Origin of the sequence: Acaryochloris sp. 'Moss Beach' (assembly GCF_021497025.1) — a bacterium.
Classification (GTDB): domain Bacteria; phylum Cyanobacteriota; class Cyanobacteriia; order Thermosynechococcales; family Thermosynechococcaceae; genus Acaryochloris; species Acaryochloris marina_A.
In genome coordinates this window covers 4,031,403-4,089,073 of sequence record NZ_CP071717.1, presented here as the reverse complement: position 1 = coordinate 4,089,073, position 57,671 = coordinate 4,031,403, and the positions used below count along the sequence as shown (strand labels likewise).

Here is a 57,671-nt window from a genome sequence, read left to right as displayed (position 1 = left end):
GAGTAGGCGTTACCTCAATAATTTCCGCCACAATCGGTTCAGCTTCAGCGTCTGAAACCACAATATCTGTCGCGACATCCCTCAAAGTCAGCCAGTATTCTTCTTCAAAACCCTTGATCTCACTTTTCAGATCTTCAATCTGCTGCCGAATTCGCTCTTTCTCAGATGGCTCAATCGTGACTAACGTATCTTCTTTGTTCGCTAACTGCTTGCGTAGACGACCCAAATTTTTCTCAAGACGACTCAGGCGTTCACTCGACATCAACCCTTCCTTCAACAAACCAACAGACTAAACCTCGGAAATCCTCTATTGCTGGAAACTCGATATCCACCTGAACACCAGTATAGTGGACGCAAATCAGCTAATAACTCAGCTAAAGTCCTGGAACCAACGTAATAGATCCTTATCCCCAAAATCTATCCCTTAAGCACATGCAGAGAACCCTAAACCTGGAAACCCTGGCCCTAGATTTGACCAGCTAGGGAAGCCAATACAATATGTCAGTCTCTTCAAGACATCCCAGATCTATCGACAATCTTCAGTCCCAACTTCAGCCTACTAGCTTCCTTAAAATCGCTCCAATCTCAGTCTCCATAGGAAATGTATAGATCTTTGAAAGCCACAACACTGATGCTTCTCAGTTTTCTCAGGGAACTCTTTTGCCTTGCTCAGCAAAGTGGATGATTCCCCACAGATTTCCCTAACTTGGGCCTCAGTTAGCCCTCGTACATTAAAGACATTGAAGTTGGAGCAAAAGATTATGAACATTACTCAAATGACCCGCAACACCATCGCAGCAGTTGCCCTTATTACCCTAGGCATTAGCACAAACGCCGTTGCAGAAACCCAAACCGTCACCCGTGGCCCCAATGGCGCTCCTTCCATCGTCAAGCAAGTTCCCTTGGATGCCCAACAGCAGCCTAAAACTGAGCCCCATGACGCCTTATCTGTCATCAACCGTGGTCCTAACGGTGCGGCCCATATCGCCAATACTGAATCTGCCGTCCGCAGCGCCACCACCCCTTCAGGCCAAATCATCACTCGTGGCCCCAACGGTGCAGCTTTTATCGCTAACTAATTCACTGAATTCAAAAGTTTCTCACTGAGTAGGAACAGGGGTAGATCGAGTCGGGTCTACCCTTTTTTTGCGATATTTTTTATTCAGTCAAGGGAAACACTAAAGACGAAAATAGTGAGCACACACCCTCATTATCCAATACGTTCTTTTACCTTTCCAGACTTACATTTAGCAGTGCGTTTGAGTAGAGTTCCCGCTCCCAGCACCATCATCGAGCCCAAAATAGTCGAAGGTTCTGGAACGGTTGCGAGATAAGCCTGAGAATTACCCTCTGTGGGGTCAATGCCAAAATTGGAATCAACGACACTCGTATTGCCGATGGTTTCCCAGCCTGAGAAATCACCCGTTTCGAAGCCACCATTAGTCCCCACATTGACGTTGTCTACCAATAAACCAGAACTAACAATTCTGTCTTCCACGTCAACAACCCCCAGCCCGATTGTGTAAGTTCCAGTGGTCGGAATTTGATAAGAGAAGGTGTTGTACCCCGTCTCACTATTAAAACGATTATTATTTCCGAGTAGTGGAAAGCGCGAGTTCGTATCCGCTAAAGTTGACGTCCCTCCTAGAGGCCGTACAGAGACAAAAGCAAAGTCATTGAATGGCGTATTGGGAGTAAACTCATTCGTTAAAAAATTCCAATCTAAGGTGACAGATTGCCCTGCTGATGCTGAAAAAGTTTGCTTAATTGCTGAACCTTCAGTTGCATTACCATTACCAAGGCCATCGATAGTGCCAGGGGGTTGACCCAAAAAATTGTCTAATGCAGCATCAGAAACAGGTTGTGCAGCAACTAAAGACTGAAACCCTATTAAGCCAGTGCTTAGAAACAAACCGCAGGTTGGAGCTATCGCCGAATATAGTGCTAATTTTAGGTTCATTAAACCCTCCCCCTATGGCTTTAATACGATAGATTAACTACAAAAAATATAGATTTTAGTTCAATTGACATAAATATCATTCTGTCAGTCTAGTAACTCTATTTATGCCTCTTGAATACTAAAAGATATTTTTAAATTACTCTGAGAGATACTTATAAGTTAACACTGTAAATACACACAATCATTGCAGTTGTTTTTTATTGCCATAGCATTTTAATTTTAAATACATAGAAATAGATTTAATCAATCATAAAAAGTCTCTTTATAGAGATAAATAGATTTCTTTTTTATGGAGTGCTCACGGCCATTTAACGCATTTACTCCACAAGTATTCATCAAAGAAATACATCAGAAAAAAACTGTATCGAGCAGGCTCATCAACCATCCATTGCATTGAAATATAATCAGGCTGCATTATCCTAAGAAAAACACTGTACGCCACAAATCACCTAGGCACATTTCGATAACATAAAATTGAATGAGTCTTCTCTACCTGTTGAAATGCACATCCGAACTGCAACTCCAGCAGACACGCACCTTATTTATCAGTTTATTCAGCACAAGGCCGAGTTTGACCGTAGCGTTGGAGCCTATCAGGGCACCATACAAACGTCAGAAGCCAAAATTCAATCCACAATTTTTGGTCCTACCCCGTTTGCTTATGTGCTGTTTGCAGACCAGCAAGACCAGCCTGTTGGATTTGCCCTTTACGGATTTCGATATTCTTCTTTTGCGGGTCAGCCCAGCATTTGGTTAGATGACCTGTACATTGCAGCAAAAGATCGTAGCCAGGGTGCAGGCACAGCTTTAATGCAGCATTTAGCCCAAATTGCCTCCAGCCATAACTGCACCCATATTGCCTGGACAGCGGATGCCCGCAATCATCGAGGTCTCCAGTTTTATTACCGATTAGGTGCAGAAATTATTAAACAGGACAGAAACCGCTGTTATTGGCAGTGGATGTTTGCTGACTGCGAAAGTCTAACCTCCCTATAGATTCATAGGTTGGAGTCACACTTCATCGTGTTATCGCATTTCCCCCCTCGACAGAAAATACCTATTGGCAAAGAAGTGACTTCCTCTCCTGTCTACAATTTTGCCAAGATTTGCATGAAAAAATTCGAATCTTTTTTAGGTATCAGATCAAATATTTTGAAGAGATACAGAGCAAGTTTAAATATCGCTGAATGTTTAATTTTTCAAGGTTGTATAGAGGCACAATATCCCCGGAGAATAAACAAGAGAATATATAACAATTGATTGAGGGCAGAACCCTACAAACACGAAAGCAGCGTAGACTAACAGTATTGAACTCAACGATATCTTGTGATGATGTCTTAGAAATATGGACGTATCTTCACGTAAGCTGTCTCAGCCTGCGATTTTAATCGTTGATGACCGAATTGAGACCATTCAAACCCTCGCCATACTATTAGAAAATCACGGCTATTCCGTAACTTGTGCAAGCAATGGCCAAAATGCGTTGCAGCGTCTAAATGCTCAACAACCTGATCTCATCCTATTAGATTTATTCATGCCAGAGATGGATGGGTTTGAATTGTGCGAACAAATAAAATCAAATTCAGACTTTCAAGACATTCCTATCTTATTCCTGACAGCAAGCCGTGACCAGGAGCATATCCTTAAAGCCTTTGAGAAAGGCGCTGTAGATTATGTGATGAAACCCTTTAATGATCGGGAAGTCTTAACACGGGTTAATACGCATATTAATCTGAGGCAACAAAAAATAGAAATTCAAAGACTGAACAATAAATTTGAGACGATTATTACCAATGTTCAGGATGGTCTTTTAGTGATTGATCAAGAGGGAATCATTAAATTTGCTAATCCAGCAGTGATCCATATGTTCAATAAACTAGACTCTAACCTGTTGGGGCACCATCTGGGCATTCCTATTGTTGAGGAACATCTCGCGCAAATAGAGATTCTCCGGTTGGATAATACCTATGGTATAGCTGAAATCACTGTTGCAGATGCTCAGTGGGAAGGGCAGGGAGCATCTGTTGTCTGTTTACGTGATGTCAGCGACAGTCAAGCTAGGAAAGATTCTTAACGGGTAGATTTAGGACCAATATTAAGGCTCCACCTCAACTCGCTGTCCTGTTTGGACGCGCCAAAGCTGAGCATAGATGCCGTCATGAGCCAGCAACTGTTCATGCTTTCCTTGTTCTACAATCCGGCCTTGCTCCATCACATAGATACAGTCGGCATGGCGAATCGTAGATAAACGATGGGCGATGGCAATGGTTGTCCGATCCACCGTAATCCGATCTAAAGACCGCTGAATCGCTGCTTCCGTCTCGTTATCCACGGCAGAGGTGGCTTCATCCAGGATCAAAATCGGTGGATCTTTGAGTAGCGTGCGGGCGATCGCAAGTCGTTGCCGTTGCCCCCCAGACAACTTCTGGCCTCGTTCCCCCACAATCGTGTGATACCCCTCTGGCAGCTGGGAAATAAATTCATGAGCTTCGGCATTTTTGGCCGCCTTTTCCACCTGGGCCTGATCGATTTGGGGTTGGCCGTAGGCAATATTTTCGTAAACCGTACCGTGAAACAGAAATACATCCTGGCTGACTAGGCCAATGGCTTGGCGCAAGTCTTTAAGCTGCAGGGTTTCAATACCAATACCGTCTAGGGTGATGTCCCCCGTATGGGCTTCATAAAATCGCAATAAGAGCTTCACCAGAGTACTTTTTCCCGATCCAGTCGAACCGACGATAGCAATGGTTTCACCTGCCGGAATCGTTAGAGAAACATTATGGATAATCGGTAAATCGGGATAGTACTCAAACGAAACATCCTTAAACTGCACCTCTCCTTTAACCTGCGGGACGGGTAAATTTAGATGCCCCGGATGAATTTGAATCGGCGTATCCAGCAAGGCCATCACCCGCTGAATCGAAGCCATCGCTCGCTGGTACTGATCGAGGGTGTCTCCCAATCGAGTCAAGGGCCACAGCAGGCGCTGGGTCAGAAAAACTAACACGCTATAGGTGCCCACCTCTAGACGATCGGCCATCACTTCCATACCGCCAAACAGCATAATCGCCATAAACGCCAGCAAAATCAAAATTCGAATCAGAGGAATAAACGCCGCACTAAAAGCAATGGCCCGACTATTGCTCTGGCGGTAGGCATCGCTATCGGTTCTCACCTGTTGGGCTTCAAATTCCTCCGCCGTAAAGCTCTTGATCGTCACCATGCCGCTGAGGTTATTGGCAAGACGACCATTGAGAAAGCTCACCTTTTCTCGCACAGTCATATAGTAGGGAGCCAGCTTTTTTTGAAATGCGATCGCACCCCAAATAATCAAAGGAATCGGCAGCATCGCCATCCACCCCACCGTAGGAGCCAGGATAAAAAAGGCACTACTAATAATCACCACGGTGGTGATTACCTGCAAAATATCGTTGGCCCCACCATCCAAAAACCGCTCTAGCTGGTTAATGTCGTCGTTCAGAATCGACATCAGCTCCCCCGTACTGCGATCCTCGAAATAGGCCAACTCCAGATTCTGTAAATGCTGATAGGCATCTAAACGCAGGTCATGCTGCATTGTCTGGGCTAAGTTCCGCCACAGACGCGCATAGGCATATTCAAAGACAGACTCCAGTCCCCAAATAATCGCCGAAATAAGCGACAAGGCCAGCAATTGCTGAAAGACATCAGTAATGCCCAGGGCCGCAATCAGAGAATCCTGACGCTTGACCACAATATCCACCGCCGCTCCAATCAGTACCGGAGGGGCCAGATCAAAAATCTTGTTGAGGACAGAGCAGGTTGCTGCAGACCAAATTTGGGAACGATAAACCCGCCCATACTTGAACAGCCGAGTCAGCGGATGTAGGGTTTTGGAGTCAGGATGCTTTGTTGCCATAGGTCAATTGGAACAGCGTTGATTGCTGGGATATCTTTTCAGCGTACTGTGTTGCTGCTCTCCCTTGGGCAAGTCATCATAGATTTCTCGTGAAGGAACAAATGCAGTGAAGCGAATCAGTCTGACCCGAAATGACTCACACCATTGAATATGGTTGGCTAAGGAATGGGTAAGCCCCCTCATGGCTGACCGTTCTACTGCACAACTGCAATACAGACGGTATATTATTGAGCCTGAATTCAAATTGACTGATGCTCCTGGCTCTAGGATGCCGTTACCTAGCTGTTTTAGGCTTGACTGTATTCCTTTGACAGCAGCAGTTCTGTGGGGGAAGTAGTGATTTAGAGGCATTAAAGGTATGACTGGGGAAATGAGCTGGACGCCAACTGAAAACGTCGTTCGCCATGTTGGGAGTCAAATTATTCCAGATATGGAGTTTTTTGCGCCACCACCACCCGAAATAGGTGAGATTATTTCAGCAGATAGCAGCTTATCCCGTTCTAAACAGGCGAACCAAGGTCAAGAGCGACTCAAGAACTGCATGCTTTGGGCCAGCGGTGGAGCAGTGGGAGGCTGTATTTTTGCATTTGTGACGGAACTTCCCGTCCTGATTTGTGCCCTGATAAGTACAGTGATTTTCATTGGTATTGGCATCCTCACCACGCAATATTTCTATCAATGCTCTTATGTTGGCGAGCTGGGTATTGCCCTCCACAGCCTCAAGGGAAAGCGCTCCGGCCAACCTAAAACTGAGATCTTTCTATTTAAGGATGGAAAAAATCTCTTCACTCAGCAAACGCGGAATTATTACAACGGCGTCTACACCGGCACAACCTTCAACTACTGGTGGACTCGACTTTCAGGGCCAGAATTTAGGCTAAAGGGCTCCTACCGCAGTCAAAAAGGAAACCCACCTGCGGATAATTTGTACCACTTTGCCCAGGCTGCAGAGGGGCGGTGGAGCACCCATCTCTTACCAGTCATCAACGAACAACTCAACCAACTGGGGTATATCGAGTTTCCCATCGGCAAGACCTTGCGCGTGGTGAGGATTGGGCCAGGCTTTATGGAGTTTGAAGAGAAGAGCGGCACTCACAAAGTCGAGGTGGCTGATATGAAAGATATTCAGTTGGGGGGTGGAGTATTTCAGTTTAAGCATAAGGATTCCACCTGGTGGTCTGGGAAAGGCAAGTATTCCTTCGGCTATGCCGCAATTCCCAATGCCAGACTCTTTCTAATTTGCCTCGAAAGATTAACAGGCATTCACTGGTAGATCTTTCATGGCAACGGGGTCAATCTCCAACATAGCCAGAGACCACCTATAAATTTTTCCGGGTTTACTCATGAATTTAGCCTCTCTCTCTTCCAGCCGGCAGAGTCAACATCTTTCATGAGCATCCAGCCCAACAGAAATTTGATCTGGGGTTGACAAAACTTTACATAAGATTTACATTAGTTTACATAAGTTAATTCGCATTACGGAGTCAAACACCATGAGCATCAAGAATCAGACTTGGGGTTTTAACAGCTTTGCAGAGACATTCAGTGGTCGCCTAGCAATGTCTGGGTTTTTCATCGCCTTGATCACTGAGGTATTGACAGGAAAAGGAATCCTCGGACAACTTTCTTCATTTTTCTTCTTTGTTAATTAATTTCTATTTGCACCTGACTTAGCGTCGTGAATAGTCCTTAACTACCTCTTCCTTCTTCTTTGACCCCAGCTGTGAGCTGGGGTTATTTTTTTTCCCATTACTTCCATTATTGAAACCTTTCTGGATTATGCTCATCATTCCATTTCTTTGGATATTCAGATTAGCAATCAACAAAATACTGCACTATGGAAATTGCGAGAAGTTCCTCATGCGTCCCCAGAAGACTATGCAACAACATCCTCTTAGCAAAACTCCTACAATCTCTAAATCCTCAACAGCGGGAAGTCATTACCTTACGGTATGACCTGATCGATCAAACCCCATTGACCTTAGTAAAAGTAGGTGAGCATTTGAATGTGAGTCGAGAATAGGTGCGTCGAGTTGAGCGAGCAGCATTTCAACTGTTTCGGTCACAGAAGGGGGGCTTGCAAGAGTATATGGCCTCCTAAACTAGGGCCACTCAAACATTCTCTCTATCTCTCAAGCTGCTCTTTATATAGAAGAGCAGCTTCTTTTGTTTTACATACATTTACAAAAAAATAATAAGCTCAGAGACTTCATCCTGAAGTCATAATTTTATTAAAGACGGATAAATAAGCAAATAAGACTTAAAAAACTTTATTAATTGATTTTTCATAGTATTTATTGCTTTATAAATACTTTTAAATCCTAAAAGCATTGATTTAAGGGTAAAAGACGTAATAATTTTTTCAAATCATTTTTTTGTATCACAAAAACATGAATATGTAAATTTATTTGACACAACGTTACAAACTAGTTAATATAGTTTACATAACGTTACACAAAGGAATTCATCATGTTTGCCCCTCTCGTCGTCCTAGTTCGCAACATCGTTGGTCAGCCCAAATTTGTAAAGCTCAGAGGCAAAGGCATCGCTATGCACTCTAAAGCCATTACGAATGTCTGCAATCAAATGGGTATTGACCGGAGTCGCCGTCAAGGTTGGATTCGACTAGCTCGCGACAATGGCAAACGTCTTGGACTCCTAGCATAAAAAGCCAGCGCAACGATGGGTTCGCGTTATCGAACCCTTAAGACCTGAGTCTTGCCCATCGAGTTATTACACCACTTTTTTAGATAAGGACCTTCTCATGCCTGTTAATGACAAACCACGCCGTCCTAATCCCTTAAGAATAATCTTACTGTTACTGCCTTTGGGGCTATTAGTCATCAATCTAGTGTTGACCTTTGGTAATGGTCCACAAGTTTCTAAAGTTCCCTATAGCTTCTTTATTGAGCAAGTCCAAGATGAAGAAGTGGCTCGGGTCTCCGTTGGCCAAGACATCATTCGTTATCAACTCAAAGGTACAGAGGGAGATGTCAGTCGAGTTCAAGAAACCACTCCTATCTTTGACCTAGAACTCCCCAAACTTCTCGAATCCAAAGGCGTGGAATTCGCCGCTACCCCTCCTGCGGGCAATCGCTGGTTCACCACCCTACTGAGCTGGGTGATTCCCCCCGTTATCTTCGTCGCCATCTTCCAATTCTTTAGTCGTGGTGGCATGGGCGGCGGTGGTCCCCAAGGTGCCCTCTCCGTGACCAAGAACAAAGCCAAAGTCTATGTCGAAGGCGATGACAATAAGGTCACCTTTGATGATGTCGCTGGTGTCGAAGAATCCAAAGCCGAACTCGAAGAAATTGTTGAGTTCCTCCAGTCTCCCAAGCGCTTTACTGATATCGGGGCCAAAATCCCTAAAGGTGTTCTTTTAGTTGGACCTCCTGGAACGGGTAAAACGTTGATGGCTAAGGCCGTCGCCGGTGAAGCAGGAGTTGCTTTCTTCAGTATCTCTGGCTCCGAATTTGTGGAACTGTTTGTCGGTACCGGTGCAGCTCGGGTTCGTGACTTGTTTGAACAAGCTAAAAAGAAAGCCCCTTGCATTATCTTTATTGACGAATTGGATGCTATTGGTAAATCTCGTTCAGGTGGAAATGGTTTCGTCGGTGGTAATGACGAACGGGAACAAACCCTTAACCAGCTATTGACTGAAATGGATGGCTTTGGTGCAGGAGATGCAACAGTTATCGTCCTAGCAGCCACCAACCGTCCTGAGACGTTAGACCCTGCCCTATTACGTCCCGGTCGATTTGACCGCCAAGTTCTTGTAGACCGTCCTGACCTGACCGGTCGTCTCGCCATCTTGGAAATCTACGCCAAGAAAGTGAAGCTCGGTGAGAATGTTGACCTCAAAGCCATGGCCACACGTACTCCTGGATTTGCAGGCGCTGACTTAGCCAACTTGGTTAATGAAGCGGCACTACTCGCTGCCCGACGAGGGAACAAGGTAGTGGAGACCCAAGACTTTGCGGAAGCAATTGAGCGAGTAGTAGCGGGTCTAGAGAAGAAGAGCCGCGTGCTCAACGAGAAAGAGAAGAAGATTGTGGCTTACCACGAGGTCGGTCATGCCCTTGTCGGAGCCAAGATGTCAGGTTCGGATCAAGTGGAGAAGATTTCCATTGTTCCTCGCGGTATGGCTGCCTTGGGTTACACGTTGCAAGTGCCTACTGAAGACCGGTTCTTGTTGAATGAGGCTGAACTTCGAGGTCAGATTGCGACTCTACTGGGTGGACGAGCGGCTGAGGAAGTCATCTTCGGTAGTATCACGACGGGTGCTTCGAATGACTTACAACGAGCGACGGATCTGGCGGAGCAGATGGTGACGTCTTACGGCATGAGTGAGGTGTTAGGTCCTCTGGCTTATGACAAGGGACAGCAGAATAATTTCCTCGGTGGGGGGATGAATGCTCGCCGGGCCGTGAGCGATGAGACTGCTAAGGAAATTGATAAGGAGGTTAAGGGTATTGTGGAGACGGCTCATCAGGAAGCTCTCGGTATCCTCAAGGGAAATAAGGAGCTGCTAGAGATGATTTCTGAGCAGTTGCTGGAGAAGGAAGTGATTGAGGGCGATGGTCTCCGGGAGATGCTCGCTAAGGTCCATCCTGAATTAGAGGCTCAACCTGAACAGCATGTCCAAGAGACTGAAGAGCCTCTAGCTGTCTAAACCTTTTCATTGAGAATTCCTTTGGTTGCCCTCTGCTTTGCAGGGGGCTTTTTTATACGTCTGTCCTTACCTCATTTGCTGTTGGTGTGTTTGACCTTTACTCAAAAAAGTGGACAGTAATTTAACCTGCAAGTGTTTGGTTTCATGTCCTCCAGTAATCCTAGTAATCCTATTCAAACTGCACAGGGGCAAATCTTAAACAACAATCAAGCTGGGAAGAGCCTTGATTACCGCCGTCGTCAGCAAGCAGAGAAGACAATTGGCAGTGAAAAGGGAGTAGATGTTGTCGTTGGACGCTGTCAGAAGAATAAGGGGATGAGTGGGGATGAAAAAGGAAGTCGAGCTTTAGCCATTCTGAAGACCGTGGAGCTTAATGGCCGATGGCAGCCGATCTGGATCCCTCAAATCATTGCAGAGTAAGAAAACCCAGAAAAATTTACAGGTGGGCCAGAGTTCTAATCCGATTGTTTTCAATAGTTTGTGCCCACCTGCCATAAATTCAGGCAGTTTCAGAAACCAGTTAAGGGTCAAGTTCTATGGCAAATCCTTGTCGTTTCCTCATTACACCCACTTTCATAGAAATAGATGCCCCAAGGGGCAAGTGAATCTGAGGTTTAAAGATGAAACGATGTTTGTCTCTATTATTGGCACTTCCCATTAGTTTAATGGTGTCTAGAGCTGCTACAGCTGAAACGATTGAACTGCAGATCTTCCCTATCAATGGCCCGGAGCAAGGCTGTCCGAAGACAGTGATTGCTTACCAAACTAGGCAGCCTTATCAAGAAGGGGGATACGCAACGGATGGCATGGTGAATTTAAGTGCGATCGCAACCAATATCACCCTAGCTCCCAAGGAACCTTACAGCGCTACTTGGATTGGTACCCTTAAGCCCCAATATCGCAACTGCGAAGGGACTGCTGGCATGCTCAAAATCGATGGCAAAGAGCATACCGGCCCTTCTTTTATTCGATTACAACTGTTCCAAGGCAAAGCCAAAGTCATCTTAGATATGACGGGGATGCGAGATGTAAACGGATTTACAACTCAAATCATCAAAAGTGGCCTCCGCCAAGGCAATCCTCGCTGGACTTGGGGCGGCACTGACTAAACCATTCACAGTTCATCGGTAAAGAGTGCAAATGCAATGAGGACTCGAAGTCTAAGATTCAACTTGTTCCACAAGTAGGAAAGCGGTAGCAACATATCACTCACCCCAGCCGTCAAATCAGCAGGCCAATCCATCGGTGTAGGGTTATCGCCAAAAAGGCACTGATGGGTATGGGGTAACAAGACAAAAAAACTCCCTTCAAGATTCTACGAGAAGGGAGTTATAACTCTTGACTGAGATTAAAAGCTAGCTTGTGCTGCCATGACGCTGTACACCGCATAGGCAATCAGAGAAGCAGCCCCAATTACAGCACCAAGAACCAATACTCCATCTTTTGAAACAGGCATAAATTTCTCCTTGTCTTATTGAGAATAGATAAAAATTAAGGGAAGCAAAAAATTCACCTCAGACAAACTGAGGTGACCAAGCCAACGAAAGAGAATGGCTCTCTTGTCATCGATTGGATTCGAGAAATCGGTAATTAAATCTGAATTATCATAGTCACTAATCCCTCACCGAAAACCATTGAAGGCTTCGATACTTTAGGGATGGAGGCATTGTAGATCTAAATGAGACGGGTTGAAATCATGAACACAGCTGTCTAGATCGCCTGTTAACATTTTTCTTGCCCAGCCAAGTTGTCAAATCCTCTATATAGAATGATTTCAGCTAAATTTTGCGTGCCACTAATAGAGGTATTCAAGGGCATAATAAGATTTCTCAACATGGAAGCTAGACCGTCTCGTTTTTACAGATCTATACGCTTCGCAATCTGTATATAAAATCCTATTAAAAAGTCATTATCTGTAGCAGCTAAGACTAGCTTAAGTCAATTATAGCGACGGCTACATCGAAGAATAAGATTGCACAGTCATTGCAGGATCTCTGCTGATTTTATGACGTACAAATAACAATATTTTTAGCCTATTCTTCAAGGAAAATCTCCATGGATTTCAGCTCAAATCATTCTTCAAACTAGCTGGAAAATTAGATCAAAACGAACGTCTTTCACTCACTTTTTCAGCTTTGCTTTTAAGGTTTGATGTTGCTCTGCAATCTCGTCCAGTAGCTGATGGACACTCAGTGGATCTAGGAATTGGGCTGCCTCTTGTCGCTGTGAAGCCGACGTGTAAGCTGATATTCTGGGAGGCTGCTCCACCGTTGTCTGATCGGTCGTTACAACATCGTATTGAACTTCGAGGGGGGCAGACGGAGTGGCAAAGAAGATTGACGATTGGGGTATAGAGAACGATGCACTACTCTAAAGTTGATTGTGATTGCACAGTCTTACTTAGAATTTTCGCAGAAACGTTAGGCTATGATATTCCTCAGCATTTTTTTGGCTTAACCTGAACCCTTAAGACTCGCTTACTCTCAGCTGATGAATACCCCTGCCCATATTCTGCTTAACCTGCTGTGCTTAGGCCGAAACCGATCAGCAAAGTTAGTTACCTCTGTTGCCGTTGGCGGTATATTACCCGATGCCCCGATGTTTGTGTTCTACTTTGTGGAGAAAGTACTACGGGGCAGTTCTGAGCAATATATTTGGCGACAGGCCTACTATCAAACTCATTGGCAGAACTTTATTGATGTCTTTAATTCACTGCCGATCATGGCCTTTGGCTTTTTGCTTGCGTTATGGGCTAGCTCCCAAGTCGGCATGTTGTTATTTGCCAGTATGGGCTTACACGCCCTAGGGGATTTGCCCCCTGCATCATGATGATGGCCATCGCCACTTCTTTCCGTTTTCTAATTGGCGATTTGAAAGTCCTATTTCCTATTGGGATCCGGATCATCACGGGGGCACCGTCACCCGTCTCGAAATTCTAGCCGTTGTCATCAGTTGCGCCATCCTGTTTCGCCACTATAAATCTCTAAAAGGTCGCATTGCGCTAGGGACCGTTGGCTGCTTATATGGGGCGTATTTTGTCTATGTATTTACGGTGTGGGCCTAGGTGAAATATCACCGTTTTCCACAGGTGCAATAATATTTCCCATTGCTAGCATCTTCTCCAGACATGGTTCGTATTGATTGGAAACCCGTTTGGCCTAATAAGTTTTCCACAGCGTCTACCTCATACCCTTTAAATCCTTGCTGGATTAAACCTTGTTCTTCCAGAAACGTTTGGGTGTTGTAGCAAATCACTAATTTTCCTTCCGGCCTCAGCGTGCGGTAACACTCTTGAAACACCGCTAGGGCATCCGGCCAAAAGTAGAGGGTATTGACCGTACAAATGTAATCAAACTGCTGGTCAGGGAAAGAAAGATGATCGGCATTCCCTTGCTGTAGGGTGAGTTGGCCTGACCGCATATATTGTCGTAATTTTGTCTGCGCGACTTTCAACGCATCTTCTGCATAGTCAATTCCCACAACCGTTTCTGGCAGGCCCGTTTGTAAGATCTGAGCCAGCAGACTGCCCCCACCAAACCCGATTTCTAGGATGCGATCGCCCTGACGTATCGCCAATTGCTCAAAAGCCAACTGATGCATACCCGCATTTCCTCTATTGAGGAATCGCAACAGCAATCGCCCCCAGATACCAGAGGGATATCCAAGTTGTTGAGCAACAAAAGCCTGTAGAGAAGACAGCACAGTCAACCTAACCCCGACAAAAGACCCATTCGTTTTCTTGTGAAAGACTGGGATTGAACTGATATCGTTCTACATCAAATCCTTGTAAACCCTTAGGTTCAGCAATGCGGTTTTGGATGGCATAGTTCACCATCAACCCTCGGGCCCGCTTAGCGTGAATCCCAATCACCTTATAGGTGCCATTCTTATTTTCCTTAAAGGCAATATTGAGCACTTTACCCTTGAGCTGCTGGGGCTGAACGGCCTTGAAATACTCCCCCGATGCCAGATTAATCAGGGGCGTATGGGCGTCTAAATCGGTATTGAGTGCGTCTGTAATTTGAGCCCCCCAAAAGTCATAAAGGGTCTTGCCCTTGTCCGTCTGGAGTTTAGTTCCCATCTCTAACCGATAGGGCTGGATCAAATCCAGGGGCTTGAGGAGACCGTACAACCCCGACAGAATACGGAGATGGGCCTGGGCAAAGGCAAAATCATCCTGGGAGTAGCTCTCTACCTCAATACCGTTATAGACGTCGCCCCTAAAAGCCAAGAGGGCTTGCTTGGCATTTTCTTGGGTAAAGGAGTCCTGAAAGTCTTGGTAGCGCTGCCAGTTAAGATCAGACAGTTTAGGGCTAATTTTCATCAACTTGCCCAAGTCTTCCGGGCTATATTGTCGCAGTTGTTTGGCCAAAATTTGGGTTTGGGCAGCCTGAGTCGGCACCGTATAGTCGATTGCAGGTGGTGGATCAAAGTTTTGAGTTTTCGAGGGGGAGATGATCATTAACATGGCTCTACTCCTGCTGTCGGCATTGGGTCTTGCTCTAGGGCGCACGCGCATCTGACAATTTACCACGGCTGATTTATCAGGCGTTGATCGACCTTCTTTTCACACCTAAAATTAATCAAGGAATTAATAGGTGCGTAATGTCCTTCGCTTCAACAATCGCAACCCTAGCCATCCCAACCCACTGCCGATGAAATAGTAAGGAAAGTCCGTCCAGCTAAAGGTATTGCCCAACACCAGCCGTCCAGGTAAGGTCCCTCGGATCGCCTGGAGCCAAGCCGGTTGCCACAGCTGCAGGAATTCTAATCCACAGGTGGCGAGACACACTGCGATCGCAATTCTCCCCGGCGATACTGCAGGCCAAATATAAGCCGCCAGCAAAACAAAGAAAATCTCATAGGGGACGCCGCCAAACGTATCATTCAGCCAGGACTGTCCCGGTCCCTGATAAAACTTGATACCCAATCCCAACGGCACAATCACCGCCATACTCACGGCCAAAGCCTGGCGATAGTGACGATACGGTGGGGCTGGTGGCTTAGGCATATCAACGATCCTAGTGACTCTCCAGTAAATCCAACCTAGGATGACTTTACCCGCTTATCAAGAGCTGCGATGACCGCCTTACTCCCTGCCATCCTGCCAGTCAGCCTGATTATCTGCATTGGCTATATAGCAGGCAAAACCCTAAAGCTGGACTACCAAACCTTATCGCATCTGGCCATCTATATTTTGGTCCCAGCCCTCATTGCCAGTAGTCTCTATCGCAACACCCTCTCCCTCCAGAGTGCGACAGGGTTGATTGCTGGGTATCTCCTGACAACGGTTACCCTGGCGGTGATTGTCCTGCTCCTCAGTCAAGGATTCAAACTTCCAACCCCGATCAAGATGAGTCTGCTCGCCACCACCCTTTTTGGCAATGCTGGCAATCTGGGTTTGCCCATGGTCTCTTTTACCTTGGGGGCAGCAGGGTTAGAACGGGCCATTATTTATTTAATTGCCGCCTCCATTTTGATGGCAGGCGTTGGGCCAGCCCTACTGAATACGTCAGGGATTCGAGCAGGCATCGCTTTAACCCTAAAATTACCGCTATTTTGGGCCATGCTCGCAGGCTTGCTGCTTCAGCTATCTGGGTTTCAGCTACCGTTTCGCCTAGATGAAGGAGTTGCCATGCTGGGGAATGCAGCAATTCCCATTGCCCTTGTGACGTTAGGGATGCAGCTGGCCCAAACCCCCTTAAGGTTAGGCAAGTATGAGCTTCTAGCAGCTAGTTTACGGTTGATCATGGCTCCCCTGATCGCCCTAGGAATTGGGACTATTTTGCAACTCGCCCCCTTGGATTTAAAAGTTTTAGTGCTCCAAAGCGCTATGCCCACTGCCGTCAACACTCTGATTTGGGTGAATGAGTTTGGAGGAGATCCCTCTCGTGTCGCTCGCACCATTATTGGGTCCACCTTGTTAAGCCTGATCACCTTACCGATGATGTTGGGCCTGATCCAATCCATCGGCACTTGAGAGGTAGACATTGCCGACTCAACGTTAGCTGGCTTTGGGTTTTTTCTTGTTGTCTAGAATCGTAAATTCATCCAGATCATTATCAAAGGTCGGAGCAGCCCCAGGAGAAACGCTGGAACGACTGAGAATCTGATCCAAGTTGGCAAGGGCAGCCATCAGATCTTGCTGATTCAAGGTGCAGCCCCCCATGCCATTTAAGAGGGACTGTAGAGATTGCACAAATGTGCCGATTTTCAGGGACAGCTGATCGCAAGGAAACGCAGGCAATATTTTCCCAGTTCCTGTGGGCAGAGTTACATTCGTTTCCACGATGGCAGCAGAAGCGACGGTACTGAGAGTCAAAAATAAGGGCAGCTGGGGGTAAGTATCCTGACACCAAGAACACAACCCTAGGGCATCCCCTTTATAAGCTTCGATATCTACCAGCAGTAAATCAGGCAGAACATTGGCAGCCGCATCTAGGTTCATGCGCTGTTGTAAGTCTGCAGCAGGGGGCAGCCAATGCACATCAAATCCTTGAGAACAGAGGATTTCCTGCCAAATAATCCCTTGAGTTGCCGACTCCTGCATCATCAACACCTGCTTGGGGCGAAACGGCACCGTAGCCCCTGAGTGGGTAACATAGGGCAAATGAAATCGGATATCAGTGGATCCGATGGTAATCACATCCCCATGCTTGAGGAGTAAGGGCTCGTTAGCACGTTTCTGATTGATTTGAGAGCCATTGCTGCTATTGAGATCTACAAAGTAGCAATGCCGGTTATCTACAACTTCTAGCTTGGCATGATGCCGAGAGACTGCTCCTTCCGCCAGCACAATCGCATTGATGGAACTCCGTCCTAACGTCCAAGTTTTTTGACGGGTGAGATCAATTTGTTGGGGAATCTCACCCGTAATAATCAATTGGGGCGTAGGAGCAGAAGTCATCGTTTAGATCTAAATGCAAGGGCATAGGGTTCATAGACTTAGTATGGGAATTTCCCTCCGGTTAATGAACATCTGCCCTGAAACTCACCCTAATTTTCCTATGATCCGGATCTTCATCTGTCACAAAAAACGAGCCCCTTGATTCAGAGGCCCGTTGATACTTGGATTATGTATGGCTCACTAGCCTTTCAGAGTTACCTGGAGTCCCCCTGGCTCAGCTGGATCACCATATAGCTCGACCCCCCGGTTATTGGCGGCGAGATGTCGGACAATTTTATAGATGGTCTCTATTTTGTCAGGGGCGTCTGCTTTCTCAGCCAGACTGGTGATGGGTAATGGCGTTAATGTACTTCTGAGGATTTGCACGACTGTATTCTGCAAAGCGATGGTATCCGTTGCGGCTTTCTTACCTGCTTCTACACCGGGTTGGTGATAAGCATTGACATTAATTAAGGACGCATAAAGACCCACGGCCCGCTCATATAGAGCAATCAAAGCACCCACATGTTTAGAAGTCACTTCCGGTAGAGTAACGGTAATGGAGTCACGACGCTTCTCGTAGAGAGCAGTTCGGGTTCCTAACAGGAATCCAGATAAATAATCTCCCGAGGTCACACCTGGCTCTACTTCAAACCGATCACCGTCTCGATCTTTTAAGACTTCAAAAAAGGTGAGAAAGAAGTTGGGAATCCCTTCCCGCAGTTCTTGGACATAAGCATGTTGATCCGTTGATCCTTTGTTGCCATAGACGGCAATGCCTTGGTGAACAATCTTGTTGTCGAGATCTTTTTCTTTACCTAAGGACTCCATCACCAGCTGTTGGAGATAACGGCTAAACAACATCAGACTGTCTTTATAAGGCAAAATCACCATGTCTTTTTTGCCTTCACCTTCCCCGGAAAAATACCAAGATAATGCTAACAAGGCGGCGGGATTGGTTTTTAGATCATGGACTCGGGTAGCCTCGTCCATGGCTTTGGCCCCCTGCCAACATCTCTCGAATGGCAATGCCTTGTAAGGAGGCGGGAACCAAACCAACAGCGGAAAGCTCAGAGGTTCTTCCCCCCACCCAATCATGCATGGGGAGCATTGCTAACCAGCCTTCACTTTCGGCAATTTGAGCGAGTTTACTGCCATAGCCCGTGACTGCGACCGCATGTTGAGGAAAATCTAATCCCAGGTTCTTGAAGCGGTTCTTCACCTCTAACATGCCATTTCGAGTTTCAGGCGTGCCGCCAGACTTAGAAATGGTGACGACCAGGGTGGTATCCAAGCGATCTTGGACCGTATCCAAGATGTAATCGATGCCCGCTGGATCGGTGTTATCAATAAAATGCATCACCAAGGCAGGATGGAGGACCGCCAATGCCTGGGACACAAACTGGGGGCCTAGAGAAGATCCCCCAATACCAATGGAAATTACATCCGTAAAGCGGGGGGCAGTTGCGGGCTTGATTCGTCCCGCATGGACATCCGCGGCAAAGGCTTCAATCTTTTCTAATGTGGTAACAATTTCTTTTTTTTAATTCGGGGGTGGGGGGCAAGATTGGAGTCCCGGAGCCAATAATGGCCGACCATGCGATTTTCGTCAGGATTTGCGATCGCACCCGCTTCCAGGGCATCCATTTCCTTGAAAGCCTTGACAAACTTAGGCTCCAAGCGTTCGACGAACGCATCATCAAAACTCATGCGGCTGATGTCTACATAGATACCAAGCTGCTCGTGGTAGTAGAGCCAGTCTTGATAACGTTGCCAAAGGGCGGCTGCATCCATATATCGTTCCTGAGTGCAATGATTTGTTGATGATTAAACCATAGCGTGTGGCCTGAAAAGGTGACTAAATATTCGGATGGGCTTTAGCATTTCTGGACAGAGGAAATATCCCCCGGCCTGATAAAATCCTGGAGACGTTGATTTAGGCGGCGCACCTGCGCTTTTACCCCCTCGCAAGCCTATGGAAGTTGGCTATTTTGTCTCTCTGGCACTTTTCACTACTATTTATGCCCTATTCAGTCTGGGACTGAACTTACAGTGGGGCTACACCGGGTTAATTAACTTTGGTCATATCGCCTTTATGGCGATTGGGGCCTACACCACCATTGCCTTAACCCTGCCCAATTTCATCAAGGAGATGCCCCAGCGACTGATGGAGCAATATCCGGTGATTGAAAGCCAAGAGTGGCTGGCTTCGGGTTTGTATTTTCTCGGGGATATCCTGCCAGAACAGTTTCCCTTAGTGATTGCGGTCCTCATTGGCGCTTTATTAGCCGCACTCCTGGGACTCGCCATCGGCACCAGTACCCTACGGTTGCGAGAAGATTATCTATCTATTGTCACCATTGGTGTATCAGAAGTGGTGCGACTTATCGCCGTCAATGAAGAATGGCTCACGCGAGGGCCGCGCGGCGTCTTTAACTATCCCCTGCCCCTAGAAAAACTGCAGCCTAACCTTTTAGTTAAAGGGGGGATGATTGCCTCTCTAGCCTTGGTATTAGGTTTGGCCCTTTGGCGTCTGTGGCAATGGCTGCTACAGCAACCCCAGCGGGAAGGACGTCCACCCTTATCACCCGCTCTCTTTGTTGGCTATGTCATCTGTTTAGTGGGAGTAGCCACCTGTTGGTGGTTTTCCTTTTCCCTAAGTCTCACCATTCAGCTGCCTTCGGCTTTACAGGAAATCGTATTGCTAGTGATGCGGTTTGCAATGGTAGTACCCCTCGCCATTGTGGGCGTGTTTCTGGTCTACGCCTCTTGTCGGCAGCCCTTCCAGCAACTCCGCACTCAGTCTCTAAGCACCCACCTCAGTCTACTGACGGTCTCCATCGGCATGGGATTGGTGGTGATGTTTTTCGGTGCCCATATGATGGGCATTATCAACTACACCTATAAAGCGGGCCTGCTATGGCTGTTGATTTTGACCATTGCCTTTGTATTTTGGCAATTGGAGCGCTGGGTCCATTCGCCCTGGGGTCGGGTGTTAACCTCGATTCGAGAAGATGAAGAAGTCGCCAAAGCCCTGGGCAAAGATGTCTTTCGCTATAAGCTGCAGTCCTTTATGTTAGGCGGTGCGATCGCAGGTATTGCCGGATCTTTTTATGCCTGGCAGCTCACCTTTATTAACCCCGATGGCTTTATTCCCCTCCTCACCTTTCAAGCCTGGATTATTATTGTGGCTGGCGGCGCAGGCAATAACGTGGGCACGCTGCTGGGAGCCGGAATTTTTTGGGCCTACAATGAGGTGACTCGGTTTATCCTGCCCAATATCTTGCCCCTAGACGATGCTCGATTGGGAGCCTTTCGGGTGATGGTGATTGGCCTAATGTTGATTGTTTTGATGATGTGGCGACCCCAAGGTCTGCTGGGTAAAAAGGAGGAACTCACCCTTGGAAGATAAGCGCCAGCCCGACCCTCAAGTCCAACCGGAAAAAATGCTGTTGACCGCCCAGGGACTCTCCAAAGCCTTTGGCGGCATTCAAGCGGTGAATAATGCTGAATTGCACGTCCCTGAAGGCAAGATTGTCGGCTTAATCGGTCCCAACGGCGCCGGTAAAACCACCCTGTTTAATCTACTCTGCAACTTCATCGCCCCAGATCACGGTCGGATTATTTTCAACGGCAGGCCCATCGAGCGTTTGCAACCCCATAAAATTGCTCTCCAGGGCATGATTCGCACCTTTCAAGTGGCCCGTGTTCTGTCCAGACTATCCGTCTTAGAGAATATGCTGTTAGCCGCTCCCCACCAAACCGGGGAAAAGCTGCACAATACCTTTTTCCAAGCTCATATCATTCGCAAGCAAGAGAAAGAGCTGAAGGAAAAAGCCCATATCATTCTCGAATCCGTTGGCCTAGCTGCAAAAGTCAATGACTATGCCGGTGCCCTCTCCGGCGGTCAGCGCAAGCTGCTGGAAATGGCCCGAGGTCTAATGGCTGACCCTAAACTGATGCTGCTGGATGAACCCGCTGCGGGGGTGAACCCCACCTTGATTCAACAGATTTGTGGACATATCAATCGGTGGAATGACAACGGCATTACCTTCTTGATCATCGAGCACAATATGGATGTGATTATGTCCCTGTGCGATCGCGTCTGGGTATTGGCCGAGGGACAAAACCTCGCTGAGGGCACCCCCGCTGAAATCCAATCCAACAAAGAAGTACTAGAAGCCTATCTGGGACAGTAACTTGCAAAAACGATGAGGGGCAGAAACAAGACTTGCAGCACCATTAGTCACTACAAGCTTTACCAGTCAAGATATACGCCGCTAGATTTTTCGGAGACAACGTCATTGACTGACTAATGAAGTCTTCCCAGATGAGTTTATTACTGAAAATCACGCCCTGATGATAGATTCACCTTTGCTAAGGGGTGAGGATGATTGCTGACTGGAGAATGTAGAGTCTCTCCAGAATAGATAGACGCAGCTTTAGGACTAAACTGCCCAGAATTGCAGGTTAAAGGAGCCAGAATGATCAATGCAAGGGCACTGACCGTACTAAACCATCCACAATACCGATCTAAATCAGACCAAATAGGATTTTCCACAGAAATATGGGGATGAACTGTTGATTGTTGCATGATCAGGATGCTATCTCAGTCGGGGAACACATCAGTTCTTGAACGGAACGTATACACAAGTTAATCGTTACAGTTACCTTGAAGGTCAAGGCCATAGTTCATAAGAAAATCTTATAAGCACCCTCTATCCCCTCAGATAAAAGTCTTTCAGAGCATTTCCACATTTCCACAAACTATCCATATTGCTGGAGTAGCAAACCGATGTATAAGATTCGCTACTCCAACAGGTCTAAGGAATCAAGGCATGATGGCCTCTGCAACGGAGTCCCATCATGCTCAACCTATACGTACTGGATGGCACTACTATTGAGACTAAAGTTAGCACCTTGGATAATCGCGATGATCTCAGAAGAATTACCGCCTTGATAAATCAACGCTGTTCCACTGGGTAGTCCCCGAGGTGAAGAACCTAACGAGTAATCACTCGCTGAGCCATTCAGTTGCAGGACATCTCCTTGACTGATTGAGAAGTCCTGCACCACAGCATAGTTGCTGGTCGCTGGACCGTCAGCATAATAAACCTTTTGGCTATCTCCCAATACAAAAACATCTGCATCTCTTCCCCCTCGGAGGAAATCAATCTCTCCGACACCGGGTTTAGCATCACGGGCATTGACACCAATCAACCGATCGCGGCCATTGCCCCCCGAAAGAAAGTCATTGCCCGAGCCACCATTCAATACATCATTGCCTGAGTTGCCACTCAAGCCATCATTGCCCGAGCCACCATTCATACGGTCGTTGCCCGAACCACCATTCATGCGATCGTTACCACTATCGCCGGACATAAAATCATTACCCGAGCCACCAAACACGCGATCGTTACCGCTGCCTGCCAGAAGGCGATCATTTCCCCTCCTACCACTCAGCAGATCATTGCCCGCAAACCCTCGAATCACATCATTACGAGATCCACCCCGTAAAACATCATTGCGATTGGTGCCATCAATCCGGTTGTCGCCAGGAGTAGGACTCGGGGTTGGAGCCGGAGTTGGAGCCGGAGTTGGGGCCGGAGTTGGAGCCGGAGTTGGAGCCGGAGTTGGAGTCGGAGTTGGAGTCGGAGTTGGGGCGGGAACCGGGACTGGAGCTGGTGTTGGAGCTGGTGTTGGAGCTGGTGTCGGAGCTGGTGTCGGAGCCGGAGTTGGAGCTGGTGGAGGTGACAAGGGACTAACACCCCCTGTACCACTACCATAGAGGCTGCGAATACCATTGATATCATCCTGCAGCAAGAACGCACTGCCCGCTCCAGTAAACCGCCTTTGAATAGAGGGATTCATAATGGCATCCACCCCGGATTCATGCCCTAAACCAAGACTATGACCTGTTTCGTGAACGGCGGTTTCTAGAAACAAGCTAGCATTCCAATTGTCGCCATTATCATAGGTTTGATCACCTCCTTGCGGGAAGAACGCAAAGGCTAGGGTATTACTAGGACCATCGATAAAATCAGCCCCGACGCGAATATCAACGTCTCTGCCATTTCCAGGATCTTGAACTTCTTGGAAATTCAATGGGGCGTAATCTGCCCAAACACCTAGTGCTTCTCGGAAGAGAGATTTTGCTTCGTTATTCGATAACCCATTTAATGAAAAACTGGGCGCAAAACTGTAAGAAATATTGACGGCTTGACCACTTCCCCCAGGCTGGTTCCACTTAAAGCGCCCATTACTGTCATTAAATTGGGCAACACTTCCACCAGCCTGAAACCTTGCACCATGGCTATGCCCAGTTCCACAAGCAGTACATAAACAGCAATAACCACTTTCTACTGCATTGGGAGGCTGAGTTCCCACATTTCCTTCTGGAATAGATTCTTGGGCTGATGACTCAGACGAAAAAAGCGGTGTAGAGATAAAGGTCTGAATATCAGGAAGACTAGCTCTAGTAGCTAACTCAGAGAGTTCTAGGATTTGTAGAGGGATATCAATACCAAGATTCTCGCTATTGGTATTGACAGATGATAGAGAGGTTGAACCAAATTTCAGGTCATTCAAGCTTTCAATTGGAGATTCAAACCCTTGATCAAAATCAAGCTGAAATGAATGACGCATATATCCTCCTAAGGATCATTAATTTACAAGTTTTAGAGACATAAGCTCCCCCTTTAAATCCGTATATCCTTAGAGTTTTTATCACATAGTGGATACACCTGTGAAGTAATTCAGGATACGGATATAGCGAGGAAGACAACCTTTTTGTATCTACTGACTAGATCAGTAGATTTTGAATTGACGTTAAAATTCCCTAATCACAAAATATTTTTTCTTGAGAATATTAATCTCTTGCCTTATCACATAGCTCTGGCTACGATATTGCCTAGATTTATTTTCTATCCTTCATCTCATGCATAACTATTGAAATAGTTTTTACATCAAAAAAGAATAAAATCGCTTATGGTAAACCTATGGTTTTGAAGTGCCAGAGAAAGTCTACGTACTCTATCGAAAAATTCCAGAAAGAGTTTGAACACAAAATATGGGTAACGGCTTGCATCGTTGTAGATCGCGATGATGCCATCTTTGATCAGAATATGGACATCGATCGGACTTGCATTGCCTCGACAAGTATTGGAAAACCCCAACCATCTAGATGGCAATATGAGTCACTTGAGAAGGCAGTACTGGGTCTAGCTAAAGCATGGAAGCTCAGTGCCTGACTGACTTATAGCCATGGGCACCAGGGCAAGCTTTTCAGACCATCGTCCATGAGCATCCCGGTTAGCTCTTGACACTATGTCTATGTATGGAAGTGGGAAAGTACGTGAATGCTAGTTATCAGAGTTTGGGGTGAAGACGCAGAGACGGACTGTCGTATAGAGACTATTCTCTGTGCCTGAACGCCTAATCAAATCTGAATTACTGTTACGTTGTGAGAAATTGCCGAAAAGCTCGTTGCCCAGAAGGGTTGAATTCGGGTTGCCAGCCATATAATACCTTATTGCTTATGGTTCTATGGATATTCCTCAGAAGAAAAAAGCTAATGTTTTGGCAGATGTACTGATTGCTCAACTTTAATTAAAAGTGCATGCAATCATGAATAAATGAAATAGGTAATGATCCTTAAAATTTATTCTACTTGTTGGAATAAATTTCTAAGTCAGACTTAAGATAATTAATTATTTATTTAGAAATCAATTATCCAAAAAATCATATGGCCCCATTCTTTATATAGCTTAGTCAGTGAATTATCATGCATGCTGATAGATTTTGATCTAAGGCATGAGATGACATAACTCTTAGTTGCCAAGCTAAAAACTAGAAGCGGATAAGCTTTCTTCTCTGAATCAGTATGGCAACCCATTGTTTGAGATAGCGTTTGAGAATAACCAATATCCGTATAACTTTGGTTTTGTTTTGTATAACTTGAAAGAATTAATTATTCCATAATAAAAGTATTCGCATTTCAGATGCTTTTGCCTTCTATTATTTCTTTAAAAATATATTCAACTATTTATTCACAGTAAAAATTCAGCTATTGAGAGAGAACAATAAGATTTATAATTTCAAGATTACCTACTCTATCTATCAATTTAGACAAGCTTCAATTTATCAACATTTTGTTCTAAACACAGAAAAATTTCGCCTTAAACATTGCTTAATTTCAGCCACGATAGATAATGCAATACCAAAATAGCTAGCTAAAAACTGCTAACATACACGCCGTGAGTTTAGTATTATGGTTTGTTTTGAATGGGCGATGACGGGCTCGAACCGCCGACATCTTCGGTGTAAACGAAGCGCTCTACCAACTGAGCTAATCGCCCTTACGATTGAAGCAATCGAAAATGTATTGTAGCAGACTGTTGCTAGCTTTACCCACAAATTCAACAAATCCAGCATAATGGATGCAACTTTGCTCCGGCTTTTCCTATGCCCTCCGGCCGCACCCATGACCAAATCACCTTAGGGATGCTTCCCGGCGTTGCTATCGTTACCCTTGTTCTGAGTCGGAGTGCTAGTCTGACTCTCTGTCTCAGTGGTGCCTTTCTCTTCAGTGGGTTGATGTTTGGCCCAGATCTCGATATCTACTCCGTCCAATACAAACGGTGGGGATGGCTGAGAGTTATTTGGTTGCCCTATCGCAAGGCATTGCACCATCGCTCTTGGCTATCCCATGGCCCCATTGTTGGCACGATACTGAGGTTGCTCTATCTAGGAGTTTGGCTCGGGTTAGGGGCTACACTAGCAGGAATCTTGCTCACCCAGGTGGGGGGGGTCCCTGTGGATAGTCAGCAACTCCTACAGCAGGCGGAACAGTATAGTCAGCAATATCTACCGGAAGGACTGGCTATTTTACTGGGTCTAGAGATAGGAGCCATGAGTCATTCTTTTAGTGATGGCCTTAGCTCTCTATATAAGAGAACATTAAAGCGGCTTAAGCCTTAAGGTTCTCAACTTCGTTGCCAGAAATCTTGATCACTTCATTTGAATTACTGGCTATATAACTGGTAAATAACGCATCATATGGTTAGCCCTCACAATTGTGATGCCATGCCAAGCCCCGAAACTCCCGCCAAATTGCAAATTGTCACGGCAGCCAGTGTCTTGACTGAGGGCGTCCAGCTCCACGTTCCAGTGCTAATTACTCAAATCGAATCCGCCTCGGTGATGCGGACCTTACATGCAGCTCTGCAAGCCGCGTTCCCTTTAGATTATCCCGTCAGTATTGTGGGAGAGCTAACAGCTGAAGACCCGCAACTGTCGCAAACAACCCTAGAGCAAATTGGTGAGAAGAAAGGCATTTCTTATCCGGCCAATGTGTACTTGCCTGCCCAGGTATCGGCAGTGACAATCGCTGTTCAGCAGCTGGTGGAAGTGGTGGCTAAGTTGAGATCTCCCGATGGCGGCTGTCCTTGGGATCTAGAGCAAACCCCCCAAAGCCTCACTCCTTACATTATTGAAGAAGCTTATGAAACCATTGATGCTATCCAGTCTGGCAGTGCAGAAGCCATTACTGAAGAGTTAGGAGATTTGCTCCTACAAGTGGTTCTACAAGCCCAGATCGCTTGTGAGCAGAACCAGTTTAGTCTAGAAGAAATTGCCCAAGGCATTACTAAGAAGCTGATTCGCCGCCATCCCCATGTGTTTGCGGATGTGGAAGCCAACAGCATTGAGGAAGTGCGGGCCAATTGGGAAGAGATCAAAGCTGCTGAGAAAGGTGAATCCCTGGACAAACCTCAAGCATTGAGCGACAAGATGCAGCGCTATACCCGCAGTTTGCCGCCCCTGATGGCCGGGCTAAAACTGTCGGAAAAGGCGGCGGCAGCAGGCCTAGAGTGGCAAGATCTCAATGATGTTTGGACTAAGTTCTATGAGGAGCTAGCTGAATTCCAGGAATCTCTGCTGCAAAGCGATACGGACCATCAACTGTCGGAATTGGGTGACTTGTTCTTTACCCTAGTGAATGTAGCTCGGTGGTGCCAGCTCGATCCTACCTCTGCCCTGCGTAGTACGAATAAAAAGCTGATTGATCGCATCGCTAATATTGAGTCTCAAACGGCCAAGCCCTTAGCCGATCATTCTTTTGAAGAATTAGAAGCTCTGTGGCAAGAAGCTAAACGACAGCTAGACTCGACGGATACAACAACAGATAAAGAACCTACCGCTCTCCCGGCAGGTTTACCCACAGCCTTTGTTGCTCCTGAAACGAGCGAGCCGACCACAGATCCAGTCAATCCTGAATTATCTTCTACCTAATTCGGATTACAGTTAAGGAATCGTCTGTCCGCTCTATTCATGCATTATCCCCGTTCTACGATTAACCGTGCTGTCCGGGCTGTGGCTTGCAGTCCCTTTACGATTCATTTATTGATGATGATGCGATCGCAAAGTGTATCTCTTCAGGAAATGTGCGATCGCAGTGGCGTTACCGCAGGCTATACCCAAACTGCCCTATCTGAACGGCAAGCCGAAGATACCTTACTGTGGCTGATCCAGGTGGGCCTCCTGCGCCGAGAAGTGGATGGCCAGGGCCTTACCGATAGTTTTCGCCTCACCCCCTTGGGCCGCCAGCTGATTGATCAATGGCAGCATCAGGGCAAAGACATTCCTAAACCTTCCCTCTCAGACCGATTCCAAAACCTTTGTCAGCGCTGGGTCAGGATTCCCGTTTAATGGGCGCGATCATGGTGGTCGGGACCACCTCCCATGCCGGGAAATCGATTATGGCGGCGGTTATTTGCCGAATGCTCAAGCGCCAGGGCTATCACGTGACTCCCTTCAAGGGGCAAAATATGGCCCTCAATGCCTATGTCACCGATGCTGGCGATGAAATCGGCCATGCCCAAGCCGTGCAAGCCTGGGCTGCAGGTCTCGAACCTCGGGTAGAAATGAACCCCATTTTGCTCAAGCCCCAGGGAGATATGACCTCCCAGGTGATCCTCAATGGCAAAGCCGTCGGTAGAACCCAGGCTGCCGACTACTATCGCGATTATTTTGATCGGGGTTGGCAGGCCATTACAGCCGCATTGGCTACCCTCCAGCAGGAATTTGACTGGATTGTCTGTGAAGGAGCCGGCAGTCCTGCTGAGATTAATCTCAAGCATCGCGATCTTACGAATATGCGGGTCGCCAAACATCTCAATGCCCCTACGCTATTAGTCGCAGATATTGATCGGGGCGGTGTGTTTGCCCATATCGTCGGTACCTTAGAACTGCTCGACCCCGATGAGCGCGCTCTGATTAAAGGATTTGTGATCAACAAATTTCGTGGACAGCGATCGCTACTGGAATCCGGCATTACCTGGCTAGAAGACCGGACGGGTATTCCCGTAGTGGGCGTGATTCCCTGGCTAGAGCACTCTTTACCAGCAGAAGACTCCTTAGATCTATTTGAACGACGTCGAACTAAACCCCATGCCGAGTTAACCATTGCGGTGATCCGTCTGTCTCGCATCTCGAACTTTACGGATTTTGATCCGCTAGAAGCCGAGCCATCCGTGCGTTTGCAGTTTGTTAGTCCTCATCAACCCTTAGGCCAACCCGATGCCGTGATTGTGCCAGGGTCTAAGACCACCATTTCAGACCTGCAGCAGCTCCAGGTCTCGGGTATGGCGGATCAACTCCTCGCCTATAGCCAAGCAGGAGGAATGGTCTTAGGCATCTGTGGTGGCCTGCAAATGCTAGGGCAAACGATCGCAGATCCCCAGGGCACTGAAGGTCAATCGGGTGAGTTTCCAGGACTAGGACTGCTCCCTCTCCAGACCACCATGACTGGGGACAAGATTACGCGCCAGCGCCAAACCCAAATTACATTGCCAGCCTACTGTTCTGCTTTAGGCAATGAGGCGAGAACTGTACAGGGCTATGAAATTCATCAAGGTCAAACCAAGGTCTTACAGCCAGAAGCGGTGCAAGCGTGGTTCGACGATCCGGCGTTAGGTGTAGCGAGTTGCAGCCATCGCACCCTGGGAACCTATTTACACGGGTTATTTAACAATGGGTCCTGGCGGCGCGTGTGGTTGAACCAGTTGCGAGCCCAGAAAAATTTGCCTCCTCTCTCCCTTGAGATTTCAGATTATGCAGTCTATCGAGACCATATGCTGGACCAAGTCACAGATGCCATAGCCCCCTACCTCAATCTTCAACCTTTTCTAGAGGAGCCCTAGAACAACCTCATGTCCCGCTCTGTCTTTCTAGTCGGAATTCCATACTTGAGGTCTGACGACGACAGACGATAGGTTTTAGGCTAGGCAAGAAATGACGGGTGTCCGCTTATCCCGAATAGCAATAACCCATACAAAGCCATCTCCATTCGGGGTAGATTCATCTCTTTTGAGCACTTTCAATGTAGTAGATGGCCACACACTACACCCTATCTTCGTCAGTATTAATACCCGTCATTGGGAAAGTTACGCTCAGCTCCTATTTCTTGGAGTCACCCTGTCTAGTCGATTCTTCTATGTTTTTTATTTGTAATCACCAATTTTTAGATCTAGTGCTCAAAGATATACAGATTTAAATCGTAAATAAAACATGTTTGTATACAAGCCCTGGTCATACTGTTAGAGAGTCAGGCAGAGCGTATCTGTCCCTCTGTATGAGTAACGCTTTAGGTCTCTCTCTATAAATTGTTCTGTCTTTATCCCTCAAGTTAGAACGGTTTGCTCCGCTACATCAGAGTTCGATGCCATAAGCGAAACCTCCTTCAACTGAAGAACCGTCTCTAAATCCGTATATTCCTTGTTGCGGACTAGCCGAGTAGCGTGATTACATCTCAAGAAATCCGTATTTTCTGGGATGGCATCGCTCAATGTATTTGCTATGCACAGTCAAAAGAATTATTTGCGATCCTAGTAAAATCAGTATTTTCTGTGATTTAGAAATCATAAATATTGAGCATACTAAGAGTAGTTACAGAAAAACATGACAAGCGAATAATAATAACTGTTGTTCGCAAGACATCAAAAATTATGTAACAGAGGGGTGTGAGCAAAACAGTCTGTTTTGTTCGTTGATTTTATAAATCTAAATTTTTCAATCTAGCGTACTGCTAGATAAATATGACTTTGACTCTAAAGGCTTTTCAGCCTTAGTTTCTGCTGCCCAGAATTATCTGCTCAAGCTTTGGGATTGGATAGCTATGGTCTTCGGCCTACAGGCACCTAGGCTTCCATTTCAAGGACAACACCATCTCTTTTAACTATGAACAAGAGACGACAACAATTTCGATATGCTTTATGGCTGGGACTGTCCCTATTGACTTGGACAACTGCCACTCCAAAAACTATAGCCGCCACTTTTCCCGCTAACAGTGACTTGCAGCTCCAAACGAGTGGCCCACTGCGCTGTGCAAATATTGGAGATTGGTATACCACTAATGGCAGCAGTGGGGGAGGGGCTTGCAATGGTGCAGCCACCACCAGTACCGATAGAATTCATCGATTTGTCGTCGATATCACGCCCGAAATGCTGGCTGCGTTGGGGGGAAGTGTCACAGTCAGTATTGAAGATGCAGAAAGTGTCGCAGGCCCTGGTTTTATAGATGAAGTTTCGGGAACCAGTGACCCAACTCGATTCCAACTCCGGACAGCCAACGGGAATACGGTTTTACAAACTCAAACCATCAATCCATCCGTGGATGGCAGTGGGAATAACACCACAGTCAACTTTACGATCAGTGCCGCTGGCACTTACCAAATTACTAGTGAAACCGGTGCTGGCCCCATCTTTGGCGACAATACCACTGCTCTCAATAATGATGACAATAGCTTTAGAATCAGAATTCCGGATGTCCCTGGTTTACCCCCTGCCTCCCAGGGCTTAGTCGGACAATATCAGAGCACTGCTCAACATAATGAGAGTGGCACCTTAACCATTCCGTTTTTCTTTCTAGTTGGACCCGGAACAGGGAGTCTGTTTCTCCGCAATTTTGATATCGATAACAGAGGAACATTAACCTATACCCGCCCCGATGGATCTACGATTGCGGGCACTAACTCTGGCAACGGCCGTTGGAATAACAGCGGAACGCTCAATACTGGAGGCGATACCATTGCCGGGTTAACCCTTTCTGAAGCCGGATTATGGGGTCTGCGGGTCAATAATTTATCCAGAAACAACCAAATGATTGTGGAGGCAAATACGGGAACGGGGGACCGCCTGGTTCTCTATAACGAGCCACCGACTCGAGCGGGTGACTTTACCATTACCCCGGATACGACCCTCTCAACCACGATTGGTGTAGCTGTCGATCATCCTTTCACTGTCACCAATGAATTTCTAACCACGGACATTATCAACCTCAACCCCGTTGGCACCAATGCGAACTACACGGTCCAGTTACTAGATGCCAGCGGTAATGCCCTAACGGATACAGATGGTGATGGCCAGCTAGATACGGGGATTCTAAACCCTAATCAAACTCAAAGTTTTATCTTGCGGGTTACGCCCCTAGCAGGTGCAAGTACTACTGATATCACAGAGATTCAAGCCATATCTTTTATGGATCAGCGAGTGGATCCGACCAATAACAAAACCTTGTCCATTACCAAGACAACAACCCTCCAGCCTCCTCCAAAGCTGGTTCTCGTCAAACGTATCACGGCGATCAATGGCAACCGGACTATTAATCCCAATGACAATACGGTGTTGAATCAGTTTGTTGATGATGTCACCACTAACGATAACGAGGCTGGCTGGCCCAGTAATTATTTAAATGGTGCTTTCAGTGGCGGCCTGGTAAGACCTGGGGATGAAATTGAATATACGATTTACTTTCTCAATGCTGGGGGGCGGCCTGCGTTTGAGGTAACCATCTGCGATCGCATACAGCCATTCCAAACCTTTAAACCTATTCCATTTACCGCCAGCGGAGATGCAGAATTCCAGCTAGGAACAAGTGCAGTCATACCGTTAACAGCAGCAAATGACAGTAGTGATCGCGCCCAGTTTTCCGCTCCCAATACAGCGATACCGAGTGAGTGTAACTTGCCAGGCCCCAATGGGAACGGAACGTTTGTCCTCAATTTAACGGGCAATACGGGAACAGGTATGCCCAATCTACCGAATCTCCCCAACTCAACTGGAGCCGGAGCCCCCAATAATTCCTATGGGTTATTCCGCTTTCGCACCACAGTGGATGAGTAGGCAGGACTCTGGCTAAAGTTGCTGACTAACGGCCAGCCATACTAAGTCCAACCATATGATTGCTATTGAAGAACTATCTAACAGATGAGAATTAACAAGACCATCAAGTTTAGGAGTTTCAGGTTATGTAGCATCAGTAGACACTGCTTTTTTCTGACCTAAACGGGGTTCAGTCCCTGCTAATAAGCGTTGGATATTTGCCCAATGCCGCCATATCACATAGACACCTGCCGTGATACCAAAAAGCACATAGGCCAAGGGTTCTTTGGCGACAAACATCAGGACCGGTAGAGCAACTGCTGCACTAATAGAACTCAGCGATACAATCCGTGACAGGGATACCACCAAAGCAAAAATCCCCAAAGCTGCCAGACCCACCGTCCAGCTCATCACCAATAGCACCCCTAACCCAGTCGCTACGGACTTACCACCCGAAAAATTAAGCCAGATGGATTTGCTATGACCCAAAATCGCCATCAGCCCAGCCATAATCACAAATAGGGATAGCCATAGACCAATATTGGTCGCCTCTGGGACTTGAGTCAAAAACGTAGGATTTCCATAGGCCCAGCGCACCAGTGCAACAGCTCCCGCTCCTTTGCAGATATCAACCACTAACGTGGCTAAGCCTGGTCCCTTCCCTAACGTCCTCAAAACATTCGTGGCTCCTGTGGATTTCGATCCATACTCACGAATATCGATACCTTGGAGAGCCTTCCCCAGCAAATAGCCCGTGGGAAAAGAACCTAAAAAGTAGGCAACGATTAACAATACACCGTTACAAAGTAGCCAGATAGCCATGGGAAACCAAACGTCCTAAACGCGCACTTAATCCCTATTGTTCCACGTCTAGCAGCTAAGGCTACAGGGCTTAGAGACGTTTTTGCAACACCCGTTCTAAGGTTTTGAAATTTTCCAAAACCTTACCCGTACCTAAGGCTACACAACTGAGAGGATCAGGCGGAACATGGACCACTAAGCCCGTCTCATAGCTGATCAGCGCATCCAGTCCTCTCAGTTTCGCTCCACCACCCGTAATCACAATGCCTCGATCAATCAGGTCTGCCGCCAACTCCGGGGGGATCTTTTCTAGGACTCGTTTAATGGCAGAAATAATGCGGGCCAGAGACTCCGATAACGCCTCCCGAATTTCCGCTCCCTGCAAAACCACACTGCCGGGTAACCCCGACAATAACCGCAAACCAGAGACCTCTAAAGTTGTCTCATCATATTCAGGATTGGGATAGACCGTGCCAATCTTCATCTTCACGGTTTCAGCCGTTCTTTCTCCGATCAACAGATCATGGTTCTTTTTGACATGGCGACAAATAATATCGTCAAACTTGTTGCCTGCTACCCGCAGCGATTCCGTTACTACTGTTCCCATGTAGCTCACAATGGCAATTTCCGTAGTGCCGCCGCCAATATCCACCACCATATTGCCAATGGGTTCTTCCACAGGCAAATCGGCACCGATAGCCGCAGCAACGGGTTCATCAATCAGGTACACTTCCCGAGCACCCGCTTGAGCAGCGACTTCTGACAAGGCCCGCTTTTCAATACTGGTGGATCCAACAGGACTACTAATAATCACCCGAGGGTACAGCAAGGTTTGTCCCTTCTGTACCTGTTGAATAAAATGCTTGAGCATCAACCGAGCCGTATCAAACCCTACAATCACCCCATCTGAAAGGGGACGATTGACATCAATGCTAGCGGGATTGCGGCGCATCATCGCTTCAGCCTCGCTGCCAATCGCCAGCAAAGTTCGATTGGTGTGATCGAGAGCAACCACAGAGGGTTCTCGCAGTACAATACCTTGATCGCTGAGAAAGATGAGGGTGTTTGCAGTGCCCAAATCAATGCCAATGCCGTGGGATAGATGATTTAACGGACCCAACTCCTAATACCTCCTAGACACCTAAATATCTTTAATGCAGATAAAGTCCCCGATCTTGTCTAAAGAAATGTCAGGTTAAACCCTTGTGTGATCACTCAATTCCTTGCTTAGTCTAGCGGTCTTTTTCCCACCACAGCGAATTATTCAGGATCTCTATTCAAACCAATCGAACGTGGCTCGTTCTTTGCGAAGCTGCGGTTCTGGCGCAAAGGCTAACCAGAGAGGAAATTGCAGAATCGATAAACTGACTTCCTCTTCCGCATCATCAATCAAAATTAAGGGTAGCTGTTGTTCCTTGACGAGCCGATCCGCTTTTTGAGCCAGGGCATCAGGAGATTCAAACAAAACCAAACCTCGCTCTGGACCAAAATCAGACCGATCAATGCCCAAACAGTCCTGTAGACCCCGTCGCCAATCTCCTAGTCGTTCAGGGGAATTCGCCAGAATCAAGGTGCGGACGCCGTTGCCATACAGCTGGCGCAAAATCGAGATCGTAGCAGAGGCCACCAAAATATTTTGTAGGCGACTACTTAAGGTCCGCAAGGCCCCGCGGCCTCCAAAGGTAAAAAACCAGCTGGCTACCCGCTCTGCATGAATGGGCTCAAAGGTCCGGCGCAACTGCCAAGGAGGACCGTAGTAATTGGGATTGGTGCGGTATTGATCCAGAATCTGGCGAATCTGCCGCGTTTCGTCCGCAAATTCCTGAGTCGCAAACTGAGGGCCAGACCGTTGAGGAGGAGCAGACCGCTGTTGAGGCGGGCGGGACTGTCGAGGAGGAGCAGACCGCGGCGGGCGCTGTTCTGCTGCTGGTTCAGGGCGAGGAGCAGGCGGTGCTTGAGCCGGTGCTTTTGGTTTGGGTGCTTCCTTGGGGGCCAGCTCTAGTTTTTCGGCTGCGATCACCAGATCTTGCAAACTGGTCACGAGATAGTCATGAAAGCCGTGGATCCGAATCGCTAAATCTTGAGACACTCCCGCAAAACTTTGGCGCATTTCCGCCTGGACCCGTTCTTGGCGACGCTCTAGCTGATCAACCGCAATTTGGAGGGTTTGCTTCCGCTCTTCTAATGTTTTGAGGTGGTCGTTGGCAAATCGTTCTAGGGCCGTTTGGGTCGCTGAGAGCTGCTGTTCGAGGAGCTTCGCTTTCGTTCCCCGCAGTTCAGCGATTTCCGCCCGGAGGGTCTGAGCGTCTTTTTGAAGTTGTTCTACAGAAGGGGTGTTGTTGGCGATACCGGAAGAATCAGTCACGTTAATCCACTTGAATCAGTAAAATAATGGTCGTTGAGCAGGATACCTTAAGATCTGGGGCATCGCTCTTCTAGACAGGTCAATAGCGCTCGGGCATCAAAGAGCATAGGCATGAAGTGAATACTCTTGACCTCTTTAAAAAAGAACAAGATAGGAATGGGAGGAACCAAAATCAGCCAGTCTTGCCACTCAGCAAAGGGAAACTGGCGCAGCTGTTTTTCGCCTCGGTACAGCTCAAAAGCTGTGGCTGTAAATTGGACTTTCACAGTGGCGGCCTGAAAACCCAGAAAACAACCTAATAGGATGATAGGAACACCAGCCCAGGGGGTGAGGAAGGTTAGGGTTGTACCTGCGATCGCAACTCCGATCGGCACCCAATAGCGGGGCGTCAAAACGACCGTCGATTGTGTATTAGAAACCTGAGAAACAGCCATTGCACGTTCATAGGGTGAGCAAACTGTTTTCCATTCTAAGGGGTTCTGCTTCACAAGTTTTGTAGAGCAGTTCCACCTGACCCTTGGAACATCACCCAAGACAAGAAAAAGTTGGTCATAAACACCATCACAAGGGCCGTCACCACCGCAGCTGTGGTGGATTGTCCCACCCCTTTTGCTCCCCCATAGGTCGTTAACCCCCCAACTAGATCCAACGATGGCAATAATCCCGCCAAAAATAACAGCTTTAATCATGGAGTTCCAAATATCCCAGACCCCCAAAAAGCTGTGGACTGAATCTAAGAAGACACTATAGGGAATGCCATAGAGAACAGATGCCACTACCATGCCACCAGTCACCCCCCGCCACTAAAGAAATCAGGGTCAAAATCGGTAGCATCAAGGTACAGGCCAATAGCCGAGGTACCACTAAAAAATCAACCGGATCAGTATCCAGCATTTGTAGGGCGTCGATTTGTTCCGTGACACGCATCGTGCCAATTTCAGCGGCAAAAGCAGAGCAAACCCGCCCTGTAATAATTACGGCTGTCAGCACCGGGGCCAATTCTCGGGTAAGAGCAAGGGCCAACACTCCCCCCACGGTTTGCACTAGGCCAAAGGCAATAAACTCTCCAGCGACTTGAATGGTAAACACCATGCCCACAAAGCTAGCGGTCAATAGGGCAACCAGCAAAGACTCCGGTCCGACAATCGCCATCTGCTCAATGGTATTGCGGCGATGAATTTTGCCTCTGAGTAAGTGGACGATTACCTGCCCGCCTAAAAAGATGGCTGCGAGCAAGCGACGGCTCCAAATATTGAATCCCGTCCAGGCCAGTAAGGATTTCACAAACACCTAAACTTTACTGCTGCGATGATGATCAAAAGGCAGGGTTTGGAGGATATCAATCATACTGTCTCATCGCTAAACGAGTAATGGGCGACAAACCACCAACAACATACTACTTTGGCGATGGAGATTGTGGCACTGGCCATCCCGATAAAACCCAGAAAGTCCTGATTGCCTAATTTTTGGACGATAAAACGAATCAACCGTTTTAACTGCCAGACCGCTGCTGCTGTGACCAAACTCGTGTGGGAAGTCCCCAAACATAGATAAACCCTTCCGCAGCCTTGTGATCAAAGGTATCTTCAGACCCATAGGTCGCCAAGTCCGGCGTATATAGAGAGTGAGGTGATTGTCGTCCCACCACCATTGCAGATCCCTTAAATAGCTTGACCCGTACCATACCTGTAACCTGTTTTTGAGTTTGCTGAATAAAGGCATCCAAGGCATCTTTGAGGGGACTATACCAGAGGCCGTTATAGACTAACTGGCTATAGGTTTCTTCAATCCCTCGCTTGTACTGAGTCACATCTGCCGTCAGGGCAAGGCTCTCTAATTCTCGGTGAGCCTGTATCAACACCAATAAGGCGGGGGCTTCATAAATTTCGCGGGACTTAATGCCGACCAAGCGATTTTCCACCATATCAATGCGGCCTACCCCATGGTTGCCCACCACTTGATTAAGCTGTTCGACTAGGGCTACAGGACTGAGGGCTTGTCCATTGAGCTGGGTGGGAATGCCCTGAGCGAAGTCAATATCAATATACTCAGGCTGATCGGGGGTATCGACAATCGCCTTGGTTAGATCATAAACCTCTTCCAAAGGCTCCACCCAGGGATCTTCCAAGGGGCCTGCTTCCACGCTTCGCCCCAATAAGTTGCGATCAATGCTGTAGGGAGAGGATTTCTTGACGGGGGACTGCACACCGTATTTTTCGCCATAGGCAATGGTTTCTTCCCGACTCATGCCCCATTCGCGGGCAGGAGCTAAAACTTTGATGTCGGGATTAAGAGCAGTAATAGACACATCAAACCGCACCTGATCATTGCCTTTTCCTGTACAGCCATGGGCAACAGCATCGGCTCCGTGGGCCTCAGCAGCTTCCACCAGCAGTTTGGCAATTAAGGGTCGGGCTAGTGCAGTCGATAGGGGATATCGATTTTCGTAGAGAGCATTGGCCTGAATGCCGGGGAAGGCATAGTCGGCAATAAAGCTTTGGGTGGCATCAGCAATCAACGATTGAGCAGCACCAGCATCTAATGCTTTCTGGCGAATGGGTTCTAGTTCATCCCCTTGGCCTAAATCAGCAGCAAGGGTGATGACTTCTTCAACGCCCCACTCATGCTTGAGATACGGAATACACACGGAGGTATCAACCCCCCCTGAATAAGCCAATACAACTTTTTTGGCGCGCCCCATGATCGCTTTTGTTCCTGCAAAACTGCGTTCCCTATTATGCAGGGTTAAAGGTCAGATTGCTACCAAACATCAGTAATCAATGACGCAAATTCGTGATGTACTGGAGGGGAGGAAATGGTTAGTTCCGAGAAGTGCCCATTCTCGTGAAGATGCTGAAAAAAGTGTTGTCATAATTTCTGTTTACAAAACGAATGAGATTTTGGCCATATCAAGAAGCGCTTCTAAAATCTTCTGAGGAAAAATCCAAGCGTCGTAAATTCAAGCTTCTAAAATATTGATTATTTATTTTCTCTGAACACTACATAATTCTCATTTTTTCTTATATAAATCTCGCAAAAATCTCAGTAAACTCTAATAAATCGCTCAGATAAACATCATTAATATCTCATATTCCTTGCTTAGATTAAGAATATAGAGATGAAGCGTTGTTGAACTTGAACACACAAAAAATATTGATGCACAGAGGTTTTCCTGGACTTACTGACAGTAGTTCAGCAAATTTAGACACAGCATCATCAACTCTCATTGAGCCAGATTTAGCAGATCAATAAGATTGACAAAAAAAATAGAATCAATCAGCATCTCTTGCTGCCTCAATTTATAGATACTCCTTAAACATCCTCAGAAGTAAATTTTATGATTAACTTAATCGAGTTTCAGATTTCAGTGCAAGATGATCAATCAACAGATGACACAATGATCGATTTCCTGGCTCATCTAGCGATGGATCTGGAACGTCAGAATGCCGTTGTAACCTCTGCTCAGTTGCCTAGTCAGGCTGGCAAAGTAGGATGCTTTTCTCAAGAAGATAGAAGCAGTAGTCTGCTAAACATTGAAGTTAATCGAGATAATTGGCAAATCTGTAGCCAGTGGCTTTATGAGCGCTTAGTGGGGACCACGACCAAGGTTAGATTTGAACATGAAGATCTTGAGTTTGCCTTTCAAGAACGCGATCATCACGATCAGCAACTCGCTCACAAAGAATTTGAAGTCTTAGTGAATTGGATGGAAACCTCTAGAAAAGTGCTAAATGCAGCATAAGAGGATCTGCTTACACTGACTACTCTGAGAGCGTTGTCTGAATAAGCTACAAATTTCTTTAGCAAATCCTATATCGCTTATTCCCCTGCCAAACAGAATTCCTGTTATACAGGGTTAAAGGTCGGATTGATATTGCTATGGGAGCTTGGTCCCAAGTATCAAACACTTAAAGCTGTTTCATGAAAATAAGGCACGCTCCCTATTGCTGAGTTTGTTGTGCTTGCGGTTGCAGTGAGGAAGGGTTTACTGAGCTGGGAGGAGATTGAGTAATCTACACAATACTTGAACGAGTAATGGCAATCAGACTGCCTATCAATCAGCGAGTCAAGTCTTCTGACAAGCTAATTTACAAGCTAAATGCTGGCTTTTTTATTTCTTCGTTTGGCTTTTCATTAAACATTACTGATAATTCCTATTTCAAACATTATGAGAATCTTCAGGTGTTTCTATTTGTCGATTTTTCGCCTTATTGATGGCAGTCCTATACTCTAGACGGCTAAGATATTAACTTCTTTAAAAGACTGAAACTTGAGTGATAGAAGGCTTGTTAGTTTCGCCTTGTGCTCTCCATTGCATTGATCAATGCAATGTTGAATGGCCCCTTTGAAAGAGTGAAAATCGGCATAATACTTCGAGTAGAGACATTCCTTGCGCACAAAGCGCCAAAGCCGCTCAATCAAATTCAAATGGGGTGAATAGGAGGGCAAATAGACTAACTCAATATCGACGATCTCAGCAAAGTCAGTCACCAGCTGGCATTTTTGATATCGGGCATTGTCTAAAATGACGCTGATGGGTATGACTGGGTCGAGTAGTGCCAGCTTGGCTAGCAACAGACACATGCTATGAGAGTTGATGTAGGTGTGGTTGGTGATACTGGTGACTTCTTTGGTGACAGCGTTGAGTGCACCCAGAACATTGAATCGTTGACGGCCAGAAGGAGACGGGATGAAGATCCGACGAAGGCACCAGAGAAACCCCAGATAAGCCCGGTGAACAAAATGAGCAGCATCCACAAAAAAAGACAAGACGCTCTTGGCGTTGAGCTTCCTCTAATAAGGGTTCAAGGCGAGTTTGTCGAAACTGCTCTTGCTCCTCAATTTTCTCGGGCAGACTCGACTTTCCCGGCACATACCCCACTTTTCGATAGCGACAACCAATGCGCTTGAGGAAGGCTTTGATCTGGGTTGGAGAACGCTTAATGCCTGTCAATTGTTCAATGACTGCTTGGGCTTCTGCACTGGTGCGGGGCGGGTGGTGCTCAAAGTAGGCTCTCACACTATCGCTATGAGCATTGAGTGAACTAGGTTGACCTTTGTATTCCAGGGTCTTCAGTCCTTCAATTCCGCCTTGTTGATACTGACGAAGGGTTTTAGCTAAGGTCGGACGACTAATCTGACAAAGCTGACAAATCTGGGCATGGGGAAGACCCTGACTTTTCAAGTAGAGCACTTCCATCCGTCGCTGCACCCGTGGGTGAGGATGATGATAGCGTTCGTAGTTGAGGTGTTGGATTTCCTCTGCGGTGAAATCAATTTTAATCATGCAAGTAAGAGAGTAGGTGGGGGGATACTCCCAGTGTGCCAAATCTCTCCGCTACTATGTTAAGTCACAAGTCGTCTGCAGTATAGATTATCTAAAGGAATTTGAAGATAAATTGCTAAGATTAACTCCAATGTTTCTTTCAGCATACGCAGTTGGATATACCAACGGGGTCGTAGCTCACTTTGCATTCGTTTTTTGAGCAGGACTAGATTTGCCACATACTCTTCTGGAAAAACAAGGATGAGTTGTCCTGTTAATGAGATGTTGAGCGGACTACAGGATTTGAGAAGAACAAGTAAGAAGATACCTGCTGAAACGGTCGGGATGAGTAGATAGATAAATTCCCATTGCAGAGACTTTGTTGTGATGTTTGGGACAACAGGGGTGTCTAAATTTGCATCTTCTAATAGGACTGAAAGTTTCTGTGAAATGGATGCAACTTCTGCTAACTGTCCAGCAGATTGAGCAATGCTAATCAATACATAATCTTTGGGGTAGATTTTTTCCGCTGGTAGGAGGGCTTGCTGCAAAGTCTCCAGTGCTTGCTGAGAATCGTTCAACTGCCCATAAGCTTGAGCAATGCTATCCAATGCAAAATATTTGGACCCAGAATGTTCGATTTTTTCCGCTTGCTGGAGGGCTTGCTGCAAAATCTCCTGCGCCCGCAGGGAATCGTTCAACTGCCCATAAGCTTGAGCAATGCTACCCAATGCATCAACTTTGTACCCAGAATAGTCGATTTTTTCCGCTTGCTGGAGGGCTTGCTGCAAAATCTCCTGCGCCTGCTGGGAATCGTTCAATTGCCCCGCAGCTTCAGCAATGCTACCCAATGCAGAAGCTTTGTACCCAGGATCGTCGATTTTTTCCGCTTGCTGAAGGGCTTGCTGCAAAATCTCCTGCGCTCGCTGGGAATTATTCAACTGCCCTGCAGCTTCAGCAATGCTACCCAATGCAGAAGCTTGGGACCAAGGATTGTCGATTTTTTCCGCTTGCTGGAGTGCTTGCTGCAAAATCTCCTGCGCCCGCTGGAAATCTTTCAACTGCCCTGCAGCTTCAGCAATGCTACCCAATGCAGAAGCTTTGTACCCAGGATCGTCAATTTTTTCCGCTTGCTGGAGTGCTTGCTGCAAAATCTCCTGTGCCCGCTGAGAATCGTTCAACTGCCCCGCAGCTTCAGCATTTCGTAGCATTGCATCAACTTTGTACCCAGGATTGTCGATTTTTTCTGCTTGCTGGAGTGCTTGCTGCAAAATCTCCTGCGCCCGCTGAAAATCTTTCAACTGCCCTGCAGCTTCTGCAATGCTACCCAATGCAGAAGCTTGGGACCAAGGATCGTTGATTTTTTCCGCTTGATGGAGTGCTTGCTGCAAAATCCCTTGCGCCCGCTGGGAATCTTTCAACTGCCCCGCAGCTTCTGCAATGCTACCCAATGCAGAGGCTTGGAACCTAGGATCGTTGATTTTTCCCGCTTGCTGGAGTGCTTGCTGCAAAATCTCCTGTGCCCGCTGGGAATCTTTCAACTGCCCCGCAGCTTCAGCATTTCGTAGCATTGCAGAAGCTTGGGACCAAGGATCGTCAATTTTTTCCGCTTGCTGGAGTGCTTGCTGCAAAATCTCCTGCGCCCGCTGGAAATCTTTCAACTGCCCTGCAGCTTCAGCAATGCTACCCAATGCAGAAGCTTGGGACCCAGAATGGTCGGTTTTTTTCCGCTTGCTCGAGGGCTTGTTGCAAAATCTCTTGTGCCCGCTGGAAGTCGTTCAACTGTCCATAGGCTTGAGCAATGCTACCCAATGCAGAAGCTTTGTACCCAGGATCGTCAATTTTTTCCGCTTGCAGGAGAGCTTGCTGCAAGATCTCCTGCGCCCGCTGGAAATCTTTCAACTGCTCATAGGATTGAGCAATGCTAAGCAATACAGCAGCTTTTTTCCGCAATGCAGACGCCTTGGAATCAGGGTCGTCGATTTTTTCCGCTTGCTGAAGGGCTTGCTGCAAAATCTCCTGCGCCTGCTGGTAGCTCCCAAAATCAGCCCCTTTGAGAAATCTTGGAATATCTAAATGGGGATCTTCCTGAAGTACTTTCAAGCGTGAAGAAAGTTGTTGTAACTCTTCATGGCGTTCAATATGGTCTTGATAGGTAAAATGCTGCTGAAGCTGATCCTGAAATGTCAAAATACGGGGAACAGAAAAGCTAAGCGCAACTACTCCCCCAGTAGTTAACAAAAATCGCTTTAACCAGAATTTTTTTAGTTTATTTCTTTGTTCCTCTATCTTCGACATATCAAAGCAACCTCCAAGCCAGTTGTCCCTGCCCCGATCGCTGAGCCAACATTAACCGATATTGCTGAACTCCACTGAGGGTATTGGCCCCCCAACCCCGTCACCTTGTAATACTTGCGCCGGGCACCGCCAGAGTCATCCACCTCATCCCCCCCCATCGCCAGGAAATCAACCCCTTCTTCTCCAGACGGTTTAGGGCCGGATATAAACTACCAAAACTTAGTGTGATCGGCCTGCCCTTATTAAGCCCATCCAAAATCTCTAAGCCATAGAACTCTCGTTCCAAAAGAACCGTGAGGATATCTTCATCGATTGCCGACAACCGCACAGGCTTGTCTTTGTTCGCTTTATCTTTGTGCTGTTTTGCCATTAGTTTCTTCGACCACTCGAAGTCTAATTTTTTCAACTATTATATGTTTTTATAATAGCTAACGTTATTCTAGTACATTTCTCAGGAATTGGTGGCAATTCATCCTATAAGGCACCCAAATTTGGCATTGACAAGCAAGCAGCGCCAGCTTAATTGCACTCAGCTTCAATGCAAAGAAAGAGTAAAAACCTTTCTGTATTAAGCGATTAAGCACTCTATTTGCTCGTGTCCGGATTGTTTTGTAGACTCTGCAAATCCAAAGCTAAAAACCGATCCAGAGGCCGGTACATCCAATACATCGAACTTGTCGAATCCAGGCTCGTCTTTTGAAATCCCAACATTGCCCCCATCTTTTCGTATAGAGGGTGAATCACCAACGTATGCATATCACAGAGATTCGGAAAATCTTCTTGCATTCGTTGCAACGTTTCCTGGGTATCGATTAGAAATGGGAATTGATATAGGTCCCAATAAAGCGGGTCAATCATCCAGCTCCGAATATAAACCGACACACAGTTTGGATCACCCGGCGTTGCCATTTGAAACGGATCCACTTCTGTCAGCGTACTGAGATGTAGGCCCTTACTGGGTGCCGAAAAGAAATTAACATCAGATTCACTATCCGTGGGATATAGCAAATAAAAGCCCACTGGATTGAGGGTATTGACCTGCCGCAACACTCTCATGCCTGTTCCATATTGCTGCGCCCATTGCCGAAGCTTCAGCGTAATTCGATGTGGCGCTGTCTCGGAGTTCTGGTTCATCCAGTTATAGTTGCGGGCCAACAAATTAGCCACTGGAATCGCATCACAGCGGGGGTCAAAGTCATCGGTTTTCAGATCGATGGTCTCTTCTGAAGTATCCCAACCTTCTGGCATCGGCTGAATTTCGATCCAGGTGGTATTGCCATCAAACTGCTTCTGAATCAGACCGAGTGCTGCAAGCTTATCCACCATCATCCCGGCAGCACGATCGCTGCCTTGATCCTTATCAAAGTAAAACAGCTCTGCTGCTTGTCGATGGGTGCACATAACTGGCTTGGTAGGTAATGCTAGCTCGGTTAGGGGTGGTCGCAAACGGGAATTTTCTGCTAACTGCTCCTGGACTAAGGCATAAATCCATAGACGCACGAAACTTTCTGCCCGGACCCGCGTTAACCCCACCCGCTGAATCAATTTCGCTACGGTTTGCTGTTGCAGTTCCGAAGCCCACCACTGATCTAGATCTTCAGTATTCAATCACTTCACCTCACTTCACCCTACTTCAGTATAGTTCTTGGCACTGATATTGCTTCAAAACCCTACACAGCAGTCATTGTGACCTCACCAGAACAGAAGCCAGAATGCAATTAATCAAACAAAGCCCAACGGAGGCCACCATGACTGACAAGAAGTACACCACTCCCACCGCCCACACCAGCGCTTGGATTGCCCAAACCTGGATTTCCTTCACCGTTTCCATTGCAGCGACAGGCATTGGCATTATCTATATGCCCGTCAATACCTGGATGAAGGGTTACTTAGGCATGGGCACCTTATTTTCCATCGGCTCCACAATTAGCTTGTCCAAAACTATTCGCGATGTGGAAGAGTCGAAGCGGGTGATTAGCCGCCTCGATGAAGCCAAGGTCGAAAAAATGCTGGCGGAATATGACCCCTATAACAAAGTGGCCTAGCCCCATCAAACTCCCTTCAAACCATTCTTTAAGGACTCAAAAAATGCTTCTGGCTCACCCCCTCGCTACTTCTCGCAACGCCCTCAACATTGGTAAAGGTGTTTTTTCACTCCTCCGCAACCCCAGCAATACCGAATCGGTCTATGACATTGAAGATGGGCTCTACGGTACCCAAGCCATGCAGCTAGCGGTGGACTTTATCAATACCGATGTCAGTACCGCCGAATTGGTCCAAGACCGTTATATTGCCCCTTCGCCGGATCTAGAAACCCTATTGCAATATCCCCAAGATTCCCTGGGTTATTGCTATGCATCGACCCTCACGGACGCTGGCTTTGATCCTGAGTTTTATCGTGCGATCGCAGTGCAAGACGACGCCAGCTACATCCTTCTCCGACTCCGCCAAACCCACGATATTTGGCACCTGATTACTGGGTTCGGCACGGATGTGGCTGGAGAGTTGGGACTCAAAGCCTTTGAACTCGCCCAAACTCGCCGCCCAATGGCCTTGGTCTTGCTCACCTTTGGCTTACTCAAAGCCCTGTTAAAAACGCCTGATTCCCTAGCGACCCTACTGCCAACGATTTCCCAGGGATACCAGCGAGGACTTCGCGCTCAGCCGCTGCTGTCCCAGAAGTGGGAAGAACAATGGGAAAAGCCACTCCAGCAATGGCAACAAGAGCTGGGCATCACAAGCTGAAATCTCAGGCAGTCCATCCCTAGCCCTGGACTGCTCTATGGATTACATCAAGATTTAAGGAGCGCAAGACTATGAGATATATCGCCTTCGGTTTATTAGCCTTTCTCGCATTAATTATTCTGGCTGGGTATGGTGCCGTCAGCTGGGTGGATATTGCTACCATTCAGTTCGTGGATTGGATTATGGGTCTCGCCATTTTTGGGTGGTTAGTGACCATTACCACCGTTCCCTGGAACGTCCATTTTCAAGCCCGTGAAGTGGTGGCAGAAATCAATCTTTCTTTAGAAAAAGGGATTCATATTGATCCAGAACAGCGCCAATATGCCGTGATGGTCGGTCGTCGAAGCTTATGGGTTGCCTTAGCCTTGCATGGGGTATCTGCAGTCGGTCTCTTTGCCTTAGCCTGGTGGCACATTAGCGCCATTGGCTATCTGGGCTCTCTAGCCGCTCTACTTTTAACCGTGTTACGCCCTAGCATCAGAGCCTACTCTTTTCTCGCCAAGCGCCTGTCCATGATTCAGCGCCAGTGCAACTATCCTCGGGAAGATGTGTTGGAATTACGAGGCCGGATGGCGATGCAGGAAAAGCTCACCGAGAGTCTGACCCAGCGCCTCAATCTAGAGGATCCAACCTCCTGGATCAGTGATCAGCAGCGACAATGGGAGTCTATCCGCCAGGATCTCAATCGGGTGATGACGGCCCTGGAAACCTTCAAAGTCAATAATCAGGTGGAGCATCAGCAGTTAGCGAGTGATGCGGAGAATGCGATCGCAAACCTCAGTGAAGACGCACAATTCCTCAATCAAGTCCGGGAGCTCATCCGCTTTGTCAAAACGGCTTAATCTAGCCCAGCAAGCTATCCTAAACACCAGTAGCCCAATACATCACAGCTTGTTTTTTAGCGTTATTATCCCCACCTACAATCGCCTGCCCATTTTGCAAAAATGCTTGGCAGCCCTCTCCCAGCAGGCTTTAACATCCTCTCATACCTATGAAGTGATTGTGGTGGATGATGGCTCTACAGACGATACAGTGGCTTGGCTCCACACTCAGTCCCTCCTAGATCTGCGATATTATTCCCAGTCTCACCAAGGTCCAGCCGCCGCCCGCAATCTGGGTCTCCAAATGGCCCAAGGCGATACCATCGTGTTTATTGATAGCGATTTAGTCGTCACAGATTCCTTCTTGCAATCCCATGCTGAGGCTCTACAGAGAGGGCAACAACAGTTGAGGCATCATCGCCTGTTTACCTATGGCCGCGTTATTCAAACTTGCAACTTCGCGGATCCAACATCGACCCCCTACAAACTTTCAGACTATTCAGCCGCCTATTTCGCCACCGGGAATGTCGCCATTGCTCGGCGTTGGCTAGAAGAGACCGGAGGCTTTGACCCTAGCTTTCAGCAATATGGCTGGGAAGATTTGGAGTTAGGCGTGCGGCTCCAACAGCTCAATCTCCAACTAGTCAAAGCACCCAAAGCAGTCGGTTATCACTGGCATCCTCCCTTTCACCTTGATCAACTGCCCCAGTTAATCGAACAAGAACGGCAGCGGGGGCGAATGGGGGCTAAGTTTTACCTCAAACACCCCACTCTTCACGTCAAAATGATGGTCCAGCTAACTATTTGGCATCGTTTGCTCTGGAGACTGCTAACCATTAATGGCCAATTAAACGAACGATCTCTCACACCGCTCTTGCAATTTTTGATCCACCACCATCACTCCCAAACGGCCCTCGGTATCGCCCGTATCTTCCTTAACAGGTATCAGGTGCAAAGCATTCACCTAGCCTATACCCAGCTTAGAGAAATCGATACGGGTGTTCAAGGCTGAAAGCCTAAGTTAGCCCCCACGTCAGCCAAAGCATCAATAGGACAGCTCATCGCTCAGACAAATGTAACCCCCAGCATTTCACCACTGATGATCGAGTCGATCAAAGCGGGCATGCTGAACATATACACCTGAGCGACCTATCAGCTATGTCTGTCTCTGATACTGATATTTTGCAGCGATATGCCCAAGGCCACCGGTCCTTCAACAAGATGGATCTAGAGGCCTGCAATCTGAGCCTCCAAGATTTGAACCATGCTTCCTTTGCGAGTGCCAACATGAGCCATAGCGTATTGCACGGAGCCACATTTATTGGCACATCTTTTTGCCAAGCCAACCTTAAAGCCGCAGGGTTGATTGCTGGAGACTTAACTGGCGCTAATTTAAAGGACGCCGATCTAAGGGATGCCCTCCTAACAAATTCTGATTTCTCTGGGGCTGACCTCAGGGGTGCAAACCTTAAACGCGCCGTCCTCGCCCGTGCGGTCTTGCGAGGGGCCAATTTAAGAGATGCAGATTTACGGGAAGCAGACTTGCGAGAAGCCGATTTCACCGGGGCTGATTTATCAGGTGCACAGGTTAAAACTCAGGCCCTAGAAGAAGCCATCTTAAACGAAACCATCTTTCCCGACGGGCGCATCGTCAGTTTAGAGCAAGCCTAAAGGATCAGGGGTCGTAGGATTAACGGATCTATCGGTACTAGCCATCCCTGAGAATCTATTATCTGAGGAAGCTATCCACCAGCCACAGCATCACGAAGATCACACAACTCAAAATAGCTTGAGGCTGCACCGGATCGGTTTGTAATCCTGTTTGTAAGAGGGCAGAGCCGATCAGGGCACCTACACCAATCCCAGCCAAGGTTAACAGTAGTGCCCGTCCCAATTTCTGTTCTTTACGGTTCAGCCAGTAGAGACTAAAGCCAACCCCTAGGGCTAACAGAAAAGCCAGGGTATCTACCGATTGGGACAAAAGAGCAAACCCAGCCAGGGCCGTATAGCAAGCCCCGACAATGGTGATCTCTTGCATGTCGGGCTGATCAATCGATTGCTGCAGCCAGTTGGGCGATGGGCTCAGTTGGGGCATGCTAAGCTTCGGGGTCTTTTTCTCCGCCAAGCGTTCGGCAAAGCGAATGCCTTCAGGCACCTTAATCTTGCCTTCTTGACGCTTACGCAAGCGGTCCATCAGGACAGAATCATAGGCCGCTTCTGCGGTTTGTCGGCATTTTTCGTCTTCCTGATTCTTGGCAATGATGCGATCTCGGGCATTTTGGATATCTTCAAAAGATGCGTTTTCAGCAACTTCCAGGATTTCATAAGGGTTTTGCTCGCTCATGCGTTTTTCTTCCATTGCCCTAAACTCTTGCCGACTCACATTCTGGGTTATATCGGGAACGTTAAAAAACGCTCTCATAAGAATCTAACAATAAAGATTCACTTCTACACCCTAATACGCTTAATTTACTCTTGCACACAACTTTCAGATTCTCTTCTAACTCTGGGGGTGCAATCTGGGAATTTGATGTGAAAACTTAACATTTCAGTCTTAGAAGGGGGCTTCATCTATATTGGCTTGGGATTGCAAAAAATCTAGGAATTCCAGCAATTCCTGATCCGTCAAATGTTGGCGGGAAAGCTTGTTATAGGTTTGCTGCAAATGCCGCCGTCCTTGGGTACTCGTCCATCCCAGGCGCTTCAGCTCCACATCGGTTTGAGCAATGATATCCGACAGATCTAGGGGGTGAGCCTAGGGCGGCGGCATCGGCTACAGGAGATCGAGGAGCTTTGCGTTTTGAAGTAGTCGTCTTCGATTTCTGTCGCCGAGCTGCAGCTCGGCGAGGTGGCGCTTCTTCTTCCACAACATCTGGGACCTGCAGGTCTTGCATTTGCAGGCCGGGATCATCCCACTCAGGTGCCGCATCAAGGGCCCGATTCGCAAGGGCCTGTAGGTCTTCTGATAAAGATGCAGGCTGCAGACGTGCTGGATCCTGTTCACCCATTAAATGAGCCTGGGTTTCAAAAGTCGCTGCTTCTATACCCAAAACCACTAAAGCCCGAGCCCGGGCATGGTCTTCTGCCTCTTCTATCGTCGATGCAGATGACAGTCCTGTTGCTAAGGTTGTGTCCCCTACTTGAATCAAGGCACGAACAATGTAGTGATCTGGCTCGGCCTTCAGTAACTCAGAGGTGAGACTCCCCGTTGGATATTGAGACCGGAACTGCGAGTACATCAACTGCCTCCCAGCAATCATCTCGACTGACGAGCCTAACGTTAGCATGATCCGCAAAATTGCGTCTCACTAAATTTTGCAAGCCCTGATAGCCTGCATTAATGACCAGAGTGTATTTTGAACTACTAAAAAATTTTCAAATTTTGTTTAGACTCTATTTTTGGATCGTCCATCAACCTCAACGTTGAAGATAGCTGAGTGGGTAGATGTCTTCACCCTGTTTAACCTAGCGTTGACTTATACAACTTCTGATTTCCTATACTTTAAAGGATAATCAGATGTGGCTTGCCAAAAGCCCGAATTATCTATCTCCTATCAGCCATCTTCAATTGGACGCTGAATTTTAAAAGCTGGGTAACTTTAAAACAATAAATTTAAATCACAAGATCACCATCGACGTTTTGAATCAGTAAATAATAAAGAAATGTTAATTCAATCCTCTTCGCCTGGTGTGACAAAACCGATTCGCAGTCATTTTGAGCGACAAGTACAAGTTATCCAAGGTGATGTCTTACGAATGGGGGCATTAGTGGAGCAATCTTGTCGTTTTGCCCACACTGCTCTGTTTGGACGTGATTTATCGGTGGTAGATACCCTCGCTAAGCAAGACAAGCAAATTGATCAGTTTTATAGACAAATAGAAGTGCAGTGCCTGCAGCTCATCGCGTTGCAGTCCCCAGTTGCCAGTGACTTAAGGCTGATCGGCACTCTGATGCAGCTCATTCGTGATTTAGAGCGGATTGGGGATTATGCTGAAGACATTGGCGAAGTTGCCGTTAAGTTATTTCCTTATCCAGTCGCCACTTACATGCCCGAGATCGAGCATATGTCGGAGGCTCTGCCAAAGCATGTTAGCCCTGAGTTTATCGGCCTTAACCCAACTCGATGCTGAAGTTGGACTCCAAGTCAAAGTCGAAGACGATGCCGTTGATGACTGCTATGACAATTTATACGAGGTCCTAGCCAGCCAATCTAACTCGGGTTCGACGGAACCTTTGCTCCTGTCGATGTTAGTGATTCGATCCTTAGAAAGGATGGCCGATCATTCCACGAATATTGGCCAAAGAGTGGCTTTTATTGTTACCGGAAAGCGGTAAGGATCCGAATTTTCTAAATCTTTAAAAATTGAAGCTTGGTATCAGGAACGCATTGACAAATTTCGTTTGACAGTTGTTCCACTGTGAGGAACGATCAATAAGGCATACAATGTTCATAGGGCGCTTCCGGTTTTTACACTCAAGCACTCGATGCTCTAACTGTTTTGCTGCAGTTCCGTCAACGTCTCAGAGTCAATGCTGCCATCGCAAAAAACGGATCCAGGTTCATTACAAAACCTAATCCTTTTCTAAACAGCATTCTCTATCCCCTTAAGTTTGCTAGACCATTGCTTAAAGGGCCATGAGCTGAGATTTTTTTGGTGGGCATGAGCATTGGTGACCTAAGCGGTTTAGATCATGCTAAATCTTCTCAAGCTATTCCCTCCAGGAGAACAGATGCTCCTGGTGTTATGGCTAGAACGATAAACAAGATTGGCACTGAGTTGAAGCCGGGCCCTAGCCACAATGAAGGACTAAAAGTTGCATGGAATTTTCGATTAGTACTCTGCTGAACAACTTTGCAGATGATAAGTTACTCGCTCCAAAAGCTTTAGAAAAGAAATTAGATTGCCAGGCTTCTGATGGCATCAGACAATTGCAAATCACCTTAGAAGCCCTGGAGAAAGTCGGTATCCTCACCAAAGAACGGGGTAAATATAAGCGTCTTCCAGAAGAAGGGGTTGTCGAGGGCAAACTTCGCTGCTCCAGTAAAGGCTTTTGCTTCGCCATTCAAGATCAAGACGATACAGAAGATATTTATATTCGAGAGAGCCAGCTCAATACGGCTTGGAATGGTGATCGTGTCCTCGTCAAAGTCACCAAGGAAGGACGCCGCCGCCGCAGTCCTGAAGGTGAAGTCCGACTCATTCTGGAACGCTCTAACCCATCCGTCATTGCCAGGGTCAAAAAAACAGAAGCGGGGGAATATCGAGCTGTTCCCCTCGATGATCGCCTTTTATTTGAACTTGCTCTCCACCAAGAAGCAGATGGCCCCGACTTAGAAGCGGCCATTGATCAGCTGGTGCATGTGGAGATTGTTCGCTACCCTCTAGGACAGCTCTCCCCCCTAGGCCGTGTCACTCAGGTCCTAGGCAGTGATGCCCAATCAGCGGCTGATACAGAGCTAGTCTTTTGTAAGTACGATTTGCCTCGTTCTTTTCCTGAAGATGTTTTAGAAGAGGCTGAAGCGCTCCCGAAAAAGCTGCGAAAAGCCGATCAGAAAAAGCGGGTGAATCTGCTTAAGGTGCCCACGTTTACGATTTGCGATCGCACCCCCAATCCCACCCAGCTAGACCATGCCTTTTCCGTCGAAAAATTAAGAGGCAACAAATGGCGAGTAGGCGTCCATGTCACCGACTTAGTCTATTACCTCGATGCAGACTCCTCCATCGAACGCCAGGCCAGCCAACGCAGTGCCTCCATGTTCCTGGGTGATACGGCACTGCCCCTTTTCCCAGAGACCTGCATCGAGCGCATTGGTGCCCTCACCGCTGGCAAAGATCACCTCACCTTTTCTGCATTGGTTACGCTGAATAACGATGGGGAAGTTTTAGAATTCGAAATTCAACCCTCCGTGATTCATGTGGATCAACACTTGGCCTATGAGCAAGTGCAGGACATTCTGGATGGAGATAGCAAAGATAAGCCCCTCGCAGATGCCATTCAGCTATTTCAGACGGTCAGTGAGGCCCTGAAAAAGCAACGCTATGAACGCGGTGGTTTTGATCTATTGCTATCCACCGCTCCTCCCCAAGTCATTGGGGACGAAGGAGATCTAGGGGCAGTCATCTTAGCGCCACCCGCCCAGGCCCACAGCATCGTGGCCGATCTGTTAGTCCTCGCCAATCACCTTGTTCTTTCGCATCTTCAAGAATTGGCTATTCCAGGGGTCTATCAAATTCAAGCCCCACCCGATGCTCAGGATCTCCAAGATCTGCTCAAGCTATCTGACAATATTCAACTTTCATTGAGCTTGCAGCAGGAAGACACCGTTCAACCCCAGGATTTCCAAACCTTTAGTCAGACCTTTCAGACTTCAGAACGCTCAGCCATCCTGTTTGAACTACTGCAAACCACCCTCAAGCCTGTCCAGTACAGTGCGGTTTCAGGGCCCCATTTTGGCTTAGCCCTAGTCAATAACTATGGCCACTTCACCTCTCCCCTTAATCGATACGGCGATTTGCTCAATCAGCGCATTTTGCATGCCGTCTTTACGGAAGGGCGCGATCGACGAACCTCCCGTGCCAAGGAAAAAGTGGACTTACGCCATAGCTCTTGTCATGGACAGATTAGCTGGAATGTCTTACCCCCAGAAACTCAGCGGCACTTAGAAGCCCTGATTACGGATGCGATTCCCCAATTGAATGAGCAAGCCGACCTAGCACGTCAAGCTTGTCAAGATCTGACCGGGTTGCAAAAGACGAAGCAAATGCAAACCCATACGGGCGAAGTGCTGCAAGGCATTATCACCGGAATTCAGTCTTATGGTTTCTTCGTGCGCATTGAAACCCTAATGGTTGAAGGGTTAGTGCATGTTAGTTCCCTCAAAGATGATTGGTATGAATACCGATCTCGCCAACAAACCTTAGTTGGCCGCAAAAATCGCTGTCAGTATCGTTTGGGCGATCGCGTGGATGTCGAGGTCAAGAGCGTCGATTACTATCGCCAACAAATTGACTTAATTGTCGTCGGTGGCGGTAGCGAAGCCCCTGAAGATGAGGTGACCGAAGCCCCCATCAAAGTGAATGGTAATGGTAACGATGAAAGCGATCTCCCAGATGAAACTGAGGAGGAATAGCTCCGACTGATTGCACGAAAGCCCCCACTCGATCTAGCAAGCGCTAACATGAATGCCTTAGAATTTTTCCAACTCAGCGAAGGCCGGTGGCGATCCCATCGCATTACTCACCATTTGCTCCTCCGCCGGTCCGAGTCAGGAAATACGGAAATCGAGGTTCAGGTCTTAGCCCCAGATGACCCCAAAGTCATCGAAATCTGCCAGTTACATGATGCTCAGCCGCACCTGGCCATTGGGGGATGTTTTGTGCAGTGGCGAGGCGCAATGGCCTGGGATCAGGATGAAGACGATCCCCATCGGGGGTCGACGGTATTTGTGTTGGTCCCCCATGAGGGCAGCGATAACTCCGGTCAGTTACTGCGGGAGCGGGGCTATGCCGAGAGTGTTCCGGTCGTGGGTCAGTATCAGGTGGATGCTCAAAACGGCCTAGTCTTAACCACCGAATATGACACTATGAGTTCTCAAGAACGGTTTTGGTTTGCCAATCCCAACTTGCGGCTACGGACTACGACAGTCAAAAGCTTTGGTGGATTTAACACTACCTCTTTTTGTGCGGAATCGAAGCTCAGGGATCAGATGGCCACTGCCCCCACGCCGGAGGCGCCCCAACTGCAGCCCCTCCACTCTTGGTTAGGGTGGTAAACCTAGGCTTGGGCTGGCAGTTCCAAAGAGTCTGCTTCATCTGCCGCACTCCTGGCTAAGTCGTCACGATAAACGTTGAGGTCAAACCAGAAGGTCGTACCGATGCCTGATTCGCTGATCAAATGGACACTCGCATGATGTTTGTCCAGGATATTCCTGACAATAGAAAGTCCTAGACCCGTTCCTTCCAAGGTATGGACTCGATTTTCAACCCGGTAGAACCGATCAAAGATAGCTGCTTGATCATCCGGCTCAATCCCAATACCCGTATCAGCAATTTCTACCCGAATTTGACGGGTTTGTTCCGCTAGAGGATAAGCCCGAATCATCACTTTCCCACCGTTGAGAGTGAATTTTAGGGCATTGCCAATCAAGTTCGTTAAGACTTGCAGGAGCAAATCATAATTTCCCCAGATCGGTGCAAGATTCGTCTGAATATCATAACTAAGCTCAATCCCTCGATCGCGAGCCGTCAGTTGATAGGTTCTTAGGGTTTGCTCCACGGGCTGGAGTAGATCAACGGCTTCAAATCGGTATTGCTTGCCCGACTCCAGCCGAGACAGATCCAACACATCATTCACGAGGCGAGTCAGCCGATCCGTTTCACGATTGGCCGTATCTAAAAACTCTTGGCGGTCCTCGACACTCAGGTCATCGCCATAGTCATGGAGGGTTTCAATAAAAGATTTGATATTGAATAAGGGGGTTCTGAGTTCATGGGAAATATTGCTAATAAATTGGCTCTTAGCTTCATTAAGCTCCACTTCCCGAGTAATGTCCTGCACCGTCATGGCGATCCCTTTGACCTTCTCCCGCTGCTGATCCAGCACCGTCGTCAGCAAGATGCGCACTGTTCGAGGAGTCGGCCCAGTTAGGGTAATCCGAAACTCGCTGCCTTCTTGTCCAGCAGCACTCTGATAGAGCGGACGCGTTAACTCAATCTGTACAGGCTCTGGCAAATGATTGAGGACATTCTTACTCACCACCTCGCTATCCCAATTGAATAAACGTCGAGCAGTGGGATTCGCCAGAATCACGGCTAAGTCCGTATCCAGTAGCACAGCCCCATCCGCAATGGTTGACACTAGGGTTTCCAGCTTCGCTTTCTGGGCTGTCAGCTCCTCAATATTTTGCTCCTGATAGCGTTCTAGCCGTTCAGCCATATCATTGAAGCTGAGAATCAGTTCTCCTAATTCTCCGCCAAAGGGTAGGTCAACACGCTTTTTGAAGTTCCCGGAGGCAATCGTTTTTACCCCGACTACCAGCTCTTTAATCGGGTTGGTAATAATTAGAGCGTTAAACACGGCCCCCAGGATCACCATGACCCACAGGATGATAAACACAGCAATCGTGACATCGCGGGTTAAGTGGGAGGAGGTAACAGCTGTGGGGTTGGGGTTGATGCCAATCGCCAACACACCCAGATATTGTTCCTCTTGCAACAGGGGAACAAATACATCTGTCACCTCACCGTCTGGGGTGGAGTGCTCCCGCACCATCACCGATCCAGCCGTGGGAATAAAGTTTTCAGGCAACTGCATCAGCCGCTGCAAGGTCAAGGAACTATTAACCTGAGTTTCGGAATAGGGAATACCGTAATAGATGCGGCCTTCCTCGTCGGCATAGATCATGTAGCGAATGCTAGAGGTGCGGCTATAAAACTCCCGCGATAGTTTGGCTAAGTCACCATAGTTATGGTCCGCCACCAAAGGAGCCACGTTAGATGACAAGAGTAACCCTAAGTCTCGACCAAACCGATTGTCTTGCAGGCGAGCATCTTGCTGAATGCTATTCACAGCCCAAAACGTCAGGGAACTCATGAGCAAGGACACCACAAGGGTTGCAGCGACCATGAGCCGAGTTTGAATATTGGAGTCGGCCCACCAACTCACAATAATTTTTCTGAATCTTTCAAACAAGAGCTGAATCAAAACAGAACCTAAATGGACTTAAACAGGTAAGGCACACTCCTCAGAGAGTTCATCCGTAGGGCATTCATTCGAATATGGGTGTTCTTAGAATAATGATCCCACATATTTTATTTTGGCATGATCTTCAACATCCCTGGAGAATAGCTGAGCTACGACCGATGATTTAAAACGTTGTCTTGAATTTATATCTGCCAGAAATTCCAGTAGAAATTCGCGAATTGACCTATTCACAATAATTACGAGGTAACATCGTGAATACGATGAAATTCTCAGTCCCTCGTCAACAGCTCTATCATTTGCTCCGCCAATCGTCTGAGCCAGATTTGGCTGCGGCTGCACTTTATATTGCCCAGGAAGAATATCCTGCTTTAGACGTTGCAGAATATCTCAATGCTTTGGACACGATGGCGCTGGAAGTTGAGGAGCGACTGCCAGCTGATCCATACCCGTTAAAAGTTCTGCAAACTCTGAATCGTTATCTATACGAGGATCTAGGCTTTACCGGAAACAGCCAACATTACTACGATCCCCGCAATAGCTTCCTCAACGATGTCTTAGATCGGCGGTTAGGCCTTCCCATCACCCTATCCCTGGTCTATATGGAGATTGCCCGTCGTATTAACTTCCCCATGGTGGGGATTAACTTTCCGGGACACTTTCTCATTCGTCCCCATCGAGACGACATGAATATCTTTGTCGACCCTTTCTATCAGGGGGAGATTTTGTTTGAGCAGGACTGTTGCGATCGCATTACGCAAGTCTTTGGGCATCCGATGGATTTGCGGCCTGAATTCTTTAGCGTGGTAAGTCCACAGCAGTTTCTTGTGCGGCTATTGAACAACCTTAAACAGATTTATTTGAATGACAATCAATTGGAAAAATGCCTCAGCACTTCCGAGCAAATTCTGCTCGTTGATCCGCAGTGTTATAGTGAGCTGCGAGATCGGGGTATCTTGTACTATCATGTAGGCCGTTGGTCTGAAGCCCGACAAGATTTACAGGATTTTTTAGCCCAAAACCCTTCCCCTGAACACATTTCTTTAGTGCATAAGCTGCTTAATCAAATGAACGAATTTTCCTAACATGGCGAAGAG

At 47.3% G+C, this 57,671-nt stretch carries 51 protein-coding genes, 1 tRNA gene and 4 pseudogenes (1 of these 56 only partly in view); 29 read left to right on the top strand and 27 right to left on the bottom strand.

Annotated features, from left to right (window positions below; genetic code table 11):
* A protein-coding gene (locus HRE53_RS19310; protein WP_235107597.1) for a hypothetical protein crosses the window boundary here: on the bottom strand, positions 1-262 show its 5' portion. Its footprint begins 227 nt before the window's first position; only the first 262 of its 489 coding nucleotides appear in the window; its start codon is at positions 260-262; the stop codon falls past the left edge of the window.
* A 499-nt stretch (positions 263-761) separates the two neighbouring features.
* On the opposite strand from HRE53_RS19310, the gene HRE53_RS19305 reads away from it, so the two are divergent.
* Positions 762-1,079: a hypothetical protein gene (locus HRE53_RS19305; RefSeq protein ID WP_235107596.1), complete on the top strand. Its 318-nt coding sequence runs from the start codon at positions 762-764 to the stop codon at positions 1,077-1,079.
* A 131-nt stretch (positions 1,080-1,210) separates the two neighbouring features.
* Here HRE53_RS19305 and HRE53_RS19300 read toward each other — a convergent pair whose 3' ends face one another.
* A complete protein-coding gene (locus tag HRE53_RS19300; protein ID WP_235107595.1) occupies positions 1,211-1,960 on the bottom strand; it encodes a PEP-CTERM sorting domain-containing protein in 750 nt (249 codons plus the stop codon).
* A gap of 501 nt (positions 1,961-2,461) precedes the next feature.
* On the opposite strand from HRE53_RS19300, the gene HRE53_RS19295 reads away from it, so the two are divergent.
* Both HRE53_RS19295 and HRE53_RS19290 read left to right on the top strand, forming a co-directional pair.
* Positions 2,462-2,956 carry a GNAT family N-acetyltransferase gene (locus tag HRE53_RS19295; RefSeq protein ID WP_235107594.1) on the top strand — a complete coding sequence of 165 codons (495 nt, stop codon included), beginning with the start codon at positions 2,462-2,464 and terminating at the stop codon, positions 2,954-2,956.
* Between the two features lie 349 nt (positions 2,957-3,305).
* A complete protein-coding gene (locus HRE53_RS19290) occupies positions 3,306-4,034 on the top strand; it encodes a response regulator (protein ID WP_235107593.1) in 729 nt (242 codons plus the stop codon).
* A gap of 21 nt (positions 4,035-4,055) precedes the next feature.
* Here HRE53_RS19290 and HRE53_RS19285 read toward each other — a convergent pair whose 3' ends face one another.
* Positions 4,056-5,858 carry an ABC transporter ATP-binding protein gene (locus HRE53_RS19285; RefSeq protein ID WP_235107592.1) on the bottom strand — a complete coding sequence of 601 codons (1,803 nt, stop codon included), beginning with the start codon at positions 5,856-5,858 and terminating at the stop codon, positions 4,056-4,058.
* Between the two features lie 358 nt (positions 5,859-6,216).
* Here HRE53_RS19285 and HRE53_RS19280 point away from each other — a divergent pair, with 358 nt between their 5' ends.
* The 7 genes from HRE53_RS19280 to HRE53_RS19250 all read left to right on the top strand — a co-directional run bounded on the left by HRE53_RS19280 (position 6,217) and on the right by HRE53_RS19250 (position 11,639).
* Positions 6,217-7,131: a hypothetical protein gene (locus tag HRE53_RS19280; RefSeq protein WP_235107591.1), complete on the top strand. Its 915-nt coding sequence runs from the start codon at positions 6,217-6,219 to the stop codon at positions 7,129-7,131.
* Positions 7,132-7,351: 220 nt separating this feature from the next.
* Complete coding sequence (locus HRE53_RS19275; RefSeq protein WP_212664872.1) at positions 7,352-7,510, top strand: high light inducible protein; 159 nt, start codon at positions 7,352-7,354, stop codon at positions 7,508-7,510.
* A 185-nt stretch (positions 7,511-7,695) separates the two neighbouring features.
* The gene (locus HRE53_RS19270) at positions 7,696-7,881 is read left to right on the top strand and encodes a sigma factor-like helix-turn-helix DNA-binding protein (RefSeq protein WP_235107590.1); all 186 of its coding nucleotides are present in this window, start codon (positions 7,696-7,698) and stop codon (positions 7,879-7,881) included.
* A 446-nt stretch (positions 7,882-8,327) separates the two neighbouring features.
* Positions 8,328-8,525: an electron transporter gene (locus HRE53_RS19265; RefSeq protein ID WP_212664871.1), complete on the top strand. Its 198-nt coding sequence runs from the start codon at positions 8,328-8,330 to the stop codon at positions 8,523-8,525.
* Between the two features lie 97 nt (positions 8,526-8,622).
* Positions 8,623-10,530, top strand: a complete 1,908-nt coding sequence (gene ftsH4 / locus HRE53_RS19260; RefSeq protein ID WP_235107589.1) for an ATP-dependent zinc metalloprotease FtsH4 — start codon at positions 8,623-8,625, stop codon at positions 10,528-10,530.
* Between the two features lie 144 nt (positions 10,531-10,674).
* Positions 10,675-10,950, top strand: coding sequence for a hypothetical protein (locus tag HRE53_RS19255; RefSeq protein ID WP_235107588.1), 276 nt, complete (start codon positions 10,675-10,677; stop codon positions 10,948-10,950).
* Positions 10,951-11,150: 200 nt separating this feature from the next.
* On the top strand, positions 11,151-11,639 hold the full coding sequence (locus HRE53_RS19250; RefSeq protein ID WP_235107587.1) for a hypothetical protein: 489 nt from the start codon (positions 11,151-11,153) through the stop codon (positions 11,637-11,639).
* A 5-nt stretch (positions 11,640-11,644) separates the two neighbouring features.
* Here HRE53_RS19250 and HRE53_RS34495 read toward each other — a convergent pair whose 3' ends face one another.
* Both HRE53_RS34495 and HRE53_RS19245 read right to left on the bottom strand, forming a co-directional pair.
* Complete coding sequence (locus HRE53_RS34495) at positions 11,645-11,773, bottom strand: hypothetical protein (protein ID WP_255800794.1); 129 nt, start codon at positions 11,771-11,773, stop codon at positions 11,645-11,647.
* Between the two features lie 878 nt (positions 11,774-12,651).
* Entirely contained in the window at positions 12,652-12,798 is a 147-nt protein-coding gene (locus HRE53_RS19245; RefSeq protein ID WP_235107586.1) for a hypothetical protein, read from the bottom strand.
* Positions 12,799-13,020: 222 nt separating this feature from the next.
* Here HRE53_RS19245 and HRE53_RS19240 point away from each other — a divergent pair, with 222 nt between their 5' ends.
* On the top strand, positions 13,021-13,359 hold the full coding sequence (locus HRE53_RS19240; RefSeq protein WP_235107585.1) for a hypothetical protein: 339 nt from the start codon (positions 13,021-13,023) through the stop codon (positions 13,357-13,359).
* A 243-nt stretch (positions 13,360-13,602) separates the two neighbouring features.
* Here HRE53_RS19240 and HRE53_RS19235 read toward each other — a convergent pair whose 3' ends face one another.
* The 3 genes from HRE53_RS19235 to HRE53_RS19225 all read right to left on the bottom strand — a co-directional run bounded on the left by HRE53_RS19235 (position 13,603) and on the right by HRE53_RS19225 (position 15,541).
* A complete protein-coding gene (locus tag HRE53_RS19235; protein ID WP_235107584.1) occupies positions 13,603-14,232 on the bottom strand; it encodes a class I SAM-dependent methyltransferase in 630 nt (209 codons plus the stop codon).
* Positions 14,233-14,239: 7 nt separating this feature from the next.
* Complete coding sequence (gene yaaA / locus HRE53_RS19230) at positions 14,240-14,998, bottom strand: peroxide stress protein YaaA (RefSeq protein WP_235107583.1); 759 nt, start codon at positions 14,996-14,998, stop codon at positions 14,240-14,242.
* 123 nt (positions 14,999-15,121) lie between these two features.
* On the bottom strand, positions 15,122-15,541 hold the full coding sequence (locus HRE53_RS19225) for a DUF2809 domain-containing protein (protein ID WP_235107582.1): 420 nt from the start codon (positions 15,539-15,541) through the stop codon (positions 15,122-15,124).
* A 69-nt stretch (positions 15,542-15,610) separates the two neighbouring features.
* Here HRE53_RS19225 and HRE53_RS19220 point away from each other — a divergent pair, with 69 nt between their 5' ends.
* Positions 15,611-16,510, top strand: a complete 900-nt coding sequence (locus HRE53_RS19220) for an AEC family transporter (protein ID WP_235107581.1) — start codon at positions 15,611-15,613, stop codon at positions 16,508-16,510.
* Positions 16,511-16,534: 24 nt separating this feature from the next.
* Here the strand turns inward: HRE53_RS19220 and HRE53_RS19215 are convergent, their stop codons facing one another.
* Positions 16,535-17,437, bottom strand: a complete 903-nt coding sequence (locus HRE53_RS19215; protein WP_235107580.1) for an FHA domain-containing protein — start codon at positions 17,435-17,437, stop codon at positions 16,535-16,537.
* 180 nt (positions 17,438-17,617) lie between these two features.
* Positions 17,618-19,210: pseudogene (locus tag HRE53_RS34490) on the bottom strand (glucose-6-phosphate isomerase).
* A 181-nt stretch (positions 19,211-19,391) separates the two neighbouring features.
* Here HRE53_RS34490 and HRE53_RS19195 point away from each other — a divergent pair.
* Positions 19,392-20,828, top strand: coding sequence for a branched-chain amino acid ABC transporter permease (locus HRE53_RS19195; protein ID WP_235107578.1), 1,437 nt, complete (start codon positions 19,392-19,394; stop codon positions 20,826-20,828).
* Positions 20,818-21,615 carry an ABC transporter ATP-binding protein gene (locus HRE53_RS19190; RefSeq protein WP_315874861.1) on the top strand — a complete coding sequence of 266 codons (798 nt, stop codon included), beginning with the start codon at positions 20,818-20,820 and terminating at the stop codon, positions 21,613-21,615. The genes HRE53_RS19195 and HRE53_RS19190 overlap by 11 nt, the downstream gene beginning before the upstream one ends.
* Positions 21,616-21,755: 140 nt before the next feature.
* Here the strand turns inward: HRE53_RS19190 and HRE53_RS19185 are convergent, their stop codons facing one another.
* The 3 genes from HRE53_RS19185 to HRE53_RS19175 all read right to left on the bottom strand — a co-directional run bounded on the left by HRE53_RS19185 (position 21,756) and on the right by HRE53_RS19175 (position 25,773).
* Positions 21,756-22,010, bottom strand: coding sequence for a hypothetical protein (locus HRE53_RS19185; RefSeq protein ID WP_212664858.1), 255 nt, complete (start codon positions 22,008-22,010; stop codon positions 21,756-21,758).
* Between the two features lie 281 nt (positions 22,011-22,291).
* Entirely contained in the window at positions 22,292-24,061 is a 1,770-nt protein-coding gene (locus tag HRE53_RS19180; RefSeq protein ID WP_235107577.1) for a matrixin family metalloprotease, read from the bottom strand.
* Between the two features lie 1,639 nt (positions 24,062-25,700).
* Positions 25,701-25,773, bottom strand: a tRNA-Val gene (locus HRE53_RS19175).
* A 106-nt stretch (positions 25,774-25,879) separates the two neighbouring features.
* On the opposite strand from HRE53_RS19175, the gene HRE53_RS19170 reads away from it, so the two are divergent.
* The 5 genes from HRE53_RS19170 (at position 25,880) to HRE53_RS19150 (ending at position 32,596) form a co-directional block, all read left to right on the top strand.
* Positions 25,880-26,395, top strand: a complete 516-nt coding sequence (locus tag HRE53_RS19170) for a metal-binding protein (RefSeq protein ID WP_212664856.1) — start codon at positions 25,880-25,882, stop codon at positions 26,393-26,395.
* Positions 26,396-26,473: 78 nt separating this feature from the next.
* The gene (gene mazG / locus HRE53_RS19165) at positions 26,474-27,706 is read left to right on the top strand and encodes a nucleoside triphosphate pyrophosphohydrolase (RefSeq protein ID WP_212664855.1); all 1,233 of its coding nucleotides are present in this window, start codon (positions 26,474-26,476) and stop codon (positions 27,704-27,706) included.
* Between the two features lie 39 nt (positions 27,707-27,745).
* Positions 27,746-28,123 (top strand): Npun_F0494 family protein, encoded by a 378-nt coding sequence (locus HRE53_RS19160; RefSeq protein WP_212664854.1) that lies wholly within the window; start codon positions 27,746-27,748, stop codon positions 28,121-28,123.
* Positions 28,123-29,616 carry a cobyric acid synthase gene (locus HRE53_RS19155; RefSeq protein WP_235107576.1) on the top strand — a complete coding sequence of 498 codons (1,494 nt, stop codon included), beginning with the start codon at positions 28,123-28,125 and terminating at the stop codon, positions 29,614-29,616. Before HRE53_RS19160 ends, HRE53_RS19155 begins: the two co-directional genes overlap by 1 nt.
* 1,036 nt (positions 29,617-30,652) lie before the next feature.
* Positions 30,653-32,596: a DUF11 domain-containing protein gene (locus HRE53_RS19150; RefSeq protein WP_235107575.1), complete on the top strand. Its 1,944-nt coding sequence runs from the start codon at positions 30,653-30,655 to the stop codon at positions 32,594-32,596.
* 123 nt (positions 32,597-32,719) lie between these two features.
* Here the strand turns inward: HRE53_RS19150 and plsY are convergent, their stop codons facing one another.
* From plsY to HRE53_RS19120, 6 genes and pseudogenes are all read right to left on the bottom strand, one after another.
* Positions 32,720-33,397: a glycerol-3-phosphate 1-O-acyltransferase PlsY gene (gene plsY / locus HRE53_RS19145; protein ID WP_235107574.1), complete on the bottom strand. Its 678-nt coding sequence runs from the start codon at positions 33,395-33,397 to the stop codon at positions 32,720-32,722.
* A gap of 70 nt (positions 33,398-33,467) precedes the next feature.
* Positions 33,468-34,466: a rod shape-determining protein gene (locus HRE53_RS19140; protein ID WP_315874870.1), complete on the bottom strand. Its 999-nt coding sequence runs from the start codon at positions 34,464-34,466 to the stop codon at positions 33,468-33,470.
* Between the two features lie 183 nt (positions 34,467-34,649).
* Positions 34,650-35,741: a DUF3086 domain-containing protein gene (locus HRE53_RS19135; RefSeq protein ID WP_212664848.1), complete on the bottom strand. Its 1,092-nt coding sequence runs from the start codon at positions 35,739-35,741 to the stop codon at positions 34,650-34,652.
* Between the two features lie 47 nt (positions 35,742-35,788).
* On the bottom strand, positions 35,789-36,175 hold the full coding sequence (locus HRE53_RS19130) for a DUF3119 family protein (protein WP_235107573.1): 387 nt from the start codon (positions 36,173-36,175) through the stop codon (positions 35,789-35,791).
* A gap of 50 nt (positions 36,176-36,225) precedes the next feature.
* Positions 36,226-37,025, bottom strand: a pseudogene (locus tag HRE53_RS19125) (MlaE family lipid ABC transporter permease subunit).
* Between the two features lie 208 nt (positions 37,026-37,233).
* Positions 37,234-38,442 (bottom strand): argininosuccinate synthase, encoded by a 1,209-nt coding sequence (locus HRE53_RS19120; RefSeq protein ID WP_235107572.1) that lies wholly within the window; start codon positions 38,440-38,442, stop codon positions 37,234-37,236.
* 636 nt (positions 38,443-39,078) lie between these two features.
* On the opposite strand from HRE53_RS19120, the gene HRE53_RS19115 reads away from it, so the two are divergent.
* Positions 39,079-39,483, top strand: a complete 405-nt coding sequence (locus HRE53_RS19115) for a hypothetical protein (protein WP_212664845.1) — start codon at positions 39,079-39,081, stop codon at positions 39,481-39,483.
* Between the two features lie 488 nt (positions 39,484-39,971).
* Here HRE53_RS19115 and HRE53_RS19110 read toward each other — a convergent pair.
* The 5 genes and pseudogenes from HRE53_RS19110 to HRE53_RS19090 all read right to left on the bottom strand — a co-directional run bounded on the left by HRE53_RS19110 (position 39,972) and on the right by HRE53_RS19090 (position 44,913).
* A pseudogene (locus HRE53_RS19110) lies at positions 39,972-41,070 on the bottom strand (IS630 family transposase).
* 17 nt (positions 41,071-41,087) lie between these two features.
* Complete coding sequence (locus tag HRE53_RS19105) at positions 41,088-42,698, bottom strand: lipopolysaccharide assembly protein LapB (protein ID WP_235107571.1); 1,611 nt, start codon at positions 42,696-42,698, stop codon at positions 41,088-41,090.
* A complete protein-coding gene (locus HRE53_RS19100; protein ID WP_235107570.1) occupies positions 42,691-43,197 on the bottom strand; it encodes a tetratricopeptide repeat protein in 507 nt (168 codons plus the stop codon). Before HRE53_RS19100 ends, HRE53_RS19105 begins: the two co-directional genes overlap by 8 nt.
* Positions 43,198-43,405: 208 nt before the next feature.
* Positions 43,406-43,675 carry a PadR family transcriptional regulator gene (locus tag HRE53_RS19095; RefSeq protein WP_235107569.1) on the bottom strand — a complete coding sequence of 90 codons (270 nt, stop codon included), beginning with the start codon at positions 43,673-43,675 and terminating at the stop codon, positions 43,406-43,408.
* Between the two features lie 215 nt (positions 43,676-43,890).
* Entirely contained in the window at positions 43,891-44,913 is a 1,023-nt protein-coding gene (locus HRE53_RS19090) for a hypothetical protein (RefSeq protein ID WP_235107568.1), read from the bottom strand.
* 140 nt (positions 44,914-45,053) lie between these two features.
* Between HRE53_RS19090 and HRE53_RS19085 the strand changes: the two genes are divergently transcribed.
* From HRE53_RS19085 to HRE53_RS19065, 5 genes are all read left to right on the top strand, one after another.
* A complete protein-coding gene (locus tag HRE53_RS19085) occupies positions 45,054-45,350 on the top strand; it encodes a YiaA/YiaB family inner membrane protein (protein WP_212664841.1) in 297 nt (98 codons plus the stop codon).
* A gap of 43 nt (positions 45,351-45,393) precedes the next feature.
* Entirely contained in the window at positions 45,394-46,050 is a 657-nt protein-coding gene (locus HRE53_RS19080; RefSeq protein WP_235107567.1) for a Coq4 family protein, read from the top strand.
* Between the two features lie 71 nt (positions 46,051-46,121).
* Positions 46,122-46,892 carry a hypothetical protein gene (locus tag HRE53_RS19075; protein WP_235107566.1) on the top strand — a complete coding sequence of 257 codons (771 nt, stop codon included), beginning with the start codon at positions 46,122-46,124 and terminating at the stop codon, positions 46,890-46,892.
* A gap of 49 nt (positions 46,893-46,941) precedes the next feature.
* Positions 46,942-47,883: a glycosyltransferase family 2 protein gene (locus HRE53_RS19070; protein WP_235111172.1), complete on the top strand. Its 942-nt coding sequence runs from the start codon at positions 46,942-46,944 to the stop codon at positions 47,881-47,883.
* 146 nt (positions 47,884-48,029) lie between these two features.
* Positions 48,030-48,542 (top strand): pentapeptide repeat-containing protein, encoded by a 513-nt coding sequence (locus HRE53_RS19065; protein WP_235107565.1) that lies wholly within the window; start codon positions 48,030-48,032, stop codon positions 48,540-48,542.
* Between the two features lie 58 nt (positions 48,543-48,600).
* Here HRE53_RS19065 and HRE53_RS19060 read toward each other — a convergent pair whose 3' ends face one another.
* Both HRE53_RS19060 and HRE53_RS19055 read right to left on the bottom strand, forming a co-directional pair.
* Positions 48,601-49,293 (bottom strand): CPP1-like family protein, encoded by a 693-nt coding sequence (locus tag HRE53_RS19060; RefSeq protein ID WP_235107564.1) that lies wholly within the window; start codon positions 49,291-49,293, stop codon positions 48,601-48,603.
* A gap of 226 nt (positions 49,294-49,519) precedes the next feature.
* Complete coding sequence (locus tag HRE53_RS19055; RefSeq protein WP_235107563.1) at positions 49,520-50,110, bottom strand: hypothetical protein; 591 nt, start codon at positions 50,108-50,110, stop codon at positions 49,520-49,522.
* 424 nt (positions 50,111-50,534) lie between these two features.
* Between HRE53_RS19055 and phoU the strand changes: the two are divergent.
* The 3 genes and pseudogenes from phoU (at position 50,535) to HRE53_RS19040 (ending at position 54,646) form a co-directional block, all read left to right on the top strand.
* Positions 50,535-51,207, top strand: a pseudogene (gene phoU / locus HRE53_RS19050) (phosphate signaling complex protein PhoU).
* Positions 51,208-51,691: 484 nt separating this feature from the next.
* The gene (locus tag HRE53_RS19045; protein ID WP_235107562.1) at positions 51,692-54,004 is read left to right on the top strand and encodes a ribonuclease R family protein; all 2,313 of its coding nucleotides are present in this window, start codon (positions 51,692-51,694) and stop codon (positions 54,002-54,004) included.
* Between the two features lie 48 nt (positions 54,005-54,052).
* Positions 54,053-54,646 (top strand): phycobiliprotein lyase, encoded by a 594-nt coding sequence (locus HRE53_RS19040; RefSeq protein ID WP_212664835.1) that lies wholly within the window; start codon positions 54,053-54,055, stop codon positions 54,644-54,646.
* A 2-nt stretch (positions 54,647-54,648) separates the two neighbouring features.
* Here HRE53_RS19040 and nblS read toward each other — a convergent pair whose 3' ends face one another.
* The gene (nblS, locus tag HRE53_RS19035; protein WP_212664834.1) at positions 54,649-56,538 is read right to left on the bottom strand and encodes a two-component system sensor histidine kinase NblS; all 1,890 of its coding nucleotides are present in this window, start codon (positions 56,536-56,538) and stop codon (positions 54,649-54,651) included.
* Between the two features lie 299 nt (positions 56,539-56,837).
* On the opposite strand from nblS, the gene HRE53_RS19030 reads away from it, so the two are divergent.
* Complete coding sequence (locus tag HRE53_RS19030; RefSeq protein ID WP_212666163.1) at positions 56,838-57,659, top strand: SirB1 family protein; 822 nt, start codon at positions 56,838-56,840, stop codon at positions 57,657-57,659.
* The last annotated feature ends 12 nt before the right edge of the window (positions 57,660-57,671 follow it).

Excerpts from the sequence above, each read along its gene's own strand:
- HRE53_RS19055 (WP_235107563.1), bottom strand. The coding sequence starts at position 50,110 with ATGTACTCGCAGTTCCGGTCTCAATATCCAACGGGGAGTCTCACCTCT.
- HRE53_RS19285 (WP_235107592.1), bottom strand. The coding sequence starts at position 5,858 with ATGGCAACAAAGCATCCTGACTCCAAAACCCTACATCCGCTGACTCGG.
- plsY (WP_235107574.1), bottom strand. The coding sequence starts at position 33,397 with ATGGCTATCTGGCTACTTTGTAACGGTGTATTGTTAATCGTTGCCTAC.
- mazG (WP_212664855.1), top strand. The coding sequence starts at position 26,474 with ATGGTTAGCCCTCACAATTGTGATGCCATGCCAAGCCCCGAAACTCCC.
- HRE53_RS19280 (WP_235107591.1), top strand. The coding sequence starts at position 6,217 with ATGACTGGGGAAATGAGCTGGACGCCAACTGAAAACGTCGTTCGCCAT.
- HRE53_RS19160 (WP_212664854.1), top strand. The coding sequence starts at position 27,746 with ATGCATTATCCCCGTTCTACGATTAACCGTGCTGTCCGGGCTGTGGCT.
- HRE53_RS19275 (WP_212664872.1), top strand. The coding sequence starts at position 7,352 with ATGAGCATCAAGAATCAGACTTGGGGTTTTAACAGCTTTGCAGAGACA.
- HRE53_RS19305 (WP_235107596.1), top strand. The coding sequence starts at position 762 with ATGAACATTACTCAAATGACCCGCAACACCATCGCAGCAGTTGCCCTT.
- HRE53_RS19215 (WP_235107580.1), bottom strand. The coding sequence starts at position 17,437 with ATGACTTCTGCTCCTACGCCCCAATTGATTATTACGGGTGAGATTCCC.
- HRE53_RS19255 (WP_235107588.1), top strand. The coding sequence starts at position 10,675 with ATGTCCTCCAGTAATCCTAGTAATCCTATTCAAACTGCACAGGGGCAA.
- HRE53_RS19085 (WP_212664841.1), top strand. The coding sequence starts at position 45,054 with ATGACTGACAAGAAGTACACCACTCCCACCGCCCACACCAGCGCTTGG.
- HRE53_RS19220 (WP_235107581.1), top strand. The coding sequence starts at position 15,611 with ATGACCGCCTTACTCCCTGCCATCCTGCCAGTCAGCCTGATTATCTGC.
- HRE53_RS19080 (WP_235107567.1), top strand. The coding sequence starts at position 45,394 with ATGCTTCTGGCTCACCCCCTCGCTACTTCTCGCAACGCCCTCAACATT.
- HRE53_RS19270 (WP_235107590.1), top strand. The coding sequence starts at position 7,696 with ATGGAAATTGCGAGAAGTTCCTCATGCGTCCCCAGAAGACTATGCAAC.
- HRE53_RS19075 (WP_235107566.1), top strand. The coding sequence starts at position 46,122 with ATGAGATATATCGCCTTCGGTTTATTAGCCTTTCTCGCATTAATTATT.
- HRE53_RS19130 (WP_235107573.1), bottom strand. The coding sequence starts at position 36,175 with ATGGCTGTTTCTCAGGTTTCTAATACACAATCGACGGTCGTTTTGACG.
- HRE53_RS19225 (WP_235107582.1), bottom strand. The coding sequence starts at position 15,541 with ATGCCTAAGCCACCAGCCCCACCGTATCGTCACTATCGCCAGGCTTTG.
- HRE53_RS19240 (WP_235107585.1), top strand. The coding sequence starts at position 13,021 with ATGAATACCCCTGCCCATATTCTGCTTAACCTGCTGTGCTTAGGCCGA.
- HRE53_RS19195 (WP_235107578.1), top strand. The coding sequence starts at position 19,392 with ATGGAAGTTGGCTATTTTGTCTCTCTGGCACTTTTCACTACTATTTAT.
- HRE53_RS19180 (WP_235107577.1), bottom strand. The coding sequence starts at position 24,061 with ATGCGTCATTCATTTCAGCTTGATTTTGATCAAGGGTTTGAATCTCCA.
- HRE53_RS19045 (WP_235107562.1), top strand. The coding sequence starts at position 51,692 with ATGGAATTTTCGATTAGTACTCTGCTGAACAACTTTGCAGATGATAAG.
- HRE53_RS19060 (WP_235107564.1), bottom strand. The coding sequence starts at position 49,293 with ATGAGAGCGTTTTTTAACGTTCCCGATATAACCCAGAATGTGAGTCGG.
- HRE53_RS19185 (WP_212664858.1), bottom strand. The coding sequence starts at position 22,010 with ATGCAACAATCAACAGTTCATCCCCATATTTCTGTGGAAAATCCTATT.
- HRE53_RS19065 (WP_235107565.1), top strand. The coding sequence starts at position 48,030 with ATGTCTGTCTCTGATACTGATATTTTGCAGCGATATGCCCAAGGCCAC.
- HRE53_RS19250 (WP_235107587.1), top strand. The coding sequence starts at position 11,151 with ATGAAACGATGTTTGTCTCTATTATTGGCACTTCCCATTAGTTTAATG.
- HRE53_RS19030 (WP_212666163.1), top strand. The coding sequence starts at position 56,838 with ATGAAATTCTCAGTCCCTCGTCAACAGCTCTATCATTTGCTCCGCCAA.
- HRE53_RS19170 (WP_212664856.1), top strand. The coding sequence starts at position 25,880 with ATGCCCTCCGGCCGCACCCATGACCAAATCACCTTAGGGATGCTTCCC.
- HRE53_RS19095 (WP_235107569.1), bottom strand. The coding sequence starts at position 43,675 with ATGGCAAAACAGCACAAAGATAAAGCGAACAAAGACAAGCCTGTGCGG.
- yaaA (WP_235107583.1), bottom strand. The coding sequence starts at position 14,998 with ATGTTAATGATCATCTCCCCCTCGAAAACTCAAAACTTTGATCCACCA.
- HRE53_RS19295 (WP_235107594.1), top strand. The coding sequence starts at position 2,462 with ATGCACATCCGAACTGCAACTCCAGCAGACACGCACCTTATTTATCAG.
- HRE53_RS19115 (WP_212664845.1), top strand. The coding sequence starts at position 39,079 with ATGATTAACTTAATCGAGTTTCAGATTTCAGTGCAAGATGATCAATCA.
- HRE53_RS19290 (WP_235107593.1), top strand. The coding sequence starts at position 3,306 with ATGGACGTATCTTCACGTAAGCTGTCTCAGCCTGCGATTTTAATCGTT.
- HRE53_RS34495 (WP_255800794.1), bottom strand. The coding sequence starts at position 11,773 with ATGGATTGGCCTGCTGATTTGACGGCTGGGGTGAGTGATATGTTGCTA.
- HRE53_RS19120 (WP_235107572.1), bottom strand. The coding sequence starts at position 38,442 with ATGGGGCGCGCCAAAAAAGTTGTATTGGCTTATTCAGGGGGGGTTGAT.
- HRE53_RS19040 (WP_212664835.1), top strand. The coding sequence starts at position 54,053 with ATGAATGCCTTAGAATTTTTCCAACTCAGCGAAGGCCGGTGGCGATCC.
- HRE53_RS19155 (WP_235107576.1), top strand. The coding sequence starts at position 28,123 with ATGGGCGCGATCATGGTGGTCGGGACCACCTCCCATGCCGGGAAATCG.
- HRE53_RS19150 (WP_235107575.1), top strand. The coding sequence starts at position 30,653 with ATGAACAAGAGACGACAACAATTTCGATATGCTTTATGGCTGGGACTG.
- HRE53_RS19265 (WP_212664871.1), top strand. The coding sequence starts at position 8,328 with ATGTTTGCCCCTCTCGTCGTCCTAGTTCGCAACATCGTTGGTCAGCCC.
- HRE53_RS19300 (WP_235107595.1), bottom strand. The coding sequence starts at position 1,960 with ATGAACCTAAAATTAGCACTATATTCGGCGATAGCTCCAACCTGCGGT.
- ftsH4 (WP_235107589.1), top strand. The coding sequence starts at position 8,623 with ATGCCTGTTAATGACAAACCACGCCGTCCTAATCCCTTAAGAATAATC.